Origin of the sequence: Methanolobus chelungpuianus, assembly GCF_024500045.1 — an archaeon.
GTDB lineage: Archaea > Halobacteriota > Methanosarcinia > Methanosarcinales > Methanosarcinaceae > Methanolobus > Methanolobus chelungpuianus.
In genome coordinates this window covers 1-57,671 of record NZ_JTEO01000005.1, presented here as the reverse complement: position 1 = coordinate 57,671, position 57,671 = coordinate 1, and the positions used below count along the sequence as shown (strand labels likewise).

The 57,671-nt window shown below is 46.6% G+C and carries 54 protein-coding genes and 1 tRNA gene (1 of these 55 running past the window's edge); 29 read left to right on the top strand and 26 right to left on the bottom strand.

Annotated features, from left to right (window positions below; translation table 11 throughout):
• Window positions 1–93, top strand: the 3' end of a protein-coding gene (locus PV02_RS09325; RefSeq protein WP_256623136.1) for a pyridoxamine 5'-phosphate oxidase family protein. The gene continues 366 nt to the left of window position 1, outside the view; the window shows 93 of its 459 coding nt (coding positions 367–459); its start codon lies beyond the left edge, outside the window; it ends in the stop codon at window positions 91–93.
• A gap of 178 nt (window positions 94–271) precedes the next feature.
• A tRNA-Val gene (locus PV02_RS09320) sits at window positions 272–345 on the top strand.
• Between the two features lie 279 nt (window positions 346–624).
• On the opposite strand, the gene PV02_RS09315 is transcribed toward PV02_RS09320, so the two are convergent.
• The 4 genes from PV02_RS09315 to PV02_RS09300 all read right to left on the bottom strand — a co-directional run bounded on the left by PV02_RS09315 (window position 625) and on the right by PV02_RS09300 (window position 5,769).
• Entirely contained in the window at window positions 625–1,356 is a 732-nt protein-coding gene (locus PV02_RS09315) for a hypothetical protein (RefSeq protein WP_256623135.1), read from the bottom strand.
• A 4-nt stretch (window positions 1,357–1,360) separates the two neighbouring features.
• A complete protein-coding gene (locus PV02_RS09310) occupies window positions 1,361–2,386 on the bottom strand; it encodes a hypothetical protein (RefSeq protein WP_256623134.1) in 1,026 nt (341 codons plus the stop codon).
• Window positions 2,387–2,672: 286 nt separating this feature from the next.
• Complete coding sequence (locus PV02_RS09305) at window positions 2,673–4,193, bottom strand: VWA domain-containing protein (protein WP_256623133.1); 1,521 nt, start codon at window positions 4,191–4,193, stop codon at window positions 2,673–2,675.
• Entirely contained in the window at window positions 4,165–5,769 is a 1,605-nt protein-coding gene (locus PV02_RS09300) for an AAA family ATPase (protein WP_256623132.1), read from the bottom strand. The genes PV02_RS09305 and PV02_RS09300 overlap by 29 nt, the downstream gene beginning before the upstream one ends.
• Before the next feature lie 454 nt (window positions 5,770–6,223).
• Here PV02_RS09300 and PV02_RS09295 point away from each other — a divergent pair, with 454 nt between their 5' ends.
• Together PV02_RS09295 and PV02_RS09290 are read left to right on the top strand one after the other, a co-directional pair.
• Entirely contained in the window at window positions 6,224–6,826 is a 603-nt protein-coding gene (locus PV02_RS09295) for a GTP-binding protein (protein WP_256623131.1), read from the top strand.
• Between the two features lie 345 nt (window positions 6,827–7,171).
• Window positions 7,172–8,128, top strand: coding sequence for a calcium/sodium antiporter (locus PV02_RS09290; RefSeq protein WP_256623130.1), 957 nt, complete (start codon window positions 7,172–7,174; stop codon window positions 8,126–8,128).
• 83 nt (window positions 8,129–8,211) lie between these two features.
• Here PV02_RS09290 and PV02_RS09285 read toward each other — a convergent pair whose 3' ends face one another.
• Together PV02_RS09285 and PV02_RS09280 are read right to left on the bottom strand one after the other, a co-directional pair.
• Window positions 8,212–9,003, bottom strand: coding sequence for a helix-turn-helix transcriptional regulator (locus tag PV02_RS09285; RefSeq protein WP_256623129.1), 792 nt, complete (start codon window positions 9,001–9,003; stop codon window positions 8,212–8,214).
• A 250-nt stretch (window positions 9,004–9,253) separates the two neighbouring features.
• The gene (locus PV02_RS09280; protein ID WP_256623128.1) at window positions 9,254–10,027 is read right to left on the bottom strand and encodes a CPBP family glutamic-type intramembrane protease; all 774 of its coding nucleotides are present in this window, start codon (window positions 10,025–10,027) and stop codon (window positions 9,254–9,256) included.
• Between the two features lie 279 nt (window positions 10,028–10,306).
• Between PV02_RS09280 and PV02_RS09275 the strand changes: the two genes are divergently transcribed.
• Both PV02_RS09275 and PV02_RS09270 read left to right on the top strand, forming a co-directional pair.
• Window positions 10,307–10,624, top strand: a complete 318-nt coding sequence (locus PV02_RS09275) for a hypothetical protein (RefSeq protein WP_256623127.1) — start codon at window positions 10,307–10,309, stop codon at window positions 10,622–10,624.
• 280 nt (window positions 10,625–10,904) lie between these two features.
• Window positions 10,905–11,168, top strand: a complete 264-nt coding sequence (locus PV02_RS09270) for a hypothetical protein (RefSeq protein WP_256623126.1) — start codon at window positions 10,905–10,907, stop codon at window positions 11,166–11,168.
• Between the two features lie 814 nt (window positions 11,169–11,982).
• Here PV02_RS09270 and PV02_RS09265 read toward each other — a convergent pair.
• A complete protein-coding gene (locus PV02_RS09265; protein ID WP_256623327.1) occupies window positions 11,983–12,186 on the bottom strand; it encodes a hypothetical protein in 204 nt (67 codons plus the stop codon).
• On the opposite strand from PV02_RS09265, the gene PV02_RS09260 reads away from it, so the two are divergent.
• The 3 genes from PV02_RS09260 (at window position 12,160) to PV02_RS09250 (ending at window position 15,185) form a co-directional block, all read left to right on the top strand.
• Window positions 12,160–12,819 carry a mechanosensitive ion channel domain-containing protein gene (locus tag PV02_RS09260; protein WP_342765637.1) on the top strand — a complete coding sequence of 220 codons (660 nt, stop codon included), beginning with the start codon at window positions 12,160–12,162 and terminating at the stop codon, window positions 12,817–12,819. The two genes, PV02_RS09265 and PV02_RS09260, sit on opposite strands and share 27 nt — an antisense overlap.
• Window positions 12,820–12,834: 15 nt before the next feature.
• On the top strand, window positions 12,835–12,960 hold the full coding sequence (locus PV02_RS09255; RefSeq protein WP_256623125.1) for a hypothetical protein: 126 nt from the start codon (window positions 12,835–12,837) through the stop codon (window positions 12,958–12,960).
• Between the two features lie 410 nt (window positions 12,961–13,370).
• Window positions 13,371–15,185: a PKD domain-containing protein gene (locus tag PV02_RS09250; RefSeq protein WP_256623124.1), complete on the top strand. Its 1,815-nt coding sequence runs from the start codon at window positions 13,371–13,373 to the stop codon at window positions 15,183–15,185.
• Between the two features lie 112 nt (window positions 15,186–15,297).
• Here the strand turns inward: PV02_RS09250 and PV02_RS09245 are convergent, their stop codons facing one another.
• Window positions 15,298–16,083, bottom strand: coding sequence for a helix-turn-helix transcriptional regulator (locus PV02_RS09245; protein ID WP_256623123.1), 786 nt, complete (start codon window positions 16,081–16,083; stop codon window positions 15,298–15,300).
• Window positions 16,084–16,597: 514 nt separating this feature from the next.
• Between PV02_RS09245 and PV02_RS09240 the strand changes: the two genes are divergently transcribed.
• From PV02_RS09240 to PV02_RS09230, 3 genes are all read left to right on the top strand, one after another.
• Window positions 16,598–16,756, top strand: coding sequence for a hypothetical protein (locus PV02_RS09240; RefSeq protein WP_256623122.1), 159 nt, complete (start codon window positions 16,598–16,600; stop codon window positions 16,754–16,756).
• A gap of 441 nt (window positions 16,757–17,197) precedes the next feature.
• A complete protein-coding gene (locus tag PV02_RS09235; protein WP_256623121.1) occupies window positions 17,198–18,061 on the top strand; it encodes a coiled-coil domain-containing protein in 864 nt (287 codons plus the stop codon).
• A 67-nt stretch (window positions 18,062–18,128) separates the two neighbouring features.
• The gene (locus tag PV02_RS09230; RefSeq protein WP_256623120.1) at window positions 18,129–18,506 is read left to right on the top strand and encodes a hypothetical protein; all 378 of its coding nucleotides are present in this window, start codon (window positions 18,129–18,131) and stop codon (window positions 18,504–18,506) included.
• 14 nt (window positions 18,507–18,520) lie between these two features.
• Here PV02_RS09230 and PV02_RS09225 read toward each other — a convergent pair whose 3' ends face one another.
• Window positions 18,521–19,297, bottom strand: a complete 777-nt coding sequence (locus tag PV02_RS09225) for a winged helix-turn-helix domain-containing protein (protein ID WP_256623119.1) — start codon at window positions 19,295–19,297, stop codon at window positions 18,521–18,523.
• Window positions 19,298–19,487: 190 nt separating this feature from the next.
• Between PV02_RS09225 and pncB the strand changes: the two genes are divergently transcribed.
• Together pncB and PV02_RS09215 are read left to right on the top strand one after the other, a co-directional pair.
• The gene (gene pncB, locus PV02_RS09220; RefSeq protein ID WP_256623118.1) at window positions 19,488–20,696 is read left to right on the top strand and encodes a nicotinate phosphoribosyltransferase; all 1,209 of its coding nucleotides are present in this window, start codon (window positions 19,488–19,490) and stop codon (window positions 20,694–20,696) included.
• Window positions 20,697–20,897: 201 nt separating this feature from the next.
• Window positions 20,898–21,107 carry a TRAM domain-containing RNA chaperone gene (locus tag PV02_RS09215; RefSeq protein ID WP_256623117.1) on the top strand — a complete coding sequence of 70 codons (210 nt, stop codon included), beginning with the start codon at window positions 20,898–20,900 and terminating at the stop codon, window positions 21,105–21,107.
• Window positions 21,108–21,663: 556 nt separating this feature from the next.
• On the opposite strand, the gene eif1A is transcribed toward PV02_RS09215, so the two are convergent.
• The 3 genes from eif1A to PV02_RS09200 form a co-directional block, all read right to left on the bottom strand.
• Window positions 21,664–22,002 carry a translation initiation factor eIF-1A gene (gene eif1A / locus PV02_RS09210; RefSeq protein WP_256623322.1) on the bottom strand — a complete coding sequence of 113 codons (339 nt, stop codon included), beginning with the start codon at window positions 22,000–22,002 and terminating at the stop codon, window positions 21,664–21,666.
• Window positions 22,003–22,281: 279 nt separating this feature from the next.
• Window positions 22,282–23,577 (bottom strand): DEAD/DEAH box helicase, encoded by a 1,296-nt coding sequence (locus PV02_RS09205; protein ID WP_256623116.1) that lies wholly within the window; start codon window positions 23,575–23,577, stop codon window positions 22,282–22,284.
• Between the two features lie 250 nt (window positions 23,578–23,827).
• Window positions 23,828–24,574 (bottom strand): class I SAM-dependent methyltransferase, encoded by a 747-nt coding sequence (locus PV02_RS09200; RefSeq protein WP_256623115.1) that lies wholly within the window; start codon window positions 24,572–24,574, stop codon window positions 23,828–23,830.
• Window positions 24,575–24,686: 112 nt separating this feature from the next.
• Between PV02_RS09200 and rsgA the strand changes: the two genes are divergently transcribed.
• Together rsgA and PV02_RS09190 are read left to right on the top strand one after the other, a co-directional pair.
• Complete coding sequence (gene rsgA, locus PV02_RS09195; protein WP_256623114.1) at window positions 24,687–25,784, top strand: ribosome small subunit-dependent GTPase A; 1,098 nt, start codon at window positions 24,687–24,689, stop codon at window positions 25,782–25,784.
• A gap of 148 nt (window positions 25,785–25,932) precedes the next feature.
• On the top strand, window positions 25,933–26,829 hold the full coding sequence (locus tag PV02_RS09190; RefSeq protein WP_256623113.1) for a S16 family serine protease: 897 nt from the start codon (window positions 25,933–25,935) through the stop codon (window positions 26,827–26,829).
• A 301-nt stretch (window positions 26,830–27,130) separates the two neighbouring features.
• Here PV02_RS09190 and mtaB read toward each other — a convergent pair whose 3' ends face one another.
• From mtaB to PV02_RS09155, 7 genes are all read right to left on the bottom strand, one after another.
• On the bottom strand, window positions 27,131–28,510 hold the full coding sequence (mtaB, locus tag PV02_RS09185) for a methanol--corrinoid protein co-methyltransferase MtaB (RefSeq protein WP_256623112.1): 1,380 nt from the start codon (window positions 28,508–28,510) through the stop codon (window positions 27,131–27,133).
• A gap of 12 nt (window positions 28,511–28,522) precedes the next feature.
• Complete coding sequence (gene mtaC / locus PV02_RS09180; protein WP_256623111.1) at window positions 28,523–29,287, bottom strand: methanol--corrinoid protein MtaC; 765 nt, start codon at window positions 29,285–29,287, stop codon at window positions 28,523–28,525.
• 631 nt (window positions 29,288–29,918) lie between these two features.
• Window positions 29,919–32,690 (bottom strand): PAS domain S-box protein, encoded by a 2,772-nt coding sequence (locus PV02_RS09175; RefSeq protein WP_256623110.1) that lies wholly within the window; start codon window positions 32,688–32,690, stop codon window positions 29,919–29,921.
• Window positions 32,691–32,947: 257 nt separating this feature from the next.
• The gene (gene mtaC, locus PV02_RS09170; protein ID WP_256623109.1) at window positions 32,948–33,712 is read right to left on the bottom strand and encodes a methanol--corrinoid protein MtaC; all 765 of its coding nucleotides are present in this window, start codon (window positions 33,710–33,712) and stop codon (window positions 32,948–32,950) included.
• Window positions 33,713–33,821: 109 nt separating this feature from the next.
• Window positions 33,822–34,025 (bottom strand): VOC family protein, encoded by a 204-nt coding sequence (locus PV02_RS09165; RefSeq protein ID WP_256623108.1) that lies wholly within the window; start codon window positions 34,023–34,025, stop codon window positions 33,822–33,824.
• Window positions 33,989–34,186 carry a VOC family protein gene (locus PV02_RS09160; protein WP_256623107.1) on the bottom strand — a complete coding sequence of 66 codons (198 nt, stop codon included), beginning with the start codon at window positions 34,184–34,186 and terminating at the stop codon, window positions 33,989–33,991. Before PV02_RS09160 ends, PV02_RS09165 begins: the two co-directional genes overlap by 37 nt.
• A 101-nt stretch (window positions 34,187–34,287) precedes the next feature.
• A complete protein-coding gene (locus PV02_RS09155) occupies window positions 34,288–35,778 on the bottom strand; it encodes a small ribosomal subunit Rsm22 family protein (protein ID WP_256623106.1) in 1,491 nt (496 codons plus the stop codon).
• A gap of 132 nt (window positions 35,779–35,910) precedes the next feature.
• Between PV02_RS09155 and PV02_RS09150 the strand changes: the two genes are divergently transcribed.
• The 4 genes from PV02_RS09150 (at window position 35,911) to PV02_RS09135 (ending at window position 38,920) form a co-directional block, all read left to right on the top strand.
• Window positions 35,911–36,972 carry a hypothetical protein gene (locus PV02_RS09150; RefSeq protein WP_256623105.1) on the top strand — a complete coding sequence of 354 codons (1,062 nt, stop codon included), beginning with the start codon at window positions 35,911–35,913 and terminating at the stop codon, window positions 36,970–36,972.
• Window positions 36,973–37,036: 64 nt separating this feature from the next.
• Window positions 37,037–37,948: a DMT family transporter gene (locus PV02_RS09145; RefSeq protein ID WP_256623104.1), complete on the top strand. Its 912-nt coding sequence runs from the start codon at window positions 37,037–37,039 to the stop codon at window positions 37,946–37,948.
• 167 nt (window positions 37,949–38,115) lie between these two features.
• Window positions 38,116–38,451, top strand: coding sequence for a carboxymuconolactone decarboxylase family protein (locus PV02_RS09140; RefSeq protein WP_256623103.1), 336 nt, complete (start codon window positions 38,116–38,118; stop codon window positions 38,449–38,451).
• 145 nt (window positions 38,452–38,596) lie between these two features.
• Window positions 38,597–38,920 carry a DUF6951 family protein gene (locus tag PV02_RS09135; RefSeq protein ID WP_256623102.1) on the top strand — a complete coding sequence of 108 codons (324 nt, stop codon included), beginning with the start codon at window positions 38,597–38,599 and terminating at the stop codon, window positions 38,918–38,920.
• A 50-nt stretch (window positions 38,921–38,970) separates the two neighbouring features.
• On the opposite strand, the gene PV02_RS09130 is transcribed toward PV02_RS09135, so the two are convergent.
• The 3 genes from PV02_RS09130 to PV02_RS09120 are packed head-to-tail and all read right to left on the bottom strand — an operon-like array spanning window position 38,971 to window position 43,643.
• Window positions 38,971–40,323, bottom strand: coding sequence for a glycosyltransferase (locus PV02_RS09130; RefSeq protein WP_256623101.1), 1,353 nt, complete (start codon window positions 40,321–40,323; stop codon window positions 38,971–38,973).
• A 29-nt stretch (window positions 40,324–40,352) separates the two neighbouring features.
• Window positions 40,353–41,303 carry a glycoside hydrolase family 130 protein gene (locus PV02_RS09125; RefSeq protein WP_256623100.1) on the bottom strand — a complete coding sequence of 317 codons (951 nt, stop codon included), beginning with the start codon at window positions 41,301–41,303 and terminating at the stop codon, window positions 40,353–40,355.
• A gap of 21 nt (window positions 41,304–41,324) precedes the next feature.
• Window positions 41,325–43,643, bottom strand: coding sequence for a glycosyltransferase family 4 protein (locus PV02_RS09120; RefSeq protein WP_256623099.1), 2,319 nt, complete (start codon window positions 43,641–43,643; stop codon window positions 41,325–41,327).
• Between the two features lie 686 nt (window positions 43,644–44,329).
• Here PV02_RS09120 and PV02_RS09115 point away from each other — a divergent pair.
• The 3 genes from PV02_RS09115 (at window position 44,330) to PV02_RS09105 (ending at window position 47,509) form a co-directional block, all read left to right on the top strand.
• Window positions 44,330–45,865: an oligosaccharide flippase family protein gene (locus tag PV02_RS09115; RefSeq protein WP_256623098.1), complete on the top strand. Its 1,536-nt coding sequence runs from the start codon at window positions 44,330–44,332 to the stop codon at window positions 45,863–45,865.
• Between the two features lie 84 nt (window positions 45,866–45,949).
• Window positions 45,950–46,945 carry a glycoside hydrolase family 130 protein gene (locus PV02_RS09110; RefSeq protein ID WP_256623097.1) on the top strand — a complete coding sequence of 332 codons (996 nt, stop codon included), beginning with the start codon at window positions 45,950–45,952 and terminating at the stop codon, window positions 46,943–46,945.
• Window positions 46,946–47,371: 426 nt separating this feature from the next.
• Complete coding sequence (locus tag PV02_RS09105; RefSeq protein ID WP_256623096.1) at window positions 47,372–47,509, top strand: hypothetical protein; 138 nt, start codon at window positions 47,372–47,374, stop codon at window positions 47,507–47,509.
• Between the two features lie 87 nt (window positions 47,510–47,596).
• On the opposite strand, the gene PV02_RS09100 is transcribed toward PV02_RS09105, so the two are convergent.
• The 3 genes from PV02_RS09100 to PV02_RS09090 form a co-directional block, all read right to left on the bottom strand.
• Window positions 47,597–48,121, bottom strand: coding sequence for a c-type cytochrome (locus PV02_RS09100; RefSeq protein WP_256623095.1), 525 nt, complete (start codon window positions 48,119–48,121; stop codon window positions 47,597–47,599).
• Window positions 48,122–48,123: 2 nt separating this feature from the next.
• Entirely contained in the window at window positions 48,124–48,318 is a 195-nt protein-coding gene (locus tag PV02_RS09095; protein ID WP_256623094.1) for an SHOCT domain-containing protein, read from the bottom strand.
• 341 nt (window positions 48,319–48,659) lie between these two features.
• Complete coding sequence (locus tag PV02_RS09090; protein WP_425438356.1) at window positions 48,660–50,690, bottom strand: copper-translocating P-type ATPase; 2,031 nt, start codon at window positions 50,688–50,690, stop codon at window positions 48,660–48,662.
• Between the two features lie 338 nt (window positions 50,691–51,028).
• Between PV02_RS09090 and PV02_RS09085 the strand changes: the two genes are divergently transcribed.
• The 3 genes from PV02_RS09085 (at window position 51,029) to PV02_RS09075 (ending at window position 52,693) form a co-directional block, all read left to right on the top strand.
• The gene (locus PV02_RS09085) at window positions 51,029–51,673 is read left to right on the top strand and encodes a protease inhibitor I42 family protein (RefSeq protein ID WP_256623093.1); all 645 of its coding nucleotides are present in this window, start codon (window positions 51,029–51,031) and stop codon (window positions 51,671–51,673) included.
• An 80-nt stretch (window positions 51,674–51,753) separates the two neighbouring features.
• Entirely contained in the window at window positions 51,754–51,948 is a 195-nt protein-coding gene (locus PV02_RS09080) for a hypothetical protein (RefSeq protein ID WP_256623092.1), read from the top strand.
• Between the two features lie 514 nt (window positions 51,949–52,462).
• Window positions 52,463–52,693: a cytochrome b5 domain-containing protein gene (locus PV02_RS09075; protein ID WP_256623091.1), complete on the top strand. Its 231-nt coding sequence runs from the start codon at window positions 52,463–52,465 to the stop codon at window positions 52,691–52,693.
• 30 nt (window positions 52,694–52,723) lie between these two features.
• On the opposite strand, the gene PV02_RS09070 is transcribed toward PV02_RS09075, so the two are convergent.
• The gene (locus tag PV02_RS09070) at window positions 52,724–52,942 is read right to left on the bottom strand and encodes a hypothetical protein (protein ID WP_256623090.1); all 219 of its coding nucleotides are present in this window, start codon (window positions 52,940–52,942) and stop codon (window positions 52,724–52,726) included.
• A 393-nt stretch (window positions 52,943–53,335) separates the two neighbouring features.
• Between PV02_RS09070 and PV02_RS09065 the strand changes: the two genes are divergently transcribed.
• The 3 genes from PV02_RS09065 (at window position 53,336) to mch (ending at window position 56,449) form a co-directional block, all read left to right on the top strand.
• Window positions 53,336–53,782, top strand: a complete 447-nt coding sequence (locus PV02_RS09065) for a hypothetical protein (RefSeq protein WP_256623089.1) — start codon at window positions 53,336–53,338, stop codon at window positions 53,780–53,782.
• A 100-nt stretch (window positions 53,783–53,882) separates the two neighbouring features.
• The gene (locus PV02_RS09060; RefSeq protein ID WP_256623088.1) at window positions 53,883–55,361 is read left to right on the top strand and encodes a sensor histidine kinase; all 1,479 of its coding nucleotides are present in this window, start codon (window positions 53,883–53,885) and stop codon (window positions 55,359–55,361) included.
• Window positions 55,362–55,486: 125 nt separating this feature from the next.
• Window positions 55,487–56,449, top strand: coding sequence for a methenyltetrahydromethanopterin cyclohydrolase (gene mch, locus PV02_RS09055; RefSeq protein ID WP_256623320.1), 963 nt, complete (start codon window positions 55,487–55,489; stop codon window positions 56,447–56,449).
• Window positions 56,450–57,671 lie beyond the last annotated feature (1,222 nt).

Here is a 57,671-nt window from a genome sequence, read left to right as displayed (position 1 = left end):
GGAGCCTGCTCATTTCCCGTGGACGCCCTGGAAAAGATAGTCGTCATCAGGATCACCATTACGAAGATGACCGGGAAGAAATCAGGCTATTGAGCACGTTTATGTGCTCTCTTCAAGGTTTCGCCCTGCACCGGCAGCTGCAGGTCCCCGGTCCGTCGGCTTTCCCACTATAAAAAGCCACATCCTCCCGACCAAAAAGGAATATATACAACTAGTTACATTAAGGGGTTGCTCGTAAGTTTCCTGTTGCGGGCAATGAATTTGCACACATGGGCCCGTGGTCTAGCCGGTTATGACATCGCCTTTACACGGCGGGGGTCAGGAGTTCGAATCTCCTCGGGCCCATCACCTATTCTTCTTCTGATGCTGTTAGTAATTGGTCAACCGAAGTTCTGTCTTTCTCATTGCAGTGCTGAGCGAAGCTTAGCATCTCGCTTCTTGCTCCAGAAGCGTCATCGGGGTTCTGAATCTTCTCGGGCTTACTAGTGCTTTTGCAATGAGGGCTACAACTGCAGTAATCTCTTTTGCAGTACTGAGCAAGGTGAAGTACTTCAAACCGCATTCCTGAAACATTATCAGGGCTGCTAATATAGTCGACTTATCCTGCTCACTTTAGGATTGGGTTCATCCGGTTAATGACAGCATGAGATCAATGACATTCTTGGCATCATCCTTTGACATTCTGGCATATTTATCAAGTCCGGCATCAGAAACATACACTGAAATGAGGGATTCTTTCAGGAAGGGATATTTTACTAACAATTCACCCAGCACGGATATTTCAATATCTTTTCCTCCGTGGGCAGGATCGATCAATGCAAGGATATCTGCATGGTCTTTTATCAGTTTTCCCGTTTCCCATTCAATGTCATCACATGTCATGTTGTTTATCCTGTGGCTGCGGTCCCATATAGCCTTTAATTTCAGGATCAGCAATGTTGCCCTGTTCGGCACTGCTATTTCGACGTTTTCCCGGATTTTTCTTACTTCCGTATTCCTATCAAGGATGCTGAAATCCAGAGATTCATCGAGCCCTTCAAAAGGAAAAGGTTTCTGTTTTGTTGCAAAATCAATAATAATAGCTCCTGCCTCAGTTTCTTTCATCACACTTGTTGGCAGGCCGGGAAGGTTGTATTTTATAAAACCACGCTCATTACGCAGGTGATAGCTCAGACTCTGCCTTGTATCGCTGTTTGTTATGAGATCGATGTCAACTGACCCGAACCAGGAATTGTAAGAATCGACTGCCCAGCCGCCAATGAGTATAGTTGTCGGATGGGCGGCATCCTCCCTTTCGCAAAGATAGCTGGTGACGTGGGCCAGCTCTTCTAAAGAGTATTTGATTATACCGCTCATCTGATTATAGCTTGTCATATACTGAAACCATTTCTTTCGTGATGTCCATTGCAGAATATCCCATGCCTGCCAGATCCAGCAGGTTCTGTGAAGGTGATACTAGCCTGACGCCTTCCTTTTCCCGGGTATCCCTGAAGACATCTCTGTCCGGCCTGTAGACTATTGCCTTAATGCCGTCTCCTGAAGATGATTCGAATAGTTCGCGGAAATAGCGTATATGCTCATCTTTCAAGTACAGATATACTGAATCGTGTCGTACTCCGTAAGCTGTGTAAAGTGATGCTGCAGTGTATGCAGTAAATCCCACCGGCATGTCATCCTGCATTGCAAAGGTTTCTGTGATCTCTTTTGCTGCATGTGAAGATTCGCTGAACTGAATGCGTATTTCATGAATTTTGAGACTGACAAGGGGCCGTTCCCATGCAACACCATTGAGCAGTTTATCAGTATTTGAGATACTTACACGGCTATGATCCTGTTTTACTATGTTCTGCCGGATCAGTGCCTGGACAGTTTTGTGTGCCCAGCCGTATGATACGTTTTCAAGAAGGGACAACTGCCGTATCGAGGAGTTCTTTTCTTTCAGTAGCCGGGATACTATCTTCCATGACTTTTCGGCTGTCACCCTGTGGCTGACGGGCTGGGACTGCTCAGCTGTGGCGGATTGGAACGACCATGGAAGTTTTATCATCGTGATATCCAGTTGTTCCATCATCTGCTTTTCCCTTTCAGGAAAGTATTTTGAGGCGATAGCCAGGCGGAGATTCCCTTTCCGGCCCTCGTTGCGCACCCATAGCTCGCGGAGCAGGTTCATCCTTGCTACAGTGTCGATTGTTACTTTTGATCTTACCTTGATCAGATATGTGGTATCCCCATCGCTGAGTATAAAGTCAGGCCTCAATGTAATGTCGACAGAATAATAATTATCTAAAATACTTGTATCCTTTTCAATGGAACCGGATGAGATTCCCAGTGACTCCTTTATGTAAGCCAGCGTATTCTCATATTCGCTTGTTTCCTTGTTGATCATATTCAATTATCACTATATGGTGATAAGTATTTATAGATATCAGTGATATCTATTCTTGCTTAGTGATACATATCTAAGTTTATCAGTGATATGAAACTAACACCGGAACAAAAGGAGGACTTATCTTGGGTTCTGCAGAAAACCTGTAGCTTAATTTTATCTGCAAGTGTTCACAGATGCCACAGATAATGAAAAGTGATCTAAGTAATTCTCCGTGAGCTCCGTGTTCTCTCTGGTTGAAGCCAGTATTATGTATATTTCACAAGCATTCCTACAGAGCCCGGTTCTAAATCCTTCCCAATCCGTTATCTGGAAATGAACTTGCGGATGGCTTCACTGCGAAACCATATCTGAAGCAGTTCATTATCTCTGAAAGAGTGCCTCGGCTGGTGTTATAGTTCCAGCTTTGATCAAAAACATCCTCATTAATCTGGTCGGTGATGAAAGGAGTGATAGCTAGTGCGAAGAAACGGTTCTCGTTGAGTTTTTGCTCCCTGCAGAGGGAAACAATGCCCGGGGACAGATCCGGGAACAGGAAATCAGAAATGACCAGCAGATCCGCTTTCTCATAATTCTCATCCTGCATCATTCTTACTCCCTCACACAGGGCTGGCACAACATCGGTGCTTCCGTGAAAACTCATCCTGAGGAAGTCTATCAGGTCACGAATCCCTTTCGGGGGAGTCAGGTCAAGGGTCTCTATTGAAGTACTGAAATTGATAAGATAGCATTTTCTCTTCTGTGAAGCTGCCCGGGACACTATGCTGAGGGTCAATGCCTTGGCAATGTATTCCGGGGCGCCTGACATGGAATTGCTCGTGTCGAGACAAATGATGATAGGCCCCATCTTCTCCTCATCGACAACGGTCACAGTATGCCGAACAATTTCTTCAATGATCCGGTTCCTGTAGCCCTGTCTGGAAAAACACATCAGTCGTCTTTCAACATACTTCAGGTCAAAAAGCAATGCGACATCATCATCACTTAACAGGGCCAATTCCTGCGGTATCACATTTTCCAGATCCGTACCAAGCTCAATACCAACAACCATCTCATTGGAGGTTCTATCCGGTTCTCTGATGCAGTACTGAACAGTTGAATCAATGATCTCTGTATGGTCAGATCGCTGTTCCTTTCGCAGCCTTCCCATCAGTTCACACAATTCACGGATGCCCCTGGCATTATTCAAATACTCGGCCCATTGCTTAAGAAAAGAGATGTCCTGCTCGGTTAATTCCTCGGCGCTCAGGTCCCACAGGATATCCTGCTCAATGTCCAGCTCATCAAATGCCTCTTTGATTTGCCGTATTGTCTCAAACCATTCCTTCAGGTCCTTTGCAAATCTTGAGCGAAGCTTTTGCATTTCCCTGAGCTGCCATTCAAGCAGCTGCTCCTCGTACTCTTTTCTCCAGGCTTCCTGTTCATTCCTGCGAATAGCGGTGAAAGCCTCTGTAGCATTATTGTCCTTCTTCCCGCCCATTCCCCCTTTCGCAGCAAGTATCTTTTTCTCCCAGAATGCAACATTTACAGAAGGGTGAAGTGACCTGTAATTGCTCAGGTCACTTAATACCGATCCTTCGCAACCGCCGTGTCTCTTAAGATCCCATGCTGCAAGATCCAGTCTGGACAGGTGTTCTTTCAGAGGATTCGCATTTTCCAGATAACTGCGGGCTGACATTTCCCAGCTGCTTAGCTTCCTGCTCAGTATAAGTTTGAACTTTTCATCTGCCAGCTCAGGGAACCTGTCTGCGTGAAGGATTCTGGCAAATTCTTCCGTTTCAGCAATTTCCTGATTCAGGGACTGCATGAGATTGCACCTTTTCCAGCAGATGTTCAGCATTCAACCTATGATTTTCCAGGTCTTTGAGAAAAGCCTCGAATGAATCAAGCAGCATTTCCCTCTTCTCTACAGGCACGAACGGTGTTTCATTCAACTTTCTCTGAGCATCGACATAGTGGACTGTGTTACTGGTGATTTCTTCAAGCGCCATCAGGGATCTCTTACACGCATCCTCGAAAGCATATCTGACTCCCGGGGATACATTCTTTTGGGCACCCCTTTTAAACTTTACAGGCAGGGTTGCTTCAAACCACTCAACATATGAATTACTTTTAATAGGATAGTCCCAGCCGCTTTTCAGCAATTTCTCCTGTATTTTAACCTCACATAGTCTAGTCCCATTGAAATTGCATTCCAGGCGTAATTGGAGATCTCCGTTTTCATCAACTGGCGTAAACGGGTCATAGGTCCCCATCTTCTCTACAGGCACATAAAAACGGACCTTTATCTTAACAGGACTATGACCATTAGGGTCTTTTTCTATCTCAGGTGACGTTATAGGAAAATATTGTTTCCCGGATATCTCTGTTGTGTCATAGACATCCTCCGGATAAAAAAATGTATCAAAGACATCATTTTCAATACCGGTGTGATCCAGTAACCAGCTGTTCAGTTTTTCGTGATTGGCACAGCCAAATTGTTTCACGGCTCTTACAACTATCCCATCGATCTGCTCTCTGTTCTCTTCAAGTGTCCACAGGCAATGCCGCAATATAAATGTATCAACAGGTATCACCTCTGTGCGGTCGCATAGGAGTGCGGAAGCCTTCAGTATGAATGCTATCCTTTGCCACCTGCGGTCAGAAACGTAAACTGCGGTTTCGGGATTATCCCTGTTGAACTCGTCAATTGACACCCTGATCGAATTTATGATGGCAAACACTTCCCTGGAAATGCCTACTTTGTATATCTCATCAGGGATTCTCTCCCATTCGGCATGAGAGAATTGCAGCCTGTCCGGAACTACTACATCGATTGGGACGGGACCTCCGTCAAGCAGCCTTTCAAAGTTCTCTCTTTCATGCATAGGATCTACCACTATCCGCATCACAAAACGATCATAGAGAGCTTCCAGTCCCTGGTTGGGCGGAGGTATCTCATTACTTGCAGCGATCAGTGCCTTTAGCGGGACTTTTTCAGCCTTGCCGTTATTACGGTAGATCCTTTCATTTATGATGGTCAATAGTGTGTTCAGGATGGCTGGGCTGCTTTTCCATATCTCATCAAGAAAAGCAAAGTCGGCAGCAGGCAGGTATCCATCCGTTTTGCGGACATAGTTATCCTTTTTAAGTTCCTGGATACTGACCGGTCCAAAAACATCTTCAGGAGTGCTGAAGTTCTGCATCAGGTATTCAAAATGACTAGTGTCTTTAAAAACCTTTGATAGACGACGTGCAATCAGACTTTTTGCCGTGCCCGGTAACCCATACAGGAAAACAGGCTGTCCTGCAATGGCTGAAAGAAGCGAAACTGCAACGATCTCTTCTCTCTCGTACAGTCCGTCAGAACAGATGTTGATCAGATCTGCAACTCTCTTTCTCATAGAAATATTTGACTGATGCTGATCCATGTGTAATTTCCACTCCTGCTATATCCACTGCCAATAAAGCACACGGCAGGGGAAGCCAGATGTAATGGCCGCCCGGCGGAGGGCACTTATCTGGGTAATAAATTTCTATAAGCACGGTATATTTACTTCTGTATAAGCAACTAACGGTTAAGATAAAAAGAATCATCCTGCAGTTTTCTCTTTTCCTTATAGGATGGTTGCTTTTTCCATTGAGATCAACCCTCTCTGTACGGAGTTTCCAGGGTACAAGGACTGTGTCTCTTGTTCCAGCCCTGTTCCAGGAACTGCTGACAAAGCCAACATCTGGATTTTACTGCTCCTGAATTTGAAGTGCTCATCATAGAGTGATTATGTTAAATTGAGTGTGATGAAGTGATTGTGATAATCTTATAAATGATGCCTGACCAGTCTGATTGAGGAGAATTTCATGCAAATTGTTTTGATAGGAGGATTTGCAGGTTCAGAAAAAAAGGATCTTGTTTTCTCAGTCGGGAATGAACTAATCGCAAGAAGTAAAAATGTATGTGCACTCGTTATCGAGAGTAGTGGAAATAATGAGAGAACAACCCTTAAAATTGACCCGGCTATCATAGTTAAAGAGATGAGGAACATTCCCTGTACTTTTGTAAACGATCTGGTGGCTGAACTCCCGGAAATAGGCAGGCAGTCCCCTTTTGACCATCTCTTGGTCGAGGTCCCATTCAGTCTGCCACCCGGCAACGTAAAGAAGGCCATTGTAAGTTCCGGGTTCAAAGATCTGTCCTTTGCACCCGTTATCTGTATGCTCGATGTGAATATGCCCCGGATTGATGGGACGATGATCCCGAAGATAGTTAAGACCCTTATACTGGAGTCAGAGATCATAGTCGCAGGTGCCTGTCCTGCTGATAAAAAACCAATAGCGGTATTGAGCAAAATATTTGAAGTGAACCCTGATGTAAAGGTATTTGAGCACTGTGCAGGCTCCGGAGTACATACAATTGGTGATTTTGTTGATATGATCATCAACCGGGACAATAAGACCCTGTAGATATATATCTCCAGGAAGAACAAGTAAATCCCGTTCCCCTGGATTGATCTATATCTCTAAAATGTTTGTTCCGATTAACATTATATGTGTTAACACCGTTAACCCCTTATTATAGAGGTGTGTGCCTTCTTTTACCACCCCCAACACCCCACTCCCAATGACACGCACCTCAACTAAAACTCCCTATACCCAAAGTATGTTCTGCTCTTCCATCGGCAGGCTCATAAATTCATCTTAAGGGCCCATTCATTATGATCCTTCCTGCGGGCGATCTATAACATTACACTTAACTTTCGCAGAGTGCTCGCTGGGTTTATAGCGATTGGATCAATAATAAGTGAGATCATGATCGATTACTTGTTCATTTTGCTGGGTCTTGTATTCCTGTACAAGGGAGCAAACTGGTTCGTTGAAGGAGCATCATCCCTGGCTAAACAGTTAGGAGTATCGCCTCTGGTTATCGGATTGACTGTGGTAGCTTTCGGGACTTCCATGCCCGAACTAATAGTTAACGTATTTGCTTCCATTCAGGGAAACAGTAATGTTGCATTTGGTAACATTGTGGGAAGTAATATAATCAATATCATGCTCATTCTTGGCCTGACAGGTTTGATAAGCCCCATGATCGTGAAAAGATCTGTAGTCTGGAAAGAGATACCTTTTGCCTTACTTGCTGTCCTTGTTCTGGCAACCATGTCAAACAAAATCCTGCTGGCCAACGACACAGTGAATCTGCTGACAAGAACAGACGGGATAGTGTTGCTGTTCTTCTTTTTGATCTTTGTCTATTACCTGTTCGAATCGATCAGAAGCAATAAAACTAATTCATCTGACAGTACTGGGAACTATTCCAGCACAAAGATCTCACTAATGCTTATCGGTGGACTGGCTGCGTTGATCATCGGAGGAAGGCTGACCGTAGATGGCGCAGTATCCGTTGCAAGACAAGTAGGGATAAGTGAGCTTCTGATATCCTCTACCATAGTTGCTATAGGGACATCTCTTCCCGAGCTGGTCACATCGGTTGCAGCCGCACTTAAAAAAGAGATGGATCTTTCTATGGGGAACATACTCGGTTCAAACATATTCAATATCTTTTTCATTATGGGAATCTCTGCAACGATCTCCCCGCTGGCAGTACCTGCTGTCATAAATACCGACCTGCTGGTCCTGACATTAGCTACAGTACTATGTTTTATCTTTATGTTCAGCGGAGAGAAGCACAAACTGGAACGATGGGAAGCATCTATCTTACTGGTGATCTATGCAGCCTATACATTGTTCATCATATACAGGGGTTGAACTGCAAATCTCGTGCATCCCTCTGATCTTTACAGCAGGAAACAATACGGAATCCGGTTTATCCTTTATCATCAGGTAAAGTATCATATCCGGGTCACCGGTATTGAGTCTTTGAGGTAGTACTGGAAAAGCTCTTTACCCCATTCAATTGCAGACGGGTTCGAACACAGGATATGCTGACTGTCCGTATCCCCATCACTCCTGAGCAGGTTCATGAGAAAATAGTAGTCATTATATGCAAATGTGAGCACATCTATTTTTTTTGGACACAGGTAGAGATTAAACAGCTCATTGTCAAGGAGTTTAGCAAAAGCAGGATCCGGTTTGTCCTGTAACCTGTCAAGGACCTCCTGCGAGAGCACTAAGTATATCTTAACTCCAAGCTCCATCAGTTCAGGATATAGTTTAGAGTACATCGGGTGGAAGAAGGTGCTGACCCTGCATACGGACCGGGATAATTTTGAGTGCTCATAGAACTGGGGATTGAACTCGTATATGTCTGTGATCGCCGGCTTTATCAGGTCGCATTTTCCCAGTTCATTTATCCTGTTAAGTAGATGAGATGGAATGAACTCTATATTATGGGATCCCCAGTAATCAGGATTGACATTGAACACTTCAAGGGTATCTAACAAGGGGTTCATTTCATCGACTATCAGTTTACCGATCTCTGTCAATTCATATGTATCTTTATTATGTGTCACAAGATGGTGGTCTTCCAGGATCCTGATCTGTGGAAGCAATGCCTGCCTGCTTGTGTCGAGCTGCTCCATGATGCTATCTATTTTCCTCGGCTCGTCCCTCAATAAAAGAAGCACACCTTTTCTTTTATGAGATGCAAATACTATGTCCAATAATGGCTTTTTTACTACCATTATGCCCCCGGTAACCTGTAGTAAAGTTTATGTAAACTGCTTATTTAAAAGAAATGGTGTTTTAGTATAATAACTTATTTTTTTAAAGTGGTGTGAATTGCCACCTCTGTCAATGAAAAATAGAGCCTCACAGTATTCTTGGTTCAGGGCGGAGCTATCCTGGAATCGAAGGTTCAGTTATCCGGCCGGATCAGTTCTGTCTGGCAATCCGGATCCTGGTCGGCGGTCAATGGCTGTCAATGCCGGGAGTTCAGAAAAGAGAACCAAGGATCACGAATACCATAAGGCTGGCGCTCAGGTTGGCAATTATCGCAGCCTCAAGACCCTTTTTCCAGTAAAGCCACCCGAAAACGCTTCCTGATATTATTCCCAGGGCAATGATAGCAATGGGAAGTATCGCATTGTAGTCTGTCACTGAAGTTAAGGACAAAAAGTAGCCAAAGCCATAAATGGTGCTGACCAGAAGTATGGAAAGCCAGAAACCTGTGGTTGTGGGAGATCCGTCAGGATTTTTCTTGATCTTCCATGAGATCCATACCAGAAGGGTCACAAGGAAGAACCGCAGAATTATCTCCTCCACTATACCTGCATAGAATGAGTACAATATCCTCTGTTCTATCGGGGGTGATGAGAGCAGTACGGTCAGGGGCTCGGTAAACATCGAGAAAACAAGTCGGTCGGTTGCAAAGATCAGGGTGCCCACCAGCAGGCCAAGAAGGATAGATAGTTTCAGGGAAGAGTTAAAACCTTCAGGTAAACCCCTTCCCTCAAATAGTGATTCAAGTAATGTTGCCTTCAGGCCTACCTTTTTCCCCAGGAAAATGCCTGTGAACAGGGACAATAGTAAAAACGCTGTCCCCTGAGCGATCTGAGTCGCCAGGACAGTAGGAAAGGAACCGCCAAATTCCTGGATAGCATCCCCTGACACAGATACTGCATATGGGAGGGCTGCAAGCATCGATAGCTCTGCAACCATGAACAAGGACCAGAAAACATTCCAGTCAACCATGCTTCTAACATTCATACATGTATCCCTTTTTGAGAACAGCTAATACCGGTCCTGTTTGCCTGTCTGTTTAATACAAGTCCACATTATATAAGTATTCTTTTATTCAGTTATCCGAATACTTCATCGAAGCCGGAATCTGTATTCTACTACTGTATTTGAGAATATATGGTAATTCTAGCCTAAAAAGATTAAAACATGACTATTTATGGTAATGTATATATGTTTTGACATCCTGCTAATAATATATACAGATATATGACAGATGGCTCAGGCTGTCAGACAGGAGGAACAATTTTGGAGCATGACAAAAGAATGCCAGCCAGGTACTGGATCTATGTTTGGGGATTACTCGCTGTTTTCTTTGCATTTTCCTACGTCGCATACATGACAGAGGGATCCGTTTCAGTCTTTCTGGTAAGCATGATGGTTGCAGCGCTCATTACACTCTGGCTTGCAGCAGTGCACTGGATATTCTTTTCAGACTCGCTTCTGTACAAGATAGTGGCTGTGATCCTGGGCGGAGTGTTCTTCGTTGTGGTGGTCATTTTGATACAATTGGTCTATGAGGGCCTGGTGCTTAAGAAAAAGACAGCAGGACATATACAAAAATGAGTTACTTCCTTATGCTGCGTTTATCTCCGGGCTTGCTGCAGTGTTAAAGCATTCAATGCTTATCTGCTGCCCAGGGATTAAAACTTACATCAATATTTTGGCAGTGATGTCCGTTTTGGTCTTGCTGTCCTTCTTCTTAATGGCACATGCTACATAAAACATCTCTTTCCCTGGCAACTGTTGAACTATATTCCAACATCGGGCTTTTTATCTAAGGAAAACCCTATAATTTAAAGTCTGGACACAAGCTACCAGACCTATTAAAAAACGGAGAATTAGAATGAGCAGCTTTTCAGTTAGTAATAACGGTATCGTTCTTATAGACAACAGTGGTGACGCAATATTTGTTCCGAGCAATTATCTTTCTATTTTCATTATGGAACTTGAAGGCATTGGCTCTGATAACACGCTCGGTACAATGTCGACATTCGGTTTTATCAATATGACTTTCACTGATTCGGGAGTTCACATTGGCGATGACAAGGAAGGTGTCTTCCTTTCAAAAAATGAAGCGGAGATTTTACTCTCGACATTGGGGAATTGAGCTCCTGTCGGAAATGAACCGTCGGGAACAGTTACCATATGTGCCGGGTGACTGCATCCCGATAACCTTAAACATTATACCTGTGATATAATCTTATACGTATTATCTATTTTTGTTCCCTTCCTGAAATTAGGGAGCCATTAAAACATTTCTTCATGAGAGAAAATCGTATCGCTCCTCTGATTAAGAAGAGTTTAGGTTATATAAATACAGGACTTACTAGGTAATGCGGGTCGTGGGGAAATGAACCGCAAGGGAGTGGAATGATAGAGATGTTGGGGAACATCTCGGATTCGTCAGGAAGGAGGCACCCTAAAGCGTGGTGGTTTCCGGGTGCCTCACTTTTCCTTGAATCAGATTGCTGTACAGAGAAACTCATATTTTTAAAGGGCTTCCTTATCTAATGATTGCCTGAACGGTTCCTTAAGGTTCTTGAAGCAACTGATAGTTCATCTTATTTCTATACCTGCACTGTCAGGCTCTCAAATCCGCCTTCAAAATCAGCTATATAGGGACACTCATTGTAATAGCATGACATTATTCGCTTTCTATAGTTTCCTAAGATTTATCTTTATTTCAGAACAAGTACCTGGATATAGCAAATCTCTTGCTGCATTTACTGGAACGAAGATCAGCATCCATTGAAAGGTTCTGCTTCATCGGCCTTTCAGGATGTCTAACCGGGCGCAAGCTGTCTGTTCATGTTGAAGTAAGCCCTTTAAGTGCTTATTAATCAGGGTATCCGGATATGGTGCATCCAGGCGACCTTCGGGGTGGCAAATGTCGGGGATAGGCGAAAAGCTTATTGAAAACGTCAAATGGATATTTCAAAAGAAGAGAGGAAATATCTGATGATAACAACTGATACTATCCTGGCTGCCGGTAATATTCTCATAGGAGCCGCTGTAATTATAGCACTTACAGTAAGTACTATAATTGTGGTCAGGTTAGCAATGAAGCGCTTTCTCTGGCAGAGGATGAGAGGACAAGGATGGAGCTTGACGACAGGTTTTTTCATCTTTTTGAGAGCTTCCGTACAATGCTTATTGTTTTCCGTGGCATAGAAGCAATAAGAGATTTCATGAGGTGCGTAGGTAGCAGCATACAGGCCGTTAACTATTTTTTTCTTTTATGCTGGACCATTGATGTCTATTTTTGCTGTCATTATACTTCTCGACTACTTCGATATCATAGGGGCCATATTGAACACTATGCTTGCTGCACTGGGGTCGGAAACATTATTGTGGGACTGGCCGCCCAAACCACCCTCATAAATATAATTCTCGGTGGAGCACTTCTAATAGACCGTCGATTTTGCATAGGGGGCCGCATTCGTGCCGAGCAACTTGATATGTGGGGAGGCGCTATTGAAATAGGCTGGCGGTCAACGCGCATCCTGATAGTGGACAATCATCTTGTAGCAATCCCTAATTCCATTAGCGGTACAGGTCCCGTCATAAATTACTCGATTCCTGAAAAGATCTTCCGCATAGGGACCGACATGGTAGTTTCCTATGGGCCGGATATTGATTATATAAAAGGTCTCATCAAGGACGCTCTTGGAAGCGAGACGTGGGTTATGCATGAAAGGCCAGTGCAGGTATTACTTCTCCAATTTACGGATCATGGGGTGAAACTCAATGTCAGGTGACGGATAGAGGACTATATGGAAACCCGTATCTCTGAGGACCGGCTCAACAGAGCCATCTGCGCCGCCTTCATCAGTAAAAAAGTTGCCATGCTTTCCTCGGAGCTGATCATTTATTTCGGTGATCCTGAAAAGAAAAAGTAGTCTCCGGAAGGAGTGAATAAATAAACCATGCTTTTATCTGGCCTAATCAGGTACTCATGCTGCTGTATTTTGCTCGTTCTTCCCACGATCGAGTTTCATACCGTTTCGAAGCCAATTAAAAAGTCATCATCATAATTATACTCATTTTTATTTCATAAGTAATATATAAATATAGGAAACTTACACACTACATCTGTTCACTTTCAAAAGTGACATGGCAAATAATCATAAAGTAAGGGAAATGTCCTTGCCAGATAACATTGCTGTTAAGCACGACACTTCTTGCACTATCAATGAACTGTCGATGATATGGCTATTAGGATCAAGAATGACAAATTGATATTAAGGTCTTCATTTCTCTTGCAGGTTATGAGTAACGATTTCAGCAAAATAAACAAAAAGGTGATGATATGAGAAATCTATTGGTACTTGCAATAGTATTTATGATGCTAGCACAGGTGATGGTGCCAGTCGCATTGGCTGCAGAGCTTGTCTCTGTCGAGGTAGTTTCCAACAGTCAGCATGCAGTAATTGAAGTCCAGCAGGGGGAGACCGTGAACTTTACGATAAATCTTACCGCAGAGGGATCTATTAGTGGAAGCTTCACTAGTTCTAATCCAAATAGGGCGGCCATCAATACCGTTTATTCTGTAACCGGTACCAGTGATTCTTCAAGTACTCCAAGTTCTTACTATGACTTTTACGCGAGCAGCACTTTAGTTGGAGGTTCTAACTATTTAGTGACATGGAACGGCGCGCCTGCTGCTTATGAAGTCCCAGCAACTGCTTCTGCATCCCTGACTGCAGAACCTGGCGATTATGTAATCCGGATTGCTGCTACATTTAATAATCCTAGCGGATCAGGAGGAAAACTGGGGGATACTACTGGGGACTATCTAACTATTCGGGTAATCGAGGCCACAAGTGTAACAAATTCAATACCCTCAGTTGCAGCAGACTGTAACTCAGTTATCGTTGATGAAGGACAAACCGCATTCAACACAGGAACATGGTCTGATCAAGACTCTGATGACAATGTCATATTAACTGCTTCTGTAGGCTCTGTTACTAAACTTGGGGACAACAATGATGGAACATGGTCTTGGTCATATGATACAACAGACGGACCGACCCAGGGTCAGGCAGTGACTATTACTGCAAATGATGGAAATGAGGGAGTTACAACAACTTCGTTCTCTCTCACTGTGAACAACGTTGCTCCAACGGCTACATTTGGGAACAACGGGCCGTTAAATGAAGGCTCTTCCTTCACGCTTTCTATGATAAACCCGTATGATCCTTCCAGCGTTGATACCACTGCTGGATTTGAGTATGCTTTTGATTGTGGGGCCGGATATGGAAATTTTAGTGCAGGTAACTCATTCACCTGTCCAACAGCAGATAATGGTATAGTGAATGTCAAGGGTAAAATAAGGGACAAAGACGGAGGAGTTTCTGAGTACAACGCAACTATAGCGATATACAATGTTGCTCCGGCAATCACATTGATCACAGGTCCGATAGGTCCGGTGGAAATGAATACTCCAGTCACGATGAATGCCACCTTCACCGATCCCGGTACTGACGATACTCATTCTGCGGTCTGGTCATGGGGAGATGGGACAGAAACATCAATGCTTCTTGGCACAGTGGCTTCTCCTGTTACAGGCAGCCACATTTATTCAGCCGCTGGCATCTACACGGTTACTCTCACAGTAACAGATGATGACAATGGTTCAGGCGTTGAGATCTATCAGTACGTAGTTGTTTACGACCCAAGTGCAGGATTTGTAACGGGTGGAGGATGGATAATGTCCCCAGCAGGTGCATATTCTGCAGATGAAAGCCTGGCAGGGAAAGCAAGTTTCGGCTTTGTTTCCAAGTACCAGAAAGGAGCTAAGGTTCCTACTGGGCAGACAGAGTTCCAGTTCAAAGCAGGTGATCTGAACTTCCAGAGCAGTTCCTATGAATGGCTGGTAATTTCCGGAAGTAAGGCTACCTACAAAGGTATTGGTACAATCAATGGCGCTGGAGATTATGGCTTCATGCTTACAGCCACCGATGGAGGCAACAAGGGCGTTGACACGTTCCGTATAAAGATATGGGATAGAAGTAATAACGATGCTGTAATCTATGATAATCAGGTAGGTTCATCCGACAAAAGCGATAGTGCCAATCCTACTACGATTGTTTCCGGAGGGAATATCGTTATCCATAGCAAGTAAGCAATAAGCCCTATTTTTACTTTCGATGCTGCCACTGGCAGCCATCTATCTTTTTTGCATCCCGTTGAAGAATTCTCTAATGACTTCGTTGAAATGTAATAACGGCAGTTTCTCAAATCTCAGTAATCGGCGTCGAGTCTTTCAAATAGTGCTCAAAGAGTTCCTTTGACCAGCCGATAGCCTTTTTATTATGACACCTGACAATGTAATGATCAACCTCGCCATCCTTTGTCAGTATATTGTATATGGTGGAAAAATCATTCATTGCAAAGAATACGGTCCTGACTGGTTTTGAATAGATGAAAAGATTAACTTTGTCCGATTCTACAAGCTTTTTGAAGCTGGCATACTGGTTCTTTCTAAGGTTCTCAAAAAGCTCCTTTGAGATAATGGTGGATACTGCTACTCCATTATCTGTCAATCCTTCATATACGCTTGAAAAGTTCGGGTGGAATACTGTAGTGAGCCCAAATACTGACTTTGACTTCTTCGACTCTTCTTCAAAACCCTGGGGCAGGTTATATATTTCCGAAATAGATGGATTTTTTATCTTACACTTTCCAAGTTCCTCTATCCTGCTTAAGAGATGAGGCGGGATGAATTCAAGAGAATGGGTTCCCCAGTAATCTATATCGACATCGAGGGTTTCAATCCTCTCTATCAGAGGGACCATTGCATCTACTAGGAGTTCACCTGTTTTTGTCAATGCATAGCTGTCATCCGAATGAGCCATAACCTGGTGATTCTCCAGTATCCTTATCTGCGGAAGCAAAGCTTGCCGTGTTGTTTGCATGGATCTGAGGATTGCTTCCATCTCCACCGGGCCATCTTTAAGCAATAATAGTATCTCTTTCCTTTTCTTGGAAGCAAACATAACATCCAGCAATGGCTTCTTCATAAGTCCCTTTTCCCGGATAGTTCTCTCATGTTCAATATGGGAATGCTGCTATTTATAAAGACCAGAAACTTAATACCAAGCATATTTCAGGTTAACTTATCCTTCTTTCGGTTATCGTTAAACCCGGCTGAAATTATAGCGGTTTTGAAATTAACTGTCCGGGCTGAATGTACTTTAATTCGTAATATTAAGAACGGTTCATGTTATATTGAAAAAACACTTCTTACACCCTGCGGGCAGGGAGTGTCCGTGAGTGTGGGAATGGGATTCTGATATATCCCGTACATCTCAGGAAAAGGCGTTTCATGAACAGTTGTTCCATGCGTCTTATCTTGCTTCTGGGAGCAGGACAGTTTCATGTCCGGGATAGAGGCATAAACCACTGGTTCTAGATACAATAAGATATCTTGGGCCTTGAAGCCAGAAACGCGCTCAGAAACAGAAAGGATTTACATCCGTTTACACTGGTCTAGTAGTATCCGGACAGCTGTTGCGGGATAGGGAGGAAAATAATATGAGTTCGTTAAAGACCTGGACAGAAAAAACTGATTTTGATAGCGGTCCTGCCGCGTTTACGGAAGATGATGATGCTGACTATAGACCTATGCTCCAGGGAGTTATCAATACCCGATGCACGTATGATGGTGCCAAGATAGAAGGCAGCCTGGAATAATGAAGAGGTCGCAGGCCAAATAAGAGTGAAAAAGGAAAGATCATAATATGAAATATCTTGAGGAATCTCAAGGCTGTGAAGAGCTCATATCATGGACATTGCTTCTCGATCACAGCAATGCTCTCAGGGAGATCCTGCTGCACTTGAGTGGAGGGAAAATCTTTTCAGTCATTACTTTTACGAGTCTGCTTTGACAGGCAGGACTTCAAAGAACCTCTTCTTCACTTTTTGTTTAGGTTACGGATCAATATAATATGCAGGGTACATGTACATGATCTGTGCCCGTGAGGCTTTAAAAAATCACTTTTACACTGAATTATGGACATGGGATTTTTATATGCAGACATAACACCCTTATGATCATACATGGATGGTTTTTAGGATCCTGTTTTATTCCCGGATTCATCAGATATGACCTGATAGGAGAATGAAGGTGTCAGAATGAGTGAGGAACTTTATTATATGAACCAGCTCCAGGCTTTGGAGGACATCAAGAACACCTATTTCCGCCAGCTTGACGAGATCGAGAGAAAGCGGGCTGAGATCGCCATAATGAAAAAAGAGATCAGGTCAGATGAATCCCTTATTATGGAAGAGTATAGCAAGATACGGGATGCCAAGAAGCTGATCTCCATGCAGTACGAGGAGCTCCTGGTAAAGAATGAAGAGCTCCGCCTGTCCAAAAGAGAGTTCGAAAAAAGGAAAGAAGAGTTCACCCGAAAAGAGAAGGATCTGCAGTCACGGGTTGACAGATATGAGATAGACTATGCTTCTCTTGAACAGCGCAAGAATGAGCATTATCGCGTAATGAGAGCTCAGCTGGAAGAGGAACTCGCCATCGGGAAAAGAAGAAAGCAGCTTGAGAGGGCGCACAAAAGGCTTGATCGGAAAGAACAGGAGCTTGCCGTCAGGAAAACAGAACTTGCATCCAAGGACATCGATATTGATGTTGAGAATGAGAAGATCGAGCGTAAACGCCGTTATGTAGATCACCTGTATGAGAATCTCGAATCCCGTGAGCAGGAGATCGAGTCCCGCAGGTTCGAACTTATAAGGCTCAAGCAAAGGACCGAGGAAGAGATCGGCAAACATGTGACCATACACCGGCAGCATCTGGATATCCGTAAACTGGATGCGCGTACGGACCAGCAGTCAGGCTACATCAGAGCCCTGGAAGAAGAGGTTGTGGATCTCAACAGAAAGCTTGATGAGGCTATGACTGAACTGAAAGAGATGGCCATCTGCTCAAAGCTGCTTGAACGTAACCTGCATTTACAGCAGATGCCAGCCAAACCTCTTGCCTGATCGAGGCCTTCATCCAGACCGGCGGTTAATTACTTGTGTTCCGGGACCAATTACCTTTTGATTCAAGGTGATCTCATTGGTACGTGAACTTTCCACAAAGGACATTGAACTGCTCAAAAAGCTTGCTCCCGAATGTGCAGGCCTCGTATGCTCAGGTTCAAGAGCACCCTACAGGTCTATCCTGCCGCCTGTTTCCAACCATTATTCCCGGGACGAGGAGGACTTCCGGAGACGCATGTCGCTTCTGGACACGGGGGAACTTGCCTACCTTGTATCTCTTATCCGTAATGGGGAAGAAAGCCTGGGTTGTGTGCCTCCACAGTATATTGAGGTGTTCCTGGGAATAGTAGAAGAGAAAATGGGAACGCAGACTGCAGAGGAGCTTCTGATGGTCTATCTCTCGGGACGCGAGTGCCCGCCGGGTAATGTGATCGACCTGAAATAAGGCAGTAAGGAGCTTCACCCCTTAAGTTCCCGGTGCAGCTCGGCAAGTCCCCTGAGGGTGGTGTGTCCTCTCATTGTAAGGAAGTAATCCCCGCGTTCGCCCTTCTGGCCGATCAGCTTGCTGTCTGTAAGCTTCTGGAGGTGGAATAGCAGGTTGCCCCCGCGGAGCCCTGTTATTCTGGAGAGCTCTGTGAAGCTCTTTGTTCCCGTGCTGAGTGCCCTCATCATCAGAAGGCGCTGCCTGTTTGCCAGCGGCTCGCAAATGCTGCTGACGACTTCATCCGATATCTCGCTGCTATCCGGGACCGCTCTGTCAGCCTTGTTCTTTCCTGAACCGTTCAGTGAGCGTATGAGGTCCAGCTGTTTCAAGAACACTTCCGAAGCCTGTGAAGTGCACGAGTCGCAGTTCTCAGTATTGGCGAATTCCCTGAGCTTCTCGAACCTGTCCTCATACTGGGACAGGACCTCCTCGTCCACAGTCTTGTCCATAAGAAGCAGCGCGGTTTCCTGCAACAGGTTCTCGAACGCAGCCTTGCAGAACTCATTGCGGTCGCAGTCTGTGCACATTCTGCTGTTGAGGGCGCTTTTGCTATCCTGTATTATATAGCTGATCAGGGGTCTTGATATATCACTCCTCATTTCGGAACACATCATGTTCAGATGCTGGTCGTTAGTCTGCTCCAGCATCCGGGAGACAACCTGGCTCAGGGATGATATCTCAGCCCTGATACCTGCAAGTTCTTCGGAGTAGTTCTTTTCCTGTAGTTCCGTTTCGTTCCGGTTTTTTTGCATGCCCTCACCTGTGAGTTCTTTACCTACAGTTTTATGACATTCGGGTATATTAATATGTATCTGATATTAAGAACATGTTCATGCAGCTGTGAATCCCCTGCACTGAGGTCCCTTCTCATACAAATAGGTATATACAAAGGAAGTAATACGAAATAGTACCTCTAAAACAGGAAAACACAGGAAAGATCCCATGATCCGCTCTATCCTCGATAACGACCTTTACAAATTCACAATGCAGATGGCTGTCCTTGAGCTTTTCCCGGATGTTGTGGCTGAATACAGATTCACCAACAGGGGAACGCAGCGTTTCACAGAGGATTTCGTGAGGGAACTCAGAAGGATCATCGATGAGGATATATCAGCGCTCGCTCTAAGGGAAAATGAATACCAATGGCTTAAGGACAGGTGTCCCTATTTTAAGCCTATGTATCTTGAGCACCTGAAAAATTACCGCTTTGATCCTTCACAGGTTAGCGTGGGCCTTACAGCGGATATGGACCTTGATCTGAAAATAAAGGGACTCTGGCATCAGGCGATACTCTGGGAGATCGTGCTCATGGCTGCCGTATCGGAGCTCTATTTCGATATGGCGGAAAATAAGTGGAAGGATAACGACCGCGTTCAGCCGGATGGCTCTGTTACTTCCAGGTACTGTTCATTCATAAGGGACATCGGCAGAGAACTTGAATCAAAGGACTGTGTTTTTTCAGAGTTCGGGACACGGAGGCGCAGGAGCTTCGAACTGCACGATCAGCTGATAGATACTCTGGCCCAAACGGGGCTGAGGACATTCTCAGGTACAAGCAACGTGTTCCTTGCAATGAGGTATGGGGTCCGTCCCATAGGCACCATGGGGCATGAATGGATCATGGGTAACTCTGCGCTTGTGGGGCTGAGGAATGCAAATCTTTTTGCACTTGAGAACTGGGCAGATGTATATGAGGGTGACCTGGGGATAGCCCTGTCAGACACCTTTGGATCTGAGGCCTTCTTTTCCAATTTCAACCTGAAGCTCTCAAAGCTGTATGACGGCGTAAGGCACGATAGCGGCGATCCTATCAGGTTTGCAGACAGGGTGATCCTCCATTACCGGAGCATGGGTATAGATCCTCTCGGGAAGACCATCGTGTTCAGTGATTCCCTGCACGCGAGGGACGCTGTAAGGATAAGGGAACACTGCAATGGCAGGATAAACTGCACTTTCGGCATTGGGACAAGCCTCACGAATAACTCCGAATTCTTCAGGGCAAGCCCGCCCCTGAACATGGTCATCAAGCTGTATTCTGTCAACGGCATCCCTGTGGTCAAATTAAGCGATGACGAGGGAAAGGAAACCGGTGACAGGGACGCTATCAGGGTGGCAAACTATATCTTCGGCAGAAAGGGCCTTGACGAATAAGCCTCTCCTGAAATCCGGTCTCTCTGGTCATGGCACAATACTTATATATCACGTCAACCCTAATGAACATGCTTTGAGATTAACTGTTTTGTTAAACGTATGGCATTAGAAGGTATTTGTTTAAATAGTACGTCTTTTCCGTTATGTTTTCAATTGTAGTTAGGTCTTTTTAAGCTTATACCAAAAGGGATGTGAAATTATATGTTCAACAGAACCGAAGAAACCACAGCACCGGTAACAGCCGGCGAGAACTACGACGTGACAATTGAAGACATTGCAAGAGAAGGCGACGGAATCGCAAGAGTAAGCGGCTTTGTTATCTTTGTCCCGGGCACCAAGGTCGGCGACGAGGTCACCATCACAGTAACAAAAGTGATGCGCAAGTTCGCTTTTGGCCAGGTTGCAGAATAAACCTTTGCATTGATCTGAAGGACCTGGTCCTTCAAAATCTCTTTTTAAGTTAATGATCACTTTCAAAGTAAGATCACTTTCAACCTATTCGGGGTTGCATAGCTGTTTCCTGTGGGCCGTAAGAAATACTGGCAACTTCTACAAGCATTCATAAAACAGCATTCATAAAACAACGGGTAAATTGCGCTTGGATCTTGGTATATGGATCGAGACAGACATGCATGAATCCAGCATACATGGGATATCTGGACCCATATTACCGAGATCGTGCTCATCCGCTAAATCCATATTCTTGGATTAAACTGAACTACGTTTCCCGGTCTCTTTTCCAGACACTGATTGACACAGATGAACATGGATTTTACGTGGAAGGTATTTATAACCCTATATTTCCAGAACTGGTGTTTATCTGTTCAGATGCGTGTCTTAATGATACCGTTTGAAACAGTGCCAGAAGAGTACCCTTCTGATAAAAAAAGAGCGGGCTTTTAAATCGCAAGTCTTGTATGACATTCTTGCAAAATGAACAGGAAAGTAAGAAACGATTGCCGTTCCTTTACTTCAGATATCCCTTGTTCTCCAGCCAGTTGACCTGCGGCCTTGTGTATTTCCATACTACGTCGGCCTTGTCATCCTGGAAGGACCAGGGAGTGACTATCACGATATCCCCTTCGTGGACCCACATTCTCTTCTTCTTTGAGCCGGGTATCCTGCCCATTCTGACCGTGCCGTCCATGCACTGCAGTCTTACCCTGCTTGCTCCCAGCATGCTGGCGACTGTTGCCAGTACTTCGTTCCTGTCCTTGCGCGGGGTCCTGACACGGACCACCTCAGGTGTGTCGCCATGTGTTCCACTTACGTTACCCTGTCTTTTCCTACTGTTATAATTAGCCAGATCAATTCCTCTTTATCGTTTGCTTAATGCGTGTTTTGCTTGTTGCTTTATTAAAAAATGGATATTTGACGAAATGCTGTTACACAGAAAAGTGCAAAACACCTGAAAAATCCGATTTAAATAAAACCCGTTCAGGGTGGCCATGCTGTGATCAGGTATGATCATTTTTAAAGGCCAGTAAACTCTCAAGTCTGTAACAACATATGTTGTTCACTATATATAAATGAACTGTAAGATAGGCAAATGCCGGCAGAGAACCGGCATGCACCTGATCCGGTGTTACTTATTGTCTCCTGCGAGCATCATTTTCACAAGTGCTGCGGCGACATCAACAGACGTGTATTCCTCTTCCATCATGCTCTCCACCCAGTTAACGTACTTGCCCATGTGTCCGGAATCAATCGTATCCTTCACTTTCTGGGCCAGCATGTTTGCCTTGATATCTTCGGCATCGCTCCGGGTGGGAACCTTCTGGTTGAGTATCTTCACATTGGTGTACTTCTGGATACTCTTCAGTTTGTAGAGCTCCTTGACTGTAACGAAAGTGAATGCCTTCCCGGCTTTCCCCGCCCTTCCGGTCCGTCCAATGCGGTGTACATAGGATTCCTCGTCCTGGGGCAGGTCATAATTGAAGACTACCTCGATATTCTCAACATCTATCCCCCGGGCCGCCACGTCGGTGGCAACAAGGGTCTCGATGTCTCCTCTCCTGAAGCTGGTCATGACCCTTTCTCTCTGCTGCTGTTTCATATCGCCGTGAAGGCCGTCTGCCAGGTATCCCCTTGTCTTAAGGGTGTCGACCAGTTCGTCCACGGCTTTTTTAGTATTACAGAACACCAGGGATGACTTGATGTCGTAGATATCAATGAGCCTGCAGAGTACCTCTGGCTTTGCATGGAACTTGACCTCATAATAATATTGCTCTATACTGGGGACAGTGACCTTCTTATGGATTGTCTTCACAAGCTGCGGGTCTCTCTGGAAGCGCTTTGTGAGCTTCATTATCTGAGCAGGCATGGTTGCCGAGAACAGTATGGTCTGCCTGTCTTCCGGTATCTTGGTGAGGATAAGTTCGATGTCCTCCCTGAAACCCATATCGAGCATCTCGTCAGCCTCATCGAGCACAACCATTGCGACGTTGTCAAGGTTGAGCGTCCTGCGCTCTATATGGTCCATAACCCTGCCGGGTGTTCCGATGACGATGTGGACGCCCTTGCGCAGTGCCTTGATCTGCCTTTCAAGACTCTGTCCACCGTAGATGGGCAGTATCCTGAGTCTCTGGTATGCAGAGAGCTTTGACAGCTCGTCCGATACCTGGTTTGCCAGTTCTCTTGTAGGGCAGAGCACAAGTACCTGCACATCAGTGAACTCCGGGTCAACCAGTTCAAGGGCAGGAATACCGAAAGCAGCTGTCTTGCCTGTTCCGGTCTGGGCCTGGCCGATGATATCCTTTCCTTCCATGATAAGCGGGATGGCCTGTGCCTGGATGGGCGTCGGTTCCTCATAGCCGATATCAGTGATGGCTTTTAAAATGTTTTGTGATAGATTAAGTTGATCAAAGCTTATAGATTCCATTTCATAAATTCCTTTACTTGGGTTAAGTGCTGATTTTCAGATCACCGCGTCCAGGCGATGATCCCTTTGATCCTGCACCTGCAAGCGTATCATTTTTAATGTCAATGTTCCAAGTTGTTTTGTGAATCCAAAACAAAAAAGAGCAATAGTCCTTATAACAACAGCAAATGAATTAAGCCTGTCGGTATAAAACCGCATAAGCTGCGCTTTTCATTGCTGTTTCTCCGTGTCGTTCCCTGTGACAGTCTGATTATCCCTTCTGCATTATAAAGAACGCATAACCGTATTCCTCCGAGTGCTTCCTGAAAATCTCCATCTCCCTGCGCGAGAACTCAATGATAGATTCTGCGTCCATATTACCCTGGTATTCCTCCTCGATCGAGTCCAGCCTTTTCTCCATCGGAATGTAATAGTCATCCCACCATGCAGCTGCAGGCAGCCTGAAACTTCCAATGAGGGTATATCCTGCAGCCTCAATTGCCTTCTCGTACTCCGGAATGCTCCTGATCGCGGGATAACATTCCTGCCAGAACTGGAATGCCTCTTCAGAGGGAGTGTCAGTGAACCAGGCTGCTTCCGTCAATGCAATAAAACCTCCCTCCTTCAGGAAGCGTTTCCAGTATGAAAGCCCCTTTTCAAATCCTATGACAAAAATAGCGCCTTCGGACCAGATGACATCAAAGGAATCTTCCCCGAAAGGCAGATCGTCCATGGAAGCACGCACCGTGGATATCCTGCCTGTAACTCCTTTCTCTGCTGCCTTTTTCATAAGGTCGTCCAGGTACGGCTGGTAAATGTCGGTTGCAGTGATCTGGCAGTCTTCACAGATGTCCGCAAGATGAAGGGTCTGCATTCCCACCCCGCATCCGATGTCCAGTATCCTGCTGCCGGGAGCGAGGCGGGGGAGTGACCTGAAGGCCTTTTCGGTAGATTCGTTGTTACCTGGTCCCTGTCGTGGCAGGCCGTGGAATATCTTAAAAATAGCTGATTCGTCCATGAGAACAGGATAGAATCCAACTTTTAAACTTTTTGTGCTCCAGGTCTGACTGAACCTCATATTTAATGCAGCTACCACAAAATATTTCCGACTGAACAGAGAAGAATTATCCATGGACTGGCATACCTTACCGGAAACTCCCGCTTATGCTGACAAGATCACAATCCCGGGATGGGATGAGGAACTTGGATCCGCATTCTCCGTATATAAGGGCCCCTATATACCGGGCAGAGTTATATCCCGGCATAAGACCATGTGGGATGTCCTAGTTTCTGATAATGCCATAAAAGCCGGGATATCAGGAGCACTTTCACGGACTGGTAAGCAGCCGGTAGTGGGTGATTTCGTTGTCCTGCTTAAGCAGGCAGAACTGAACTCCCATACAATCGTAAACGTATTGCCCCGAAAGACATGCCTCTCAAGAGGTTCTGCAGGAAATGGCAGTGAAGAGCAGGTCATCGCTGCAAATATCGATACTATCTTTATTGTTACATCAGCAGGAAAAGACCTGAACCTGCGAAGACTTGAGCGCTACCTCACAGTTGTATATTCCTCCGGAGCAAAACCTGTGATAGTTTTGAACAAGGCCGATCTCACAGACAGACCGGCTGAAGCCATTGATATTATACGATCGATTGCCTCTGATGTTCCTGTTGTTGCCGTGAGTGCCCTTTCAAAAGATGGTATTGAGGAACTTGAACCTTACATTGGCCCAGGCAGCACCGTGGCACTCATGGGTTCTTCAGGTGTTGGGAAGTCTACGCTGATCAATGCTTTTCTCAATGGATCGGTTCAACTTACACAGAGTGTCCGGGAAGATGATGAAAAGGGAAGACACACAACCACAGTAAGGCAGTTATTTGTGCTTCCCGGTGGAGGGGTCATTATAGATAACCCGGGTATCAGGGAGATTCAGCTGGGCGACTATTCCGATGGGTTTGAAAAAACATTTTCAGATATTATCCAAGTGGCACATAATTGTCACTTTAAAGACTGCACACATCAGCAGGAACCAGGATGTGCTGTTATAAAAGCAGTTGCTGAGGGGTTTATTGCAGGAGAGAGACTGGAAAGTTATCATGCGCTGAACGCCGAACTTGCGTTCCAGTCCGAGAAAGCAGATATTGGTCTTAAAAGGCTTGAAAAGAAAAAACACAAAGGAATGCAGGTGAGTCCCAGAGAGTACAGGGAATACAAGGAAAGGAGATGACAGGCTAATGTAAGAATGTAAGAGACTACGAGGTAAGGTATGTTTGCCTGTTGAGTAAGCATTCGTACCGGACCAGTATAAAGAATATCCGGAGAAACCGTAAATAGGAAAACATGCATACTTATAAGTAATGGGCAATAGGGGTATTGTGTTTTTACTTATTGTCTCTCTGGCTTTCAATATTTATCTTCTCGGGCCGGAAACGATATCCGAGAGACTGGAGATGCAGGGGGACCAGGTATCGCTTCAGGAAACGAATGAAGATCTGAGACGGCAGCTTGAGGAGTGCAACCAGTCATTGGAGGCATGTTCCCTCCAGCTTGAGTTCTATAGGGAGCAATTGCTGGAATCAGGCATAGGGGGCGAGGAGTGCCCTCTGGCATTCCTTGGTAATGCCACCATGCAGGCTCCTGCAATAGTCCAGCGGGTGGAACTGATAGAGAGAGGGCCCTTTATCAGGCAGAGGGTTACGGAAGAAGGGGCCATGCTTGACATCTCTGTAGAAATGGTCCCCGGAAGGGGAAGGGTACTGGTACAGACGGTACCGCTTATGGGTGTTATTTTCCAGGATACTGCCAACATGGCTGTCTCGCTTGCACAGGAGCGTACGGGAGCTGACCTGTCTCAAAGTGATATCATTTTCAGCATAACTGCGAACGAGGAGATTCCCGGCGTCGACGGGCCAAGTGCAGGGGCGCTAATGACGGTACTTGTGCTGTCATCCATTAACTCCACTCCCCTGAATCCTCTTGTAACCGTCACAGGTACAATTGACGAACAGGGGAATGTAGGCGCGGTGGGAGGCATACTTGAAAAGGCTGAGATCTCAGAACAGACCGGAAAGGAACTGATCCTGATTCCCGAAGAGAACCGGCAGCTTGAAATAACCAGTGAGACCGGACGCAGTGTAGGCGGTATAGTCATATCGGAGGGAGAAAGCGAAATAGTCGACGCGGAGTCCTATATTGAAGAGGAGATCGGCATTGAGGTTGAATATGTGTCCGACCTTGATGATATACTGCAATATGTGTTCGTGGACCAGTGATCAGTAAAAGCGTGAAGAAGGTCTGCTGGAAAGCATCTCGGAAGTGGATATAATAAGTAACCTTAAGAAGTAAGTTTAATAACTCAATCTGGGAAGTAGACCTCAGAGTAGTTATCAAAGGCTTTACAGGATATGTTTTTACTTGCACAAGGCCATAATAATGATTGTGGAGATGGAGGTAGAATTGATGGCTATGTGACCCTTTTCCTGTAAAGCCCGTGATTATGATAGCGTGATGATGTGATTATCTTAAAGTAAAGGAAGGGAGTTTCCCGGAGGAAACTTCCTGTCCCGGCTACGTTTAGAGAGCGTAGTTCTCTGGTTTGAAGACCTTTACTTCTGCCTTGTATTTCTCCATGCAGTCGCTCATGAACTTCTCTGAGTCGTTGGTCAGAGCTGCGAGTTCTGCGGCTGCCTTGTTGAGTGCGTTGGTCTCGAACTTTGTCATTTCGAGGCCCTTTGCGTCCTTCAGCAGGTTGCAGCATTCTACTGCAGCGTTCTTTGCACGGAGGTAGTTGTCGTTTCCGTCCTTGACGATTGCCTGTCCGACCTTGTATGCGTTGTCGTATGCAAGGATGTAGGACTGTGGGTCTCTGAACCTGTCGGATGCCATGAGCAGGTCCCTGAGGATCTTCTCATTGCCGGACTTGAGTGCAGTGTTCATGAGTGCACAGTCGTAGTTGAGGGATTCGGACCAGCACTGTACGGTTGTACCACCGAACTCTGCGTGGTATTCAACGGACTCGTTGGACCACAGGTCACAGCACTGCATGATGAGGTTACCCATTACGTCAGAGTGTGCACAGGTTGAGGTCTTACCTTCGAATGCCATTGGCATACCGGAGATTGCCTTGACTATGATGTTCTCATAACCGCAGTCCTTTCCTGGACCTTTTGCACCTGCTTCGTATCCTGCGAGTGTCCTTGCACCGGCGATTGTCCTTGCGATGATCGCGAGGGTGTGTGCGAGGTTCTTGTCAAGGAGGCCGCCTGCAATGAACATTGCAGTGTTTGCCTGGGCACAGTCTGTGTCACCGGCTGGTGTTACATTCTTCTGCTGTGCGACCTTTGCAATGCCCTGCCAGAGGTACTCCATGTCCATGCTGCCGAGGCAACCGATTGCGTAGAGCATACCTGGTACGTCGTTCCTGAGAACTGCGTAGTCGAAGACTTCCTTACCACCCATTGATTCAATGGAGAGGAGGTCTGCACCTGCTTCTGCTACTGCTTCGAATGATTCCATTACGAGGTTGTACTTGTCGCCTCTGAGCTGGAGGAAGTCCTTGTTCTCCCTTACATCACCAGGGGTGTGCCTGAGTGCGCACTTGATGCCGTATTCCTCATGGTATTCTTCCATGATGGTCTTCTGTGCGTGTGCGACCTCAGCTCCCCAGGTTGGGTTGTTGGTCATCTGCTGGACGTGCTCTGTCTCAAGTACTACGGATGGGAAACCGACCTGGACCATCCTTGCCATGATGTCCTTTGTGATCCTCTGGTACTCAACGACGAGTTTCTCTTTTGTCTCTCCGGCCTCTGGCCTTGGGGCGTAGTTGACCTCGGCGGTTGTGTAACCTGCACCGATCTCAAGACCCAGACCTGCCTTTACAGGGCTCTTTGCACGACCAAATACCATCTCATCAGCATTGCTGTATGCCATTGTTGTGAATTTCTTGACTGCCATTTAGCTCACCTCTTAGTGTTTGTGGAAAATTGCTTTCAACTGTGCAAGGCCTTTTCCTGCCAGTATTGCATCTGCCATCTTTGGTGCATCTGCTGCTTCCTCACCATATACTCCGAGTTCGTAGGTTGAAACGAAGTCCTGGTTGACTGCTCCGCCACCGCACTGGAATGGTACCTTGATGCCTGCTTCAAGCAGCCTGTCGTTGACTTCCTTGAATGCGTACATGGTGGTTGTCATGAGTGCTGTACCGGTGAGCATCATTGGGCTTTCCTTCTTTACAGCTGCAATGACCTCATCGACCGGGACGTCACGTCCAAGGTCGACAACTTCATAGCCGTTTGCCCTGAGAAGTGCTGCTACGATTGATTTTCCGATGTCGTGAACGTCACCCTCGGCAACGTGGACAACGACCTTTCCTCTTGGCTTTGGTGATGATCCTGCCTCTGCCTTACAGAACTCGATACCTTCGAGCATTGCGTCTGCTGACATCATGACGTTTGGCAGGAAGATTATACCCTGGTCGTACAGGTCTGTGACCACTTTCATACCGACCATCAGTGCATCGTCGATAAGTGCTATTGGCTCTTTTCCGGCTGCAATTGCTGCCTCGAGACCTTCAATAACATCATCCTCTTCACCCTCGAAGATTGCCTCTGCAATCGGGCGTATGAGCTCATCCTTTGGATAGAGTTCTGCTGCCGCATCTTCAGGGGTCATTGATTTTTCCATCTTAACGTTGTATCTTATGAGGATACCTTCTTTGTCTACGATTAACAATTCTATACCTCCTTCAATTTATTGATCTATTAGCTGAACCTGTGACAGGTTCAATCCAATCTACACAATGGGTCCGTCTAGAACCTCCTTACGCAAAATCTTTTCTTGGTATATAAGTCTGGCGGAAAACATATGCAATTATATAAACATAACGCACGATTAAAAATATATCTACTTTGTATCTGATCTCCTATAACTTCCTCTGCGTTATGGTTCCTTACGCCTTTTTTCAAGGTAACCTTAAAATATACTCTCTCCAATACATATCTTTTTATTGTATTATCTATTTGTTTGGCTTGGATTGATATATATCAATATATCTATTCTCTGTAATATATTGTCAATATGAGGGAATATTTGACAATGCTACAGTTTGTGTTTTCCAGTTCCTGGAAGTGGTCCAGGAAATACAAAAGACAATGTCTACGGATATGTTTATATAGGATTTGTTTCGTGAGATTTTCTGTGTATACAAAAGAATTTGAAGCTACCTGAAAATGACTGATACTTTATTAAAACACATTCCGGGAGAATGCTGTCTGTCAAGTGGGAATTGAAGGAACACCGGATAAACTGCACAGGAAGAATTACCCACTGTTAAAAAAAAAGAAAGCTCATTGTGTGTAATATCTTAAAGTTCTATCCTTGAAAGGCATATCACTACTTTCTTTTCATCTATCTGCCCTAAGGTACATCGTGTTTCTGCCGGAATGATCCTTTTGGACTTTGCCTCAAAAGGGATGCTGTGTGAAGTCAGAGAGCCCGAGATCATGGCGGCAATAACAGGGGCGGCTTCCAGTAATTTATTCTGAGGGTGCAGTTTGAGTATGTTCGTGCCTTTAACTTCCTCGCCTGTATAATCAAGACATTTGCAGGCAAAGGGATTAATGTAGAGTATGCATCCGTCACTGTCTATTACAAAGATCATTTCCTCGATAGTTTCAAAAATTATCCTCAGGTTCCGCATATCTTTGTGAACGTCCACCTGCTCACGCATGCGTCCTATCAGGGGACCCGCCTGTGCAGCTATGGTTTCAAGCGTGCTGCGGGAATTGAAAGGTATCTCAAAGGAAGTATGGGACGCAAGCATCAGTATGGCCACCAGCTTCTCTTCGTATTTTACCGGGATTATGGCTGTTGCCTCCAGTCTTTCGTTGACCGGCTTGTTCCCTGGTATCATTGAATTCAGTTCATAGTACCGGGTGTAGAGGGGGTATCCGGTCATCATCACTCTTTTGTGGATGGATCCCGAAGAGTAGTGCCGTATGCTCCTGATAAATTCAGGCGAGAAGCCCTTGTGGGCAACGAGGTTCAGGTCCCCGGTTGCTTCATCGATGAGGTACAGGGCCCCTGAATCAAGATTCTCCGTCTGGGTGGCGAACTCCAGCAACTGGTAGAACATATCGCCCGGATCCCCGACCGGGGTAAAGATCTCCCCTGGCCCGGATACGATATGCATGAAATTCTTCACGTTCTTACGCTCGGTTATGTCCACAACGATACCCTGGACATATTGCACGTTTCCATCAAGGTCGCGCTTGACCACCGACCTTTCATCCACCCACCTGACCTCGCCTGAACTTGTAATTATACGGTACTCGTAGGAAAGGTTCTCAACATCCCTTGTCCACTGCTCGGTTTCCATGGAGAGCCTACCGATGTCCGAAGGGTGTACTATGTCGCCGTACTGCAGCTTACCGGAAATGAAATCCTCTGCATTGAAGCCGAACTGTGATATATTCTCTGATACGAACTCTACGGGCCAGTAATCCTCAGGCTTCCAGAAGAATATGACTGCAGGACTGCTCTTGATTACCGACTCCATTATCTTGAGCACCTCTATCAGCTCTAGCAGCCGCTTTTCCTTGTTCTTGAGATGTGTGATATCCCTGATAATGGCCATGACAGCCGGCTTTCCGCTGTGTTCTATAACAGAGGAGTTGATCTCAGCCGGGGTGTGAACTCCCTCCTTGGACAGCAGCTCCACTTCATACTTGAGAGGAGTATCGCGATTCTTTTCCAGACTTCGCCTGAATCGTTTCATCACCACGCGCTTGTAGTCTGCCGTGAGGAAATCCTCAAAGGGTCTCCTGAGCAGTTCCTCCTTCGAGAAACCGCTTATCTCGCAGAACTTCATGTTTGCAAACACCAGTACGTCATCCTGCACAATTATGATGCCGTCATTACCTTTTTCGACAAGTGTCGAGTACTTCCTTTCAGAATCTCTCAGTTCTGCATCGGCGCGCTTCCTTTCCGAGATGTCTCTTACGTTCATCATGACCGAAGGCTTCCCTTCATGGCTGATGAAGGACAAACCTATCTCGGCAGGCAGGAGGCTGCCGCTCTTTGTAGTAAATTCCACCTCGTTGCTGTGACGAAGGCTGCGCATATCCTTGAGGACTTTCCTGAGCCTTCCAGAAAGCATGCGATGGTATATCTCAGACACATAATCTGTCAGCTGCCTGTTTGCCAGTTCTTCCCTGGAGTATCCTGTAAGTTCAGAGAACTTCCTGTTCGTGAACTTAAGTGCACCTTCATGGATAATGGCAATGCCGTCATTGCTTTCCTCGACAAGCGTGGAATACTTCTCCCTGGATGCCTTAAGTTCGGCCTCGGCAAGCTTGCGTTCTCTGATATCCCTGATGTTGAGCATTACCAGCGGTTTCTCTTGATATGTGATATACGCAAAACTTATCTCCGCCTGGAGCATGTCCCCGTTATTTGTGATGATCTCAACTTCGTTGTTGCGCCCCGGGCTTCTCCTGTCCTTGAGAACCTTTTTAAGCCTTTTAGAGATCATACGCTTATATTCTTCAGGCAGGTAGTCAGTGAATTTCTTTCCACTGGTCTCCACGGGGGAATAGCCTGTCATTACCCGGAACATGGAATTTGCAAATATGCATGTTTCATCCTGCAGTATCACGATACCATCATTGCCCTGTTCAACCAGGCTTAAATAGTTCATGTCCGCCGGGCCTTGTCCATGGCTTACTGACGGTGTAGCGGCCTCCTTAATTCTCAGGAGTATATTTCTGACATCCTTGGTATTGGTGGGATGTGTCAGTGCCTGGGCATGGACAAGTATATCTTTTCCGGCGGCTGCAGGCCCGAAGTTGATGCTCAGCCTGCCGTCAGCCGTGTTGCCATTAACGATATTCTCAAGCAGGGTTTGCATTTCTGTCAGGTTCCGGTGCATTCCTGTCATGTCAGGGAAAGCATTCCCCTGCTCTTCTTCAGGCACCGGCCGGAAAAAACTATAGAATCGCTTGTTTGCACAGATTATGTGCAGGCCGGTGTCCAGCACTGCAAGAGGTTCTGGCAGTGCCTCGAGCATCTCACTGAAAATACAAAGCTCTTCGCTAAGAAGGTCTTTTTCCTGCTGGCAGGGTTCTGTTCTTCCCACAGTCAGGTTCCCTGTAGTTCTGTTCTTTGCTGCATATCCGCCGTTTCCGGAAGTAATGGCACCGTCTCCTTTTTTGTTAGCCTTTCTCCAGTCATCTTCTCATCTTAATAAAATATATTTAGTTGAAAAGAGAGATTATATACTAGATATACAGATATAAATTGCTCACATCTTCATTGGACGCTTCCTTCAATCCAATCTACACACGAGGAATATGTCTCAGGGTGTGAGCAACCTATCCATGATCGTTCCTGAGGTCAGCTTCTGTGGAACTGCGCCCTTAGCTCCTCGATACTTGCATTGTTCAATACCTGGTCGGCTATCTTTGGCACTACTGCGGCATCATCACAATAGACCCCGATGTCATAGCGGGTCACAAAATCCTGGGTCACGGCACCGCCGCCGCATATAAAGGGTATATCAATGCCATTCTCAAGGAGCCGTTCCCTGATCTCCCTGAATGAATACATCGTGGTTGTCATAAGGGCGGTGCCGGTAAGCATAATGGGCCTGTGTTCCATCACAGTGCTTATGACCTCATCCACCGGCACGTCGCTTCCAAGATCTATGACCTCGTAACCGTTGGACCTGAGGAACACGGTCAGTATCTTTTTCCCTATATCATGCACGTCCCCTTCCACAACAAAGGAGACGACCTTTGCCTTGAACTCGTGGCTGCGGTCGGAAGACTGCTTACAGTACTCGATCCCGTCTGTCATTGCCTGGGCTGCGATCATGACGTCCGGCAGGTAAAGCAGGCCGTCATCATATAATTTGGAAACGATGCCCATGCCTACCATGAGGGCATCATCTATCAGTTTAAGCGCGTCCTTGCCGTTGTCCATGGCGTTCTGGAGGGTAACAAGCACCTCGTCCTCATCCCCTTCAAAAACAGCCTCCACAATAGCGCGTATCAGCTTATCCTCAGGAAAGAACTGCCTTGCCACATCATCGGGAGACATCTCTTTCTCAAGCTTGACATTATATCGGATTAGAATGGAAGTGGGATCAATTTCAAGCATAGTGGCACCGTTTTTAATTATCTGTCCAATGTGCTTACTGCTGCACACCCGGCTCTAGATAAGACAAATCTTCTCCTATATACAGTTATCTTCTAAGGTATTATCCCGATCACTCTGCATTCGCATTCCCTTCCCACAGGCCAAACAGGTTGTTCTCAGTGTCAACACAGTTAGCAAGGTATCCCATTCCCGGAACCGGCATTCTGGCGAGCACCTTCCCGCCTGCTCTCTTCACTTTCTCTATGTACTCATCAATGGAAGGAACTCCTATGTAGTTCAGGATCCTCTGATCAGGCGCTCCTCTGAGTCCCATTCCTCCGCCGATGCCCTCTTGCCATTCAGGCCTCGGGTCCGGATGAGATAGTACTCCATGTCTCCCGCTTTGCTGAATTCCCACCCGAACAGGTCGGAATAGAAGTTTCTTGCACGCTCCACATTATCCGTTGGTATGTCCATGTGTACAACAGTTGGCATTCTTATCACCAGCTGTAATCTGGATCCCGATGCCTTATAAATATACTTGGGCATGTGCAGACAGTCGCGCTAATATATCTGATGCCATGCAGCCCGCCCGCTCATTCTTCAACAAGACTTACCATGGTTCCTTTTCCCACCAGCAGATTATAGGAGTCAGTGGCTTCGTTGTACTTGACGAGCACATTCTCTATCGTGATGACAGACCCGTAAGCAGCCTTCCTGAGGAGTTCGTTGTCTTCTGTCACACTGCCTGCCGGAAGAACGGCATAGACCTGTTTTACTGAAGTGCCGTCGCAGATCTTATAGAGGCTGTACTTCTCGTCGCCCAGGTCGCCGGACATCAGTGAACAGACAACATTAATGCGCTTGCCTGTGTGGATCGCAAGCTTGGACAATCTCGCGAACTTGGCTTTAGGGGGCACCCTGAACCTTACCTTCGTAAGCCTGTCCCTGCGCAGGATGACATATGTGTATTTTATGTCGGTATTGAGATACCTGTACGGCTCTTCACATTCGGTCATCTTTCTCATGAGCCTTGTGGGCTCGATATCCTGCTGCTGCTCAAAGCTCCAGCATTCCGTGGGATTGCATCCTGTACCCCAGATAAAGGAACAGGGGCTGTATATCCCAAGACCCCGTGCCTTGAGCGCCAGGGCCAGTTTCCTTGCTTCAGTTGAGTTCACCTTGTCGGCAGGCTCGATGATAATGATATTCCCATCCTGGGCAAGCCTGTCGGATATCTTCTTAACAAGCTCGGCCTTTTCTTCGATAGCCATCCCCCTGATCTCGTTGAGGACATTGGAGAACACCACCAGGTCAAGCTTATCAGGCAGAAGATCAGTGTCAAGCTTCCCGATATCAGCCTTTATAGGCTCTTCCACGCTTATCCTTGATTTTATTCCGGCATACTGCGGGACGATGAACCTGTAAGCTTCTATGTTCTCGTCGAACATTTCCACTGAATAGATCGTTGCCCTGTGGTCATCCAGCCTGTTGTACAGATCGGTGATGGCAAGAGGCACCGTGCCGGGCCCGCTTCCAACGTCCAGTATCTTCATGCGGGTCTTCAGCAGGCCCTCCTTTGCCATGCCGTACAGGATATGCTGGAACTGGACGAAATATACCGGGAACTGGTAAGCAAGGTATCCGACAACATCGTAGCCCTTTTCATACGTTATTTTCCGGGACCTGCCCTCCTTCCAGTAGTCTGCTTTCTGGGAGAGCACTGCTTTGCGTATGCGTTCAAGGATAACAGGATCGTCCCAGCTTTTCCCGGTCTTTTTTTCTATATATTGCTCCACTATCCTTTCAAGCTTCCTGGAAACGGCAGGGGACCGGAAGAACATCCCGTTCTTTTCCACTTCCGCTGCAGTGAGCTCTATATTGCCCTTTGGTGCCCTGACTATCCTGTAGTCCCCATCCGCAGGGATGGCATCCAGTCCGAGGTCCGCCAGCACGGGCTGTACAGCCCTGTGGATATCCTGCAGGGATACCTCACTTTTTATATAATTACGCATCTCGGACAGCATGAACTCGGGTCTCATGCGTGAGACATACTTCAGTGCGGATATTATCTCCTTTTCAGTCATTGATCGTTGATTGGTACAATTCATGATAAAGTTGGTGATATAAAAGGCTCTGCGGGGCAGGAGTCGCTTTCGGAGAACTTTAAAATAACTGTAAGTCAGAGTATCTCAGGTTCAGGTTAATGTGGGGTTGTTATGAAAGGGATGATAGTTGCTTTACTTCTGATGCTGGCCTTTTTCAGTTCAGGATGCACTGAGAGGAGCGATGCCGCGCAGGATATTTCCGATGATGTGGTTATCGTGCATCTGAGCTATGGTGCCTTCACACTGCCGGAAATAGCTGTCCGGGAGCTGATTGTCAATGAGACTGCTGTCAATCTCAGCTATTACGGGGCGGACAGGGAGCTTACAGCCAGGTATGTCCGGCCTGTAAATGAAAGTGTACGCAATGGTCTGCTGGACCTTTTCAGGAAGAATGGTTTTCTTTCCATGGAGGGCAGCTATGGGCCTGAGGAGGGAGAGCCCATAGTCACGGACATAGACACTGTTGAGATAAGCCTGATACAGGACGGCCTCAATAAGACCGTCAGGGTGGACCCATACTACGAGGCCTATATGCCCCGGGAACTGCGTGAGATAGACCAGGCACTGAGGGACCTGAAGGCATATGCCATGTCCACTGGGCCGGAAGATGCCCGCGCCATAGCCGGGGAGTGGATAATCAATGCGCCTACGTATGATTATGACGGTTCCAACCTGACCCTTGCAGATCATGTAGTGCTGGATTCCTTTCCTGAGCAGCATGAGATCAGTTATGAGTTCGTGAGCAGCCACGCGGGCTATGGCAACAGGTCCGGTGAAGGGCCTGCCGTGGTGGTCACCCCACATACCATAGTTGTAAGAGTGGCAGGCGGTGAGGTCACATCTGCTGTCATGGACGGGACATGGGACGAGATGTACCAGAGAATGTTATCAGATTTGGTATCAATGGAATCTTCAATGCCGTGTGACGAGGTCCCGTGGGTGGACTGGTATGAGGGCAGCAGTACCCGGTTCCCTGCCGGGCCCGGTGAAGAGGATGTCGCCATTAAATATTTCAGTGATGTCTACTCCATAGGGATAGAAGGATTCGAGGATATCTCCCAGGGCAGTGATTCCTGCAGTTACAGGGTGCAGGTAAGGCAGAGGGATGTGAGGGCCATGGAGGATATTGGCTGGATGGAAACCCTGCCATCCACGTTCTATCTGCTGACATGAGACGAAGGTTGCCTCAAGCCGGCCATTCCAAACATATTTATCCGTATCCGCCATTCTGCGCCACATGAGCACTGCGCCCAAAAAAGCTTACATCGAGCTGATATCAGGCTCGGTGATATTCGGGATGCTGGGACTATTTGTTGATCGGCTTGAGGCTGTTCCCACCCTTTCGCTCATCTTCTACAAGCAGTTCTTTGGCGTACTTACTCTTCTGGTATTCATTATCGCTGCAGGGAAACTCTCTATGGTAATGCCTCGCAGGAAAAAGAAGTACCTTCTGCTGCTTGGTCTCATAAACACCGCCACTTTGCTCACATATTTCATATGCATCAGGTACACCAGTTTTTCTGTTGCGATACTCCTGCTCTATACGGCGCCTATGTATGTTACCCTGCTCTCTCCGCTGACCGTGAAAGAGCCCATAACCCGTAAAGGGCTGGTGGCGCTGGCATTGTCCCTTGCCGGACTGCTTTTCATTGTGGATCTGGGAGCTGCAGCCGATGGTTTCAGCAATGGGGGAGAATATCTCATTGGAGTTACGGCGGGTGTTCTGTCCGGTTTCGTTTTTGGTTGTGAGATCATAATCATCCGCTACCTCAAGGATGATTACAGCAGTGTGGCACAGTTGTTCTGGTATACTCTCATCGGGGTGGTGCTGCTCTTTCCTTTCGGGGCAGGGATATCGCAGCCTGTGCTTATTGACAACATTGGCATGCTTGTGTTCTTTGGCGCTGTCAATACGGCGCTTGCGGCACTGCTCTACGTCAGCGGCATATCCCAGATCAAAGCGCAGACCGGCAGTATCCTCGCACTTATCGAGCCTGTAAGCGGCATCTTCTTTGATTATACCATACTTCATACGCCCCTTTACCTGAATACGATAATAGGGTGCGTCTTTATTCTACTGGGCGCAGCTGTTGCGGTGCTGGAGAAAAGCCCGCGGGTCTTCGGGAAGTATTTCAAGCTGCAGGTGTAATCCTGGTCGTGCGGTTGCAGCCGGAAACATCTTACTTTCCCGACAGGAATTAGATTTAAATACAAGGCACTTCAACATATTTTGAAGTGCCATTTTACCCTTTTGTCCTGAAATAGCACTGTACTGTTAATGGCGTTAAGTAAAATCAAGTAATGGAGACATCACAAATGAAAATGCTTGAAGAGTTCTTCCCGGAATTCACGGAAAAGCTTGATGAGATAGACAAGCTCTATGCTGAGAAAAGACCTGTTGATGAGAAGACATACCAGTTCCTGTGTTTTGCACTTTCCATTAAGGCAAGGTCAAAGCCCTGCGTCCTCAAACACTTCAAAGGGGCACTGGAAGCAGGCGCAACAGTCAAGGAGCTCACCTACATACTTGCACTGACCATGAGGGAGGCAGCAGGTGCTGATGACTGCTGGACCCATGACGTCATAGGGGACTGGAAAGAGATACTTAAGGGCAATGTCTGCTGCTCATGTGCAGGGGATGAGGAGAAGTAAGTTCCATGCGGATCGAAGGCAGCTGCTCAAGCGGTTACCTGAGGTCTCCAGGAGGAGCAGCCAGGTGTTCCCGTGACACAGCTGCCCTCTCACAATTGATATATAAGGACTGCACTCTTTTAATTAACATAACAGGAGATACCATATGCCAACAACAGTTAACGTAAATTCATCTATATGCGGCTTCACTCACAGGATAACCGGAAAGCTCGAGGGCAAGAATATAATCATTGACATCGAGTCCCCCTGTGCCAAGATAAAGAAGATGTCCCACATGGAAGTACCCATGATGGAAACAATGGACATCAAGGATAACTATGTAATGGAAAAGGCACAGGAAGCCCAGTGCACGCCTATCTGCATTGTGCCTTCCGGCGTACTGCATGTATGCAGGATGGAAACAGGAATGCTGTCAAAGTCCCTCTCCAGGAAGAATGAAAGGGTCAGCATAGAGTTCAATGAGGTCTGAAATCTTTAACTAAGGAGAGGAGTGCAGGACTGGCCTGAGCCGGGCCTGCATTACACCCTTCCATATTCATCCTCAAGCCTCTCGATGTCTTCTTCTTCTATCTGGTCACCCTTTGCTATCTCCACAAAAGTGAGCTTCTCATCGCCGGTATTCATGATCCTGTGAACGGCATTTGTAGGGATATCCACGGAATCCCCGTCCTCTACCTTGAAGCGCTGCTTGTCCTCGTCAACTATTCCTTCCCCTTCGACCACGAACCAGTGCTCACTCCTGTGAAAATGTCTCTGGAGGGATATTTTTTCGCCTGGCATCACTGTAATTGTCTTGACCTTGAAACCCGGATCTTCTGACAGCACCTTATAATAACCCCAGGGCCGCTTCTCTTCGGTTTTACGCACCTCGAGTATCTTTTCGTAGACCTTGATGTACTCGTCGGCCATCCTGCTGGCAGAATAATTTTTCTCAGCTGTCTCTCTGCATCTCTTCCGGGATATCGTGTCTATCTTTTTCAGCGCATCCACTGCCTCATCAATGCCATTTACCACAAACCCGGTCTCTCCGTTCTTTATCAGTTCGGGCATTGAGCCCCGGTTATAGGCGATCACAGGCGTACCGCAGGAAAAAGCCTCCACTATCCCCAGTCCGAAAGGCTCATCGAACTTTACCGGATGTATAAGGGCGCGGGCATTGGACAGCAGTTCTCTCTTGAATTCCGGGTCTATGTGTCCTTCGTAAATGATCTGCTCATTATCTATAAGGTGTTTGACCTCTTTCTCATAATATTCCATATTAGGTATGAAGCCCGCTATCCTTAATTTCATCCCGGCTTTCTTTGCTATCTCTATTGCATCCTTTATGCCCTTGAACTTATCAAGACGTGACAAAAAGAGGATGTAGTCCTGCGGATTCTCGTTGAAGGGGAAGTTCTCCACCTCGATGCCATGAAGTACCGTGGCAATGTAATCCAGTTCAGGACACCTGTGGGAATCACTGATGGACACGTAGAAAGTCTTCTTATTGTATTTTTTATAGACCGGCAGGATGGACCTTGAGGAGAAGCCATGTATGGTCGTGACCACCGGCGTGTCCACAAGCCCGCTGTATGTGAGTGGCAGGAAGTCGAAGTGATTATGGATTATATCGAACTCATCGGACCTCTCGAAAACCTCTGATATGTGAAGGCTCTCATAGACTTTCACATTCATTTCCTTATCTTCTTCGTAAGGTCTGGGATAAACAGAAACTAACTTTCCTGCAGTACTTGAATCCCCGGTTGCGAACAGGGTTACATCTATACCTTTCTTTACCAGATTCTCCGTTAGCAGAGACACAATATATTCCCACGGACCATATTTTTTAGGTGGTGTGGTCCATGCAATCGGAGATAACATAGCTATTCTCATAAAACTCCCCCTAATATAAACAAACAAGATCAGTATCTTGGACGCGTGCGCATGTAGTCAAGCAGGTCAGATAATCGGGCAGTGGCAACAGACACATAAGTATCGGCACTTCCGTAATACAGGCGTATTTCGTTGTTCTGGCGAAGCCATCCGCAGGGAAACACAACATCATTGACGTCCCCTGTCCTTTCATAGAGTTCACGGGGCCCGAATATCCAGCCATCCGACCTGCATATTACCTTTCTTGGATCCCCCAGGTCCAGCAGCGCCATTCCAAGGCGATAGCTTATTTTTGATGTAGTGGCGCGCACTCCGTGATACATGATAAGCCAGCCCTCATCAGTGTAAATGGGTTGCGGGGACAGGCCTATCTTGTTCGCGTCCCACCAGCCTCCCTCGCGGGCATAGAGCAGGACCTGATGCTCGCCCCAGTATTTCATGTCCGGAGAAAATGATATCCATATATTCGACTTTGCGTTTGATATGCTGGAGACCGGCCTGTGGAGCATTGCCCACCTGCCGCCGAACCTGACGGGAAACAGGGCTGCATCCTTGTTCTCAGGAGGCAGGGTAGCGCCTATCCTGTCAAAATGCCTGAAGTCCTTTGTCATTGCCAGCCCGGTCAGAGGGCCTGACTCAGAATACGCTGTATATGCCACTGCCCAGGCATCCTGTTCTTCGATGTAAGTAATGCGTGGGTCCTCTATGCCGTATTGTTCCTCCGGATAATTTTCCGGGTCAGCCGGAAACGTAGGATGGTCATCGATCACCCAGTCATCGTAACCATTCTCACTCCGGGCGACTGTCATGTGGGAGAATCCCCTGTGGTCTTCAACCCTGACCATCAGCAGCGTATCCCCGTCCACAAGTGCCGCAGCCGGGTTGAACACGGAATTGGCCGGGTAGGGCCAGTCATCTGCACGGAGTATCGGATTCTTCTCATATCGTTTGAATAGCTCTCCACGGTCTTCCCATTCCATTCGGACATCTCCATATAGTGTTCAGCTCAGGCTCTTGGACGAGAACTCCTTCTTTTCATAGACGCCCATCAGTCCTCTGCCGGTCTCGCGGTGCATACTGGCAGGATCGCCTGAATATCTGCCCAGCAGTTCCAGGGCCATAATGAAACAGACAACCGACTCTGCGCCCTTGTTCTCATTCATGCCTGTCGGGTCAAGTCCGTCACATACGGCTCCGCTGGAGTGATCGTACATGAGAAGCTTAAGCCTGTTCCTGCCAAAGAAATACTCAAAGGCCCGATTTGCAAGCCGGAGATACTTCTCGTCAAGGGTCATCTCGTAGGCGGTGATATAGGCTTCCGTGAGATAGGCCGCGTCAATGGGCTGCTGTCCGAACAGGGCCTTTTCCCCGTTACGCCTGTACCATCCCTTGTACCCGACAAGATCGAAGAATTTCCCGTTCCACTGAACATCCGTGAGAAAATCCAGGGTCTTTATCCCTACGTCCCTGTATACCTGTTTCCCTGTAAGGTCGTATGCAAGCATAAGGGCTTCACATATCTTGGAATTACCATAGGTTACTTCAGGCTCGAACCAATCCCAATCTTCATACCGGTTAGTTTTGTACAGGTTGACAAGGGAATCCGCATAGCTGACGAACATGGCAAAGAATTCGGCTTTCCCGATATCCTTACTGAGCATTTCGTACAGGCCGCACATGGTGTAAGCCTTTCCCCTGGGGGCATGGATTTCATCCATACTTGGCCTGGACCTGCGAATGATCTCCATCGCATGACTTCTCAGGTTCTGTGGCAGTTGGGGGCAGGCACATGCATGGCCCAGTCCGTAGAGTGCCCGGCCAAAAGTGTCATCGCTTCCTTTGTCATCAAGGAACTTCCTGTCATAGCTCATAAAATTGTGGAAATGTCCGCTTTCGGTCTGAGCATATTCCAGGTAACTGAGGTAAATGGTCGCCAGCCTTTTTATCTCGCTCATCTGCTGCTGCCCGGAAGACAGGACCCTTGTGAGTGCCACCAGCCCTCTGCCCACATCATCCGTACTGTAGCCATGCCTGCGGCTTGGCACTCCCAGGAGAGTATGCTGGAAGATCCCCGTATCGTCTGTCATGGAGACCATATACTCCAGGTTGGTCTTGGGTAGTTGTTCAGGCTGCAGGAAAAAGTCTGCTTCAATAGCGCGAGCCGGTTCAGTATACTCTTCAAGCGCCTGCATGAATACGGAGACATATTCCTTGCCCACGTTATTCCATATCATCTGTCTTCCGAAATCATAAGCTTTCCTGCGCATCTGATCGCAATCTTCCGGGTTACTTATCAGATGCATCAGCGAAGTGCTGAGCCCTTCACTATCCTTGAAATCCACTAGCATGCCGCGCCCGTCTATGAGCATTTCCTGGGCATACCAGTAAGGAGTGGATACAATTGCTTTTCCCATTCCGATGGCATAGCTCAGGGCGCCGCTGACTACCTGTTCCTTAGGCAGGTAAGGAGATACGTAAATGTCGCTGGCAAGAATATACTCATAAAGTTCCCGCTTCTGGACAAACTTATCATGGAAGATCACATTGTTCTCAAGCCCCAGTTCACTGACCTTGTTCATCAGGTACTCCCTGTACGCTTCCCCGAAATTCCTTTTAACTTCCGGATGGGTTGCGCCCAGTACCAGGTATTTCAGGTCCGGGCTCCTTCCAACCACTGCCGGGAGTGCATCGATGACTGTTTCTATCCCCTTGTTCTGGTTCAGGAGACCAAAAGTAAGTATCAGGGGAGACCCATGAAGGCCCAGCGCCTTTTTATGTTCTTCAGAGCCTGTGAAAGGACAATCCGGGATTCCGTGATAGATAAGTTCGATCTTTTCTTCAGGCGCATTGTAAACTTCCCGGAGCAGTTTCCTTGCTGTTTTGCTCATTACTATCATTTTGTCCGAATGCTCAATGAGCTTCTGGGTGACGCTGCGATAAGAAGGCTCAGGGTCTTTTATCACCGTATGCAGTGTTGTTATCACAGGTTTGCTGATATTTGACAGTAATGTGAATATGTAGTCTCCGGCATCTCCCCAGTAAAGGCCGAACTCGTGTTGCAGGCAGATGACATCTGCATCTGAATTATTTACATAATCAGCCGCACGGTAGTAATCTTCGATCTCGTTCCTCCTTATTTCAAACACGACATCTTCCGGATACTCGTATTTTTCACCGATGTCGTTAATTGCTATGACTTTGCATTCAACGAGCCCGTTTTCCTGTGATATGGAGTTAAGCAGATCAGAAGTGAATGTAGCGATCCCGCATTTCCGCGGAACATAAGTTCCGACAAATAGTACTTTTAATTTTCGTTTCAATAAACTACCCCCGCTTGCAGTACATTTGAACATGCTATTGAAAAGTGCGATGTGTCAACTCTGTCTTAAGTTATTTAAGTAAAGTTGCAACTAATAGTCCATTATTCAAAGATACCAGCCAAATTGTAACATCAGTCCTTTCTTCCCCGTCTGTCCACCTGTTTTTGCTTTTAGGCGGCCAGATTCCCTAAATGCATATTGGGAGGCATCTTATTTAACCTTATTCACAAGCAAATTTCTAAGCGTGTAATTTTGTTCTTTACTTTATTTCTGTCTCTATAGTATATTTCCGGCATAAGGAACGTACGGATATGGGAAAAACCCCTTATGATGGGGCCCAGCCGCCTGTTTATTTTATGCAGGTCCGGTTTGTATAACAATTATACAGATATCTCTTACTGATTTATATTATCTTCTACAGTAATAAATACTTGTCCAAGAGCACATAGTTATAATTTTATAAGAGATAATGGATAATAACCTTTATATATCATGTACATGTTGTCGACTAATTGCTCAACAAACCACCACGTGGAGCATATAGAAGTGATTACGGCTGAATGCTGTTCAGAGCCGTGGCTATGCACCCACCACACGCACCCACGGGTTACTGTAAAATAGCGTCAGCTCCCCGGATCATGGCTCATCCACAGACTGGTTACTAACAACGAATGGATGGTAACTAGATGTCCCTTAACGAATCCGTAAACAGAATAGTGATAGGTTCAGGAGTAATATTCGCAGGTACTATCAGCGGACTCCTCCTGAATATCCTCATCAAGGGAGTGCTCACAAGGAACCTGTCCCAGACAGACTTCGGCACTTATTCACTCGCACTGACAGTTATATCCCTTACAGGCGCTATAGCCACGCTGGGCCTGCATGAGGGTGTACCTAGATATATCGCATACTTCAGAGGAAAGAAAGAAGACCACAAGATACAGGAAATCGTAGTATCAGGCCTGCTCATGGGACTGGTGGCTGGCGTAGTGGCAATGTTCCTGTCGCCTATAGTATTCGAAAGAGCGGCAGCGGGAATGTTCGATACCCAGGAGAACATAGCTTCAATAATCAGGATAATGATCTTCGCGATCCCGCTGACGATATTTCTCAACATAGCCATAGCCATCTACAGAGGATTCGACCGCACGAACGTCAATATGTACTTCTATGACGTGATAAGACCCGTATCCCTGTGGGCCTTTGTTTCCATAGCAGTGCTTGCGGGCGTATCCCTGCATACCTTCGTGCTTGCGGACCTACTCTCAATGGTTTTCACATTCGGCCTGATGGTGGTATATTTCATAAAGCACCCGCCTTTCAAGCCTGAGCTCAAGATCCGCTTCAGCGAGCCTACAAAGCAGCTTGTCAAGTACTCGTTCCCGCTGCTCATAAGCGCAACCCTGCTAAATCTTATGACATGGACCGATACCATAATGCTAGGCTACTTCAAGTCATCACAGGTAGTAGGCATATACAGCGCAGTCTATCCGCTGGTCAGCTTCCTTACTATCATAATAACATCCATGGGCTTTGTGTACATCCCGGTAGCTTCCAGGATATGGGGCGAGGGCCGCAGGGACATCCTTGAGTCCCTCTACCAGATAGTCACGAAATGGTGCTTTGTCCTCTCATTCCCCATATTCGTGCTTATGTTCGTGTACCCGGAAGCCATACTCACCAGGCTGTACGGTCCGGACTACGCAATGGGAGCCACGGTGCTGAGGATACTTGCCCTGGGTTTCATAACAAACGCCTATTTCGGGTTCAACTACCACACAATAATGGCAGTTGGCGACTCCGGCTTCCTGATGAAATGCTCAACTGCAAGTGCTGTGATAAATGTAGTCCTGAACTTCATGCTCATACCGCAGCATGGCATGATAGGAGCAGCCGCGGCATCGGCAGTGTCCTTTGCAAGCATCGAGCTTCTCATGACCATGAGGGCATGGAGAACCCACAGGATGCATCCGTTCACTATGGCCTACAGGAAATTCACGGTCATCTGCGTATCTCTCGTAGCTGTGATGATGGTGCTTAAGTTCGTGCTCCCTGCAGCCAGTATGCTTCTGGTTTATGGCATGTTCGCAATGGTGTACCTTGCTGTCTGCCAGTATTCAGGCGTGATTGACGACGATGACAGGACAATAGCCAGGCAGGTGCGCACAAATGTCTGGCGCACTATTGGTGTCTTTGTACCCGGTACACTCAGGAATGTATGAGATAAAACAAAAGTTGCTATATTAGGTCGGTCAATATTTAATTAACATTAGCTGAACAATATGGGAATTATCGGGTGGATCAGAATGGGATCATTGGAAGGATGTGTATCTGCAGAGAGCAAAACAGCAAGCTATAGTATCAATGAGCCTGTGGGAAATTACGGGCTCTTTAAAAGGTACAAGGACAATCCCATACTTACCGCAGGGGACTGGCCCTACCCGGCCAACTCCGTGTTCAACCCCGCAGCAGTAATTGTTGACGGGGAAACCCTGCTGTTGGTCAGGGTGGAGGATCACAGGGGTTTCTCTCATCTTACTGTTGCACGCAGCAAGAACGGCTATGATAACTGGGAAATAGATCCGCACCCCACTTTCACGGCTGATCCGGAGAACTATCCTGAAGAAGAGTATGGCATCGAGGATGCGCGTATTACTTATGTTGAAGATGAGAAGCAGTGGTATATAGCCTATACATCTTTCTCATCTTCAGGCCCCCTGCCTTCAATGGCAAGGACCAGGGATTTTAAGACATTCGAGCGCATTGGCTCAGTGCTCCCCCCGGAGAACAAGGACGCAGCCCTATTCCCTGTCAGGTTCGAAGGCAGATGGGCCCTTATCCACAGGCCTGTGGCAGGTGGCATGGCCAAGGCCAACATGTGGATTTCATTCTCCACGGATATGAAACAGTGGGGAGAACACCAGGTCCTGCTTCATGCCCGTGACGGAGGATGGTGGGACGCGAACAAGATAGGCCTGTCCCCTCAGCCTTTAAGGACTGATAAGGGTTGGCTTGTCATGTATCATGGAGTAAGGCACACTGAAGCTAAAATAAGTTACAAACTGGGACTTGCACTACTTGATCTGGAGGATCCTACAGTAGTGTTAAAAAGAGCCGATGAGTGGCTATTCGGTCCCCGTGAGAACTATGAAAGAGTAGGTGACGTGAACGAGGTAGTCTTTCCCTGCGGCTGGGTGCTCGAAGGTGATGAGGTCAGGATGTACTACGGAGGTGCGGACACCTGCGTGGCAGTGGCAACAGCAAGCCTGGAAGAGATCCTTGATTACATGGAGAAATGGTAAGTCAGGATTGCGGGATAATCTCCCTATATCTCCCTATCTTTAGGAAGGGTGAGGCGCCTGATGAACATGCCACCTTGCAGCGTTTCACCCTTTCAGTATGAGATATTCCCCGATATCTCTTCGGTTTACCCTTTGTGGCCTGTTACCCCTTGATCCGTTAACCCGCATGAAACAGTTAGATATTATTTTATTTAAGATAAACCTGTATTAAACGAACATAACATTCTACTTTTCGCGAACCTGAAAATATTATATCACTGCTGAATTTCAATGATTCATATAATATTATATCCGTAAGATACTACCGGCCTTTGATGTCAATGATGCTAGCATTATGCAGAAACAATGTTCTATTGACACTGTAGTGGCGATCAGGTTTATACACGATAAAGACAGACTATAAAGTAGCCATATTCAGGAGGGGAGGTGAGATATATGGAGAAATGCGGGATATGCGGCCATGATGTTGAAAAGCAGCCCCAGGTCACAGCTGAAGGAAAGTGTGATACCTGTGGTGCCAGACTGGCCATGGTCGAAGAAGGAAAGCATGAAAGGGAAAGGTGAGAATTCTCACTGACATTTCCTTTTACCTGCCTGTACATGACATCAGGTCAGTAAAATACTGCCTGTCCACAGGCGATTTTCCTTTTTTCAGAGAGTCTTCAAATAATCTATCAGATCGCTTATATCCTCATCCGTCATATCCCATCTTGGCATGGTTGCGTCAAGAGGACGGCCTTCCGGGTCTATCCCTGATCTTATGGCCCTTCTGAGAGTCTCATCCGTGTAGGGTTCATGTTCGGCATGTTCATCTGAAATGAGCCCTTCATAGGTTATATCGGCTGGCACTACATATCCCATCATTACAGGCACTCCTCCTTTTCCGTCTTCTCCATGACAGTGGACACAGCTGCCTCCATGCACATAGAGCCAGTGAGGTCCGCCGCTTGTGTCGATCCGCTGGCCTGTCTCGTTATATCCGGTATAGTAGATCATCTGCCCGTTGGACTCATAGTCGGCCTCCAGAGTATCCTCATTAACGGGATATGCAGTGTCAGGATATCCGGGACCCCTGATGCCGGGAACGTACCCCGGGATGGAAGCAAGATACACCAGTCCGGCTATACCTGCAACTATCAGTGCAAGTGCTATCACCACTAGATTCTTTCTTGCCACGCCTATTCCTCCAGGTTCCTTCTGATCTCTTCAAACTCTTCCCTGCTGATCTCCCCTCTCGCATAACGCAGCTGTGCTGCTTCCATGGCAGTCACTTCTTTTGTTTCGCTTTGACCTTTGTTCTGATCAATGAACCATTTTACCAGCAGCACTATTCCTATTGTGAGCATTATCCAGAATAGCATCATTATCAACATAGGAAAAAAGCCATAATATCCTATCATACTGTTCACAGGGTTCATTCATTTTACCTCCACTCTGTATAAAAAATGCAGTGTATTATGCATACACAATGGAAAAAACACATACCTTAAGCGCTACCCTTCCTGCGCCCACGTACCCAGTTAACTACCATGACAGCACCCAATGCCATCAAAAGCCACGTGGGCAAAGCCATCATCTTCTTCACTAACCATCCCTGTATTATTGCCTGGATCATTTCATTGATTCCCCCTTAAGACTCCCTTTTAGTCTACACAATTACTCTACTTTAATATCTAATATATCTTTTGATGTTTGCATCATGTCATAAGAGATGTCACATCCTGAGTGTCTTCGCATTGATGGCAACAATAACAGTGCTGATACTCATCAGGAAAGCCCCTGCTGCAGGAGTGAGGAAAATGCCGGAAGTATAGAGCACCCCGGCTGCCAGGGGAATTGCAAAGGCGTTGTAGCCCGTAGCCCAGAGCAGGTTCTGGAACATCTTGGAGTAGGTCTTCCTGGCGAGTACGGCTATGTCCGCAACATTCCTGGGATCGTTCTTCACGAGTACGATATCCGCACTCTCGATGGCTACATCCGTACCGGCTCCAATGGCAATGCCCACATTTGCCTGAACAAGCGCAGGGGCATCGTTCACGCCGTCGCCTACCATGGCTACGATGTACTTCTGCTGCACTTCCTTTACCTTCTCAGCCTTCTGGTGAGGCAGCACCCCTGCAAAGTATTCATCAAGTCCCAGTTCCTCAGACACCCACCTGGCAACGAACTCATTATCGCCTGTGAGCATCATGCATTTTATATCCATGGATTTCAGCCGGTCTATGGCTTCCCTTGACTCCCGCCTGACAAGATCTGCAAGCCCTAGGGCTCCAAGAGGCCTTTCTTCCTCCAGAAGGAAAACGACAGTCTTGCCTTGCTTCTCAACATTGCCTACACTCTCATCACCGATGCTGATCCCTGTCTCACGTAGGTATCCCGGACTGACGACTTTAAGTTTCCTGCCTTCCACAACGCCCTCCACGCCTTTGCCGGGAATGGAGTTGAAGCTCTCCGGACTTTTTATGTCAAGGCCTTTCTGCCTGGCGCTGTCAGTAATACCCACTGCTATCGGGTGACCGGAATTTGACTCAAGCGAGGCCGTGAGCCTGAGTATATCCTCCCGGTTCATATCTGCCAGGGGTACTATATCGGTGACCCCGAACTTTCCTTCGGTAAGGGTGCCAGTCTTATCGAATATGATCGCCTGCAGGTCCCTTGCTCTCTCAAAAGCCTGCCGGTCCCGGATAAGCAGGCCGGAGTTAGCTGCAAGGGAAGTGGACACAGCCACCACAAGGGGTATGGCCAGACCGAGGGCGTGGGGACAGGCGATAACCATGACGGTCACTGCTCTTTCCAGTGCAAAGACAAAGGTACTTCCAAAATACAGCCATGCTGCAAGGGTCAGGATACCCACACTCAGGGCTATTACGGTAAGCACAAGGGCTGCCCGGTTTGCCAGGTCCTGAGTTCTTGACCTGCTGCCCTGCGCGCTCTCCACAAGGTCGATGACCTGGCTAAGGTAGGTATCTTTGCCTGTCTTGCGGACCTCTGCCTCAATAGAACCTTCCCCGTTGACAGATCCTCCTATGACGGTGTCTCCTGCTTTCTTCTGCACCGGCAATGATTCCCCTGTCAGCATGGCCTCGTTGACACTGCTCCCGCCTCTGGTGACAACACCATCAACCGGAACTTTCTCTCCGGGCTTGACAAGCACACTGTCCCCCACTTTAAGTTCTTCGACTTGCACGTCCACTACTTTGTCATCCTTTACCAGGTGGGCAACAGAGGGCATTATCCTGACCAGTTCCTCCAGTGCCCTCGAGGCTCCCATCACGGAGCGCATCTCGAGCCAGTGGCCAAGGAGCATGATGTCTATAAGGGTGACCAGTTCCCAGAAGAACACCTCTCCCTCAAGACCGAAAATCACCGCAGAGCTGTATATGTAGGCCACAGTAATCGCAACAGCTATCAGTGTCATCATGCCCGGGGTCTTTGTCCTGAGCTCATTGAAGAAGCCTGTAAGGAACGGATATCCTCCATAGAAGTATATCACTGAGGATAGCACGAATACCGCTATCTCATCTCCGGGGAACGTTAATTCGAAGCCGAAAAAAGCCTGTATGTGAGCTGACAGGACAAGGACCGGTATACTTAAAATGACTGAAATTACGAACCTTCTTTTAAAGTCTTCAAGCATGCCCGTATGATGATCCCTGTGCTCCGCCTGTTTCATGAGGTGCTTCTGTTCTTCAGGTGTCTTCTCATCTGTTTTATCACCATGCATGTGTTTATGTCCGGAATCCATTGCCACTATCTCCTACTTTTCCGGCCCACTCTCCGGAATTGCTGCGACATGTGTCTATCAGCCGTATTATTTTATGACCGAATGTACATTTAATTGTTTGTCAATGCTGATATATAAGCAAGAGTCAGACTGACAGAACAGTCGAAGGACAATGGGCAATGAAAATAGGTAAAAAGGCTGCGGACAGACCTGCAGTCTAAACAAGACATAAATATACAGAACGCTTTTTTTACATACAGGAGGAATATGCTACGACAAAGGCAGGTCTTTTACTTATAGTCGGGATTATTGCATTAGCAGCTATTACATCAGGATGCACTGATACCGGCAGCAGTATTATGGATAACGGCACGGAAGATGAAGGAGCAAATATTCCTGAAGGGTCGGATGCATCTGCAGATAACAACACTCCATCATTCGAGCCTATGACTTCAGTCTACACTGAAGACAATAACACATCCCCTATAAGAGCCCTAAAAGGGGATATACTGGTAATAAGCCTTAGGGAGAACCCGACAACAGGATACTCATGGAAAGTGTCGGCAAGTCCGGGTCTTTCTCCGGTGGATGATGAGTATGTGCAGGATCCCGCAGCCGAAGGAGTAGTAGGCGCAGGTGGTGTGCACAACTGGACATTCGAAGTTGCAGAAGAAGGCATCCATAACATCTCTGCTGTTTACAAGCGCCCCTGGGAGGATATTAAGGGAAGTGAGGAAACCTTTGAACTCACAGTTAATGCCGTGACTCCTGAAGCCATGATCCGTACGACCGGTACTGTGGTCTATATGGACCTGGAGGGCGGATTCTATGGGATAGCAGGCGATGATGATGTAAACTATGATCCGCTGAACCTTGGAGAGGAGTTCAGGGAGGACGGGCTGGAAGTGGAGTTCACAGCGTATCCTGCAGAGGATATGGCAAGCTTCCACATGTGGGGACAGCTTGTGGAAATAAGGTCCATTGAAGCAGTTTCCGGGTCATGATTAGGAATTGCCTGCAGTACCCCATGCAGGCATTTTCTTATCGGCAGAGCTTATATTCATTTGTAGAAGGAGATAATCGGATGGACAACAAAGATAGTAAAAAAGAGAAGCCTGTAAAGGACATTGAACTGCCCTCCCTTGACAGTGAGATAGAGAGCTGGTGTGAGATCACTGAGGATGGTTCCGGCACAAAGAGCGCCGGTGACCTTGAGATCGATGCATGGTGTCAGGGTTCACATAACACCGCTTCAAATAAAAGGAAAGATAAGAACTAATCCAGAAAAGTGGAATAGTCTTTTTCGCCTCTATAATTACTCTGTTATTTTTAATGTTCTATATAGACTATCTTTTTATATATAAGTACCTATATAGGCATCTTTTTGTAGGATGTGCACAATTTGTGCATTAGACCCGTGTTCTAAGAAAATAATTTTCTTAGGGTGGTTGGTCATAAAAACGGATACAACGAAAAACGGTACATTGAAAAACGAAATCAAGGAAAGGTGAGGTGTCCGAAAAACCACCACGCTTTTGGGCGCCTCTGTCCTTGCAGTCAAGCTTAAGCGCATGGCCTGACCTTGCTCAACGGGTCCCTCTTATAGTATTCCTTGCCTATTATCCTTTCCTCAGCTCCTTCCCATATTTTCAGATATAATATCCTGCTGTTGTTTCAGTTCCTGTGTTCTGTACAATATAGCCGGCAGAAGAATCCACAAAGAGCCTTACCGGTGCAAAGAGATATGAACTTTAGCGGCACACATGAATGTGAGGATCAACAGGAGCAGGATCATGAGGGAATTTACAAGGGAAGAACTTTCAAAGTATGATGGCAAGAAGTCGAAAGAGATCTATGTGGCCTACAAGGGCAAGGTTTACGACGTTACCGACAGCAATACATGGTTTGACGGGGAGCATTACGAACATGAAGGCGGCCGTGAACTGACGGAACAGATGGATGATGCACCCCATGCTGAAGAGGTCTTTGACGATTACAAGGTCATAGGGGAATTAGTGGACTGACGGGTTCGCACCCCGGGGCCAGCACAGGTGTCATCCGGCTGTCCCGGGATGTGCCGAGGCATCATTCAGGTTCTTTATCACAGGGCAGTCATCGAGCACGCAGCGATCTGCAGGAATAAGGGGCACCGGGTTCCCTATCTCCGGATGGCTGCAATAGTATGATGTGCCGGCTCTGCACCTGCCGGCTATCCCTGCACACTTGGTATACAAGGGGATGGATCTTCTATAATCGCAGGTTGAGCAGTTCATTTTTTACTCTCTTCGGTTCTATACTGAAATAGTTCTGAGAATAATATTATGCGTACTCTATTATAAATATGTTGCAGCATCTTCTGGTATTCTATGCAGGTAAAATTATACAGGCCGAATTTTGCAGATAATATTCAGTAATTATTTATAGCAGCCTGCCAATATTATTTTGGGGAGAACGGGGCGCGAAATGTCATGACGTCCTTGTGAGATATTGTGCAGACCAACCAACAATAGTGCTAACAGGCCAACCAGCATAATGTTAGCAGGCCAACAAGTATCAAATGCTTTGAGATCTTGAGATCTTATCATCGCGCCTCATACCCACATTTAATGACGCTGGCAGCATGCGTCTAAAAAAGTATTAATGTCATATTCTCCATATTCTGGAAAATGCATCTTAACAGGAATCTCTTTTATTGTGGTATTGCTTTTATCGCAGGCATTCTGGTAGTGCTGGTACCTCTCATGCTTACCGCTGAGCCTGCCGCATCAGAGGAACTGAGAATCACCGAAAGTTCGGCTGCAATAGGTGCACTCAGTGAGAACACCACAGACCGGCAGGTCTACTCCTATAGCTTTGTACTCTACAACGGAAGGGGGCAGACGGTGAATGTTTCTGTGGCAGAGCCTGTTTTCAGTGAAGGTATATCAGACAGGATAATCACGGAAGACACTTCCATCACAGTCAATGAAAGCCTGACTCCCGGTTCTTCAATGACTGTAGAAGGAAGTTTTGTTTTTGATGCACGCGGCCTTACAAAGGATGAGATAGTCAACCTTGAACCTTTTATCGACTATGTGAGGCTCATATCTGTTGAGATCATTGATAATCCTTGATAACTTCGCACACTAATTTCCTTTTTGCCGCAGGAGGCAAAACCCATGCATTTATTACGGTAATTTTATATAAATATAAGTTTATACTACACTTTATTATATGACCAGCGGAGCCAGACCGAGGATACTTGTTGTTGACGACGAGCTGCTGAATGTAGAGCTCATGCGTGCGTACCTGAATAATGATTATGAGGTCATTACGGCCTACAATGGGAAAGATGCGCTCGATAAAGTAAAAAATGAGATGCCTGATCTCATTTTACTTGACGTGATGATGCCTGACATGGATGGATACGAGGTCTGCAGGATCATCAGGCATGAATACAGGATCGACTTCATCCCGATAATCATGATAACGGCCCTCACTTCCAAAGAGGACCACCAGAAAGGTATAGAGGCAGGCGCCGACGAATTCCTTAAAAAGCCCGTAGGCAAGTTCGAGCTGGATAAGAAGATCTCCTCCCTCCTCAGGATAAAGCAGCAGCATGACGCCCTGCTAATGGACCGCAACAAAGCCTATGACTATCTGGACTATGTAGGCGTACTGATAGCAGTTCTGGACCAGAACTACAATCTTGTGCATATCAACAAGAAAGGCTCCGACTTCCTTGGCTACAAAAAGGAAAAGACGCTTGGCAAGAACTGGATAAGCTCCTTCGTGCCGGAGAACTATTCCTCTCAGGTGAGGCGAACCTATGATGAGCTTCTAAAAGGCTCGATCCGGATGTGTGAATATCATGAGTACCCGCTTATTATAAGCAGCGGGGAAGAACGCTCTTTTCTTTGGTATGACTCCCTCCTCAAAGATGACAAAGGCAACTTCTCAGGGATACTCATCTCCGGGGAAGATGTCACTGAGAGGAAAAAAGCAGAGGTGCAGCTGCACGAGTATGCCCGCCAGCTGGAGCGCTCCAACGAGCTCAAGGATCTCTTCACCGATATCATGCGGCATGATCTTCTGAACCCTGCGGGCCTCATCAAATCTTTCAGCGAGCTGCTTATTGAAGCGGAAATGGATGAGCGGAAAAGATCCATTATTGAGAACATCTCCAGATCCACCAGCAAGCTCATAGATCTTATAGAGGGCGCTGCCCATCTTGCAAAGCTGGAATCCATTGAGGAAATTGGTTTCGTAAGGATGGATGTCGCTTCACTTCTGGCGGATTCGGTCGATAACTTCTCCATTGACATGCAGAGCAAAGGTGTCAATATTGATCTCCTTTTCGAGGGAGCTTATCCTGCCGTGGTCAACCCGATGATAGAGCGGGTGTTCAGTAACCTGGTGTCAAATGCCGTGAAGTATACTGCAGATGAAAGTCTGATCAAGGTCAGGATAGACGATGCCGGAGACAAATGGAAGATCAGTGTCGCAGACCAGGGTGAAGGTATTCCTGATAAGGACAAGCTTGCTGTCTTTGAACGTTTCAAGCGCCTGCATAAAGATAGTGTGAGGGGCACGGGTATAGGGCTTGCCATTGTCAAAAGGATCATTGACCTGCATAACGAACAGGTCGGAGTGCTTGATAATCCTGAAGGGCAGGGAAGTGTTTTCTGGCTGACCCTGAAAAAAGCTGAATGAGATGTTTTTCAGTTAAGTGACGTTAAGTGACATATCTTATCCACGCCCGGTGGCATGCTGATTTTCGAAACCTATATATGCTTCCCTGTATAATGACAGTCAATCAACTGTACAAGAGTGATAGCGTGATAAGTGTCAACGAAAAGGGAATTGCGATCATCGACGAGATGCTTGACTGGGAAGAGGAGCTCAAGATAAAATCCATGGAGCTCGACAATGGTGCAACTGTCATCGACTGTGGTGTCAACATGGAAGGCGGCTATGATGCGGGCATGTACCTGTCACGCCTCTGTCTTGCAGACCTTGCAGATCTCAATTACACGAAAGTCGATATTGGCGGGCTCCCAATGCCTGCAATACAGGTAGCTACAGACCACCCGACAGTTGCGTGCATGGCTTCCCAGTACGCAGGCTGGAGGATATCCGTGGGCAAGTACTTCGGTATGGGCTCAGGTCCTGCAAGGGCACTTGGCCTCAAGCCAAAGGAGCTCTACGAGGAGATCGGCTACAAGGACGACTCAGAATTCGCGGTACTTGTCATGGAGTCAAGCGCCCTTCCCACTGAGGAGGTAGTCGAGTACATAGCCAAGCACTGCAGCGTTGACCCGGAGAATGTCTATATCGCAGTGGCACCCACAGCTTCCATCGCAGGCAGCGTGCAGATCTCAGCCCGTGTCGTGGAGACCGGTATCCACAAGCTCGAATCCATCGGCTTCGATATCAACACCATCAAGAGCGGCTTTGGTGTCGCCCCGATAGCACCCATAGTAGGCGACGACACAAAATGCATGGGTTCCACCAACGACTGTATCATCTACTGCGGTGAGACATACTACACAGTGGAGTACGGAGACGCCGAGAAGCTCGAGGACTTCGTGAAGAAAGCACCCTCCACAACATCAAAGGACTTCGGCAAGCCCTTCTACACAACCTTCAAGGAAGCCGGCTTTGATTTCTTCAAGGTGGATGCAGGCATGTTCGCCCCTGCAAAGATAACCATCAACGACCTCAAGTCCAAGAAGTCCTTCACCAGCGGGAAGACCAACCCCGGTATCCTTCTGGAATCCTTCAAGGTCAAAGAAGTGTAATAAAGAATCCTTGTAGGCAAAAAAAGTGTCTATATTATTTAAGCAAAGCAGTATTTTAAAGATACTGCTTTAATTTTATTTAACCTTTGGAATATTAATGGCTTAAATAATGGATGGTATCAAAAGGATACCTACAATATTCTCTGTATCATTCTCAACCATACATCCACTTCATACTATTCTATATCAACCAGTTCAATTCTGAACATTCCTACAGGATATTCCTGAACCAACCCAAACCCGCCAAATCAAGCTATGCATATTCTATAAATCAAGAAGATGTTTATTGTAAGAATTGTGGAAAATCGGCTCTGTAGCTTTGATAGACTTAACTGCTTTTTCTGCAATATCGCTGGAGATCTTTAAGCGCAGCAGATGAATAGAGAATCGAGTATATTACCGAAGTCCCAACTCAGCCGCTATCTTACCTTGAATGTAGAATCTTCCATGCTGAAAATTTTTCAGTGACTCTTCTATTCTTTTGATATTTTCGTCACTCAGAGGTTCCTGATCTATTGCCTTGTTGGAGTTTCTGTTCTTATTGTGTTCCAGGTAATGCCTTTGATGCTGATTGAGATTTTATTGCTCTCTTCAAGGTACTCCCGACTGGTCTTAAGGATGGTAGGATTGACCTGCTTGGGTAAATAACGTTTTAGTTTGGAAACAGGCATAATACTATCTTTATTGTATTCAACGTAGGCGAACGTTCTGGTTTATTTATTGATTCTGCTTTGTTCGTATAGTATTCCCCGCACAGATATCAAGGGTTATAGCTAAGCCCAAAAAACGGAACTCTTAATTAAAATATCTACTGCAGGAGGCTCTTAATTTAAACCGAAACTGGCTCTGTAGAATACCTATCGAAACCAATATCTATAGATCAAAATTGTCAAATATCATCAATAGCTGACAGCACATTTTGAATTATCGTTTATTCTCATTTTGCCTGAATATCGAGGGTTTCTACAGAGCCGGATTTTATCCTTTTTAAAACCTCAAGTAGTTTGCAGCAGGAAATAGGTTTTCTACAGAGCCAACCAAAGCAATAATATAAAAAGACCATCCAAAGTCTGTGTCAGAGATTTCATAAGGGAACCAATATGATCAAAAGGGATATTGTTCTGGGAAGACTGGATGAGCTGCTTCCGGAGTTGAAAAGGAACTATAAGGTAAAGGAAATAGGCCTTTTTGGGTCGGTGGTTAGGAATGAAAGCAAAACCGG

Coding starts and splice junctions, on each gene's coding strand:
- PV02_RS09315 (WP_256623135.1), bottom strand. CDS start 1,356: ATGAGCGGTATAATCAAATACTCTTTAGAAGAGCTGGCCCACGTCACC.
- PV02_RS09310 (WP_256623134.1), bottom strand. CDS start 2,386: ATGATCAACAAGGAAACAAGCGAATATGAGAATACGCTGGCTTACATA.
- PV02_RS09305 (WP_256623133.1), bottom strand. CDS start 4,193: ATGCAGTCCCTGAATCAGGAAATTGCTGAAACGGAAGAATTTGCCAGA.
- PV02_RS09300 (WP_256623132.1), bottom strand. CDS start 5,769: ATGAGAAAGAGAGTTGCAGATCTGATCAACATCTGTTCTGACGGACTG.
- PV02_RS09295 (WP_256623131.1), top strand. CDS start 6,224: ATGCAAATTGTTTTGATAGGAGGATTTGCAGGTTCAGAAAAAAAGGAT.
- PV02_RS09290 (WP_256623130.1), top strand. CDS start 7,172: ATGATCGATTACTTGTTCATTTTGCTGGGTCTTGTATTCCTGTACAAG.
- PV02_RS09285 (WP_256623129.1), bottom strand. CDS start 9,003: ATGGTAGTAAAAAAGCCATTATTGGACATAGTATTTGCATCTCATAAA.
- PV02_RS09280 (WP_256623128.1), bottom strand. CDS start 10,027: ATGAATGTTAGAAGCATGGTTGACTGGAATGTTTTCTGGTCCTTGTTC.
- PV02_RS09270 (WP_256623126.1), top strand. CDS start 10,905: ATGAGCAGCTTTTCAGTTAGTAATAACGGTATCGTTCTTATAGACAAC.
- PV02_RS09260 (WP_342765637.1), top strand. CDS start 12,160: ATGGAGCTTGACGACAGGTTTTTTCATCTTTTTGAGAGCTTCCGTACA.
- PV02_RS09265 (WP_256623327.1), bottom strand. CDS start 12,186: ATGAAAAAACCTGTCGTCAAGCTCCATCCTTGTCCTCTCATCCTCTGC.
- PV02_RS09255 (WP_256623125.1), top strand. CDS start 12,835: ATGGAAACCCGTATCTCTGAGGACCGGCTCAACAGAGCCATCTGCGCC.
- PV02_RS09250 (WP_256623124.1), top strand. CDS start 13,371: ATGAGAAATCTATTGGTACTTGCAATAGTATTTATGATGCTAGCACAG.
- PV02_RS09245 (WP_256623123.1), bottom strand. CDS start 16,083: ATGAAGAAGCCATTGCTGGATGTTATGTTTGCTTCCAAGAAAAGGAAA.
- PV02_RS09240 (WP_256623122.1), top strand. CDS start 16,598: ATGAGTTCGTTAAAGACCTGGACAGAAAAAACTGATTTTGATAGCGGT.
- PV02_RS09235 (WP_256623121.1), top strand. CDS start 17,198: ATGAGTGAGGAACTTTATTATATGAACCAGCTCCAGGCTTTGGAGGAC.
- PV02_RS09225 (WP_256623119.1), bottom strand. CDS start 19,297: ATGCAAAAAAACCGGAACGAAACGGAACTACAGGAAAAGAACTACTCC.
- pncB (WP_256623118.1), top strand. CDS start 19,488: ATGATCCGCTCTATCCTCGATAACGACCTTTACAAATTCACAATGCAG.
- PV02_RS09215 (WP_256623117.1), top strand. CDS start 20,898: ATGTTCAACAGAACCGAAGAAACCACAGCACCGGTAACAGCCGGCGAG.
- PV02_RS09205 (WP_256623116.1), bottom strand. CDS start 23,577: ATGGAATCTATAAGCTTTGATCAACTTAATCTATCACAAAACATTTTA.
- PV02_RS09200 (WP_256623115.1), bottom strand. CDS start 24,574: ATGGACGAATCAGCTATTTTTAAGATATTCCACGGCCTGCCACGACAG.
- rsgA (WP_256623114.1), top strand. CDS start 24,687: ATGGACTGGCATACCTTACCGGAAACTCCCGCTTATGCTGACAAGATC.
- mtaB (WP_256623112.1), bottom strand. CDS start 28,510: ATGGCAGTCAAGAAATTCACAACAATGGCATACAGCAATGCTGATGAG.
- mtaC (WP_256623109.1), bottom strand. CDS start 33,712: ATGCTTGAAATTGATCCCACTTCCATTCTAATCCGATATAATGTCAAG.
- PV02_RS09165 (WP_256623108.1), bottom strand. CDS start 34,025: ATGGGACTCAGAGGAGCGCCTGATCAGAGGATCCTGAACTACATAGGA.
- PV02_RS09160 (WP_256623107.1), bottom strand. CDS start 34,186: ATGCCAACTGTTGTACACATGGACATACCAACGGATAATGTGGAGCGT.
- PV02_RS09155 (WP_256623106.1), bottom strand. CDS start 35,778: ATGACTGAAAAGGAGATAATATCCGCACTGAAGTATGTCTCACGCATG.
- PV02_RS09150 (WP_256623105.1), top strand. CDS start 35,911: ATGAAAGGGATGATAGTTGCTTTACTTCTGATGCTGGCCTTTTTCAGT.
- PV02_RS09145 (WP_256623104.1), top strand. CDS start 37,037: ATGAGCACTGCGCCCAAAAAAGCTTACATCGAGCTGATATCAGGCTCG.
- PV02_RS09140 (WP_256623103.1), top strand. CDS start 38,116: ATGAAAATGCTTGAAGAGTTCTTCCCGGAATTCACGGAAAAGCTTGAT.
- PV02_RS09135 (WP_256623102.1), top strand. CDS start 38,597: ATGCCAACAACAGTTAACGTAAATTCATCTATATGCGGCTTCACTCAC.
- PV02_RS09130 (WP_256623101.1), bottom strand. CDS start 40,323: ATGAGAATAGCTATGTTATCTCCGATTGCATGGACCACACCACCTAAA.
- PV02_RS09125 (WP_256623100.1), bottom strand. CDS start 41,303: ATGGAATGGGAAGACCGTGGAGAGCTATTCAAACGATATGAGAAGAAT.
- PV02_RS09115 (WP_256623098.1), top strand. CDS start 44,330: ATGTCCCTTAACGAATCCGTAAACAGAATAGTGATAGGTTCAGGAGTA.
- PV02_RS09110 (WP_256623097.1), top strand. CDS start 45,950: ATGGGATCATTGGAAGGATGTGTATCTGCAGAGAGCAAAACAGCAAGC.
- PV02_RS09095 (WP_256623094.1), bottom strand. CDS start 48,318: ATGTTGATAATGATGCTATTCTGGATAATGCTCACAATAGGAATAGTG.
- PV02_RS09090 (WP_425438356.1), bottom strand. CDS start 50,690: ATGGATTCCGGACATAAACACATGCATGGTGATAAAACAGATGAGAAG.
- PV02_RS09085 (WP_256623093.1), top strand. CDS start 51,029: ATGGATAACGGCACGGAAGATGAAGGAGCAAATATTCCTGAAGGGTCG.
- PV02_RS09080 (WP_256623092.1), top strand. CDS start 51,754: ATGGACAACAAAGATAGTAAAAAAGAGAAGCCTGTAAAGGACATTGAA.
- PV02_RS09075 (WP_256623091.1), top strand. CDS start 52,463: ATGAGGGAATTTACAAGGGAAGAACTTTCAAAGTATGATGGCAAGAAG.
- PV02_RS09070 (WP_256623090.1), bottom strand. CDS start 52,942: ATGAACTGCTCAACCTGCGATTATAGAAGATCCATCCCCTTGTATACC.
- PV02_RS09065 (WP_256623089.1), top strand. CDS start 53,336: ATGCATCTTAACAGGAATCTCTTTTATTGTGGTATTGCTTTTATCGCA.
- PV02_RS09060 (WP_256623088.1), top strand. CDS start 53,883: ATGACCAGCGGAGCCAGACCGAGGATACTTGTTGTTGACGACGAGCTG.